The organism is Paracoccus sp. (in: a-proteobacteria) (genome assembly GCF_047973135.1).
GTDB lineage: Bacteria > Pseudomonadota > Alphaproteobacteria > Rhodobacterales > Rhodobacteraceae > Paracoccus.
Window position 1 is genome coordinate 1 of sequence record NZ_JBKEBL010000037.1, and the last position, 40,670, is coordinate 40,670.

General features: G+C 63.5%; 39 protein-coding genes. 19 read left to right on the forward strand and 20 right to left on the reverse strand.

Features of this window, described 5'->3' with window-relative positions:
• From ACK5L9_RS03535 to ACK5L9_RS03555, 5 genes are all read right to left on the reverse strand, one after another.
• Positions 1 to 460, reverse strand: a 460-nt coding sequence (locus tag ACK5L9_RS03535) for an aldehyde dehydrogenase family protein (protein ID WP_416910067.1), incomplete at its 3' end; no start/stop codon positions are given.
• Positions 461 to 483: 23 nt separating this feature from the next.
• The gene (locus ACK5L9_RS03540; protein ID WP_416910068.1) at positions 484 to 1,263 is read right to left on the reverse strand and encodes a coniferyl-alcohol dehydrogenase; all 780 of its coding nucleotides are present in this window, start codon (positions 1,261 to 1,263) and stop codon (positions 484 to 486) included.
• Positions 1,264 to 1,307: 44 nt separating this feature from the next.
• Complete coding sequence (locus tag ACK5L9_RS03545; RefSeq protein WP_416910069.1) at positions 1,308 to 3,029, reverse strand: thiamine pyrophosphate-requiring protein; 1,722 nt, start codon at positions 3,027 to 3,029, stop codon at positions 1,308 to 1,310.
• 145 nt (positions 3,030 to 3,174) lie between these two features.
• Positions 3,175 to 4,611: a multicopper oxidase family protein gene (locus ACK5L9_RS03550; protein WP_416910070.1), complete on the reverse strand. Its 1,437-nt coding sequence runs from the start codon at positions 4,609 to 4,611 to the stop codon at positions 3,175 to 3,177.
• 81 nt (positions 4,612 to 4,692) lie between these two features.
• Positions 4,693 to 5,022: a hypothetical protein gene (locus ACK5L9_RS03555; RefSeq protein ID WP_416910071.1), complete on the reverse strand. Its 330-nt coding sequence runs from the start codon at positions 5,020 to 5,022 to the stop codon at positions 4,693 to 4,695.
• A 292-nt stretch (positions 5,023 to 5,314) separates the two neighbouring features.
• Between ACK5L9_RS03555 and ACK5L9_RS03560 the strand changes: the two genes are divergently transcribed.
• The 3 genes from ACK5L9_RS03560 (at position 5,315) to ACK5L9_RS03570 (ending at position 9,371) form a co-directional block, all read left to right on the forward strand.
• Positions 5,315 to 6,553, forward strand: a complete 1,239-nt coding sequence (locus ACK5L9_RS03560) for a calcium-binding protein (protein WP_416910072.1) — start codon at positions 5,315 to 5,317, stop codon at positions 6,551 to 6,553.
• Positions 6,554 to 6,764: 211 nt separating this feature from the next.
• Positions 6,765 to 7,970: a calcium-binding protein gene (locus ACK5L9_RS03565; protein WP_416910073.1), complete on the forward strand. Its 1,206-nt coding sequence runs from the start codon at positions 6,765 to 6,767 to the stop codon at positions 7,968 to 7,970.
• A 297-nt stretch (positions 7,971 to 8,267) separates the two neighbouring features.
• Entirely contained in the window at positions 8,268 to 9,371 is a 1,104-nt protein-coding gene (locus ACK5L9_RS03570; RefSeq protein ID WP_416910074.1) for a calcium-binding protein, read from the forward strand.
• A 78-nt stretch (positions 9,372 to 9,449) separates the two neighbouring features.
• On the opposite strand, the gene ACK5L9_RS03575 is transcribed toward ACK5L9_RS03570, so the two are convergent.
• Entirely contained in the window at positions 9,450 to 10,856 is a 1,407-nt protein-coding gene (locus ACK5L9_RS03575) for a class II 3-deoxy-7-phosphoheptulonate synthase (RefSeq protein WP_416910075.1), read from the reverse strand.
• 171 nt (positions 10,857 to 11,027) lie between these two features.
• Between ACK5L9_RS03575 and ACK5L9_RS03580 the strand changes: the two genes are divergently transcribed.
• Positions 11,028 to 12,077 carry a GlxA family transcriptional regulator gene (locus tag ACK5L9_RS03580; protein ID WP_416910076.1) on the forward strand — a complete coding sequence of 350 codons (1,050 nt, stop codon included), beginning with the start codon at positions 11,028 to 11,030 and terminating at the stop codon, positions 12,075 to 12,077.
• Positions 12,078 to 12,148: 71 nt separating this feature from the next.
• Here ACK5L9_RS03580 and ACK5L9_RS03585 read toward each other — a convergent pair whose 3' ends face one another.
• Positions 12,149 to 13,750 (reverse strand): bifunctional metallophosphatase/5'-nucleotidase, encoded by a 1,602-nt coding sequence (locus ACK5L9_RS03585; protein WP_416910077.1) that lies wholly within the window; start codon positions 13,748 to 13,750, stop codon positions 12,149 to 12,151.
• Between the two features lie 132 nt (positions 13,751 to 13,882).
• Between ACK5L9_RS03585 and ACK5L9_RS03590 the strand changes: the two genes are divergently transcribed.
• Entirely contained in the window at positions 13,883 to 14,218 is a 336-nt protein-coding gene (locus ACK5L9_RS03590) for a DUF952 domain-containing protein (RefSeq protein WP_416910078.1), read from the forward strand.
• Positions 14,215 to 15,273, forward strand: coding sequence for a quinone-dependent dihydroorotate dehydrogenase (locus ACK5L9_RS03595; protein WP_416910079.1), 1,059 nt, complete (start codon positions 14,215 to 14,217; stop codon positions 15,271 to 15,273). Before ACK5L9_RS03590 ends, ACK5L9_RS03595 begins: the two co-directional genes overlap by 4 nt.
• A gap of 13 nt (positions 15,274 to 15,286) precedes the next feature.
• On the opposite strand, the gene cysK is transcribed toward ACK5L9_RS03595, so the two are convergent.
• Positions 15,287 to 16,264, reverse strand: a complete 978-nt coding sequence (gene cysK / locus ACK5L9_RS03600; protein WP_416910080.1) for a cysteine synthase A — start codon at positions 16,262 to 16,264, stop codon at positions 15,287 to 15,289.
• A 120-nt stretch (positions 16,265 to 16,384) separates the two neighbouring features.
• Entirely contained in the window at positions 16,385 to 17,122 is a 738-nt protein-coding gene (locus tag ACK5L9_RS03605) for a cytochrome c biogenesis CcdA family protein (protein ID WP_416910081.1), read from the reverse strand.
• Positions 17,123 to 17,236: 114 nt separating this feature from the next.
• On the opposite strand from ACK5L9_RS03605, the gene ACK5L9_RS03610 reads away from it, so the two are divergent.
• From ACK5L9_RS03610 to gluQRS, 5 genes are all read left to right on the forward strand, one after another.
• On the forward strand, positions 17,237 to 17,518 hold the full coding sequence (locus ACK5L9_RS03610; RefSeq protein ID WP_416910082.1) for a hypothetical protein: 282 nt from the start codon (positions 17,237 to 17,239) through the stop codon (positions 17,516 to 17,518).
• 37 nt (positions 17,519 to 17,555) lie between these two features.
• On the forward strand, positions 17,556 to 18,722 hold the full coding sequence (locus ACK5L9_RS03615) for an alpha-hydroxy acid oxidase (RefSeq protein ID WP_416910083.1): 1,167 nt from the start codon (positions 17,556 to 17,558) through the stop codon (positions 18,720 to 18,722).
• 108 nt (positions 18,723 to 18,830) lie between these two features.
• Positions 18,831 to 19,475, forward strand: a complete 645-nt coding sequence (locus ACK5L9_RS03620; protein ID WP_416910084.1) for a 50S ribosomal protein L25/general stress protein Ctc — start codon at positions 18,831 to 18,833, stop codon at positions 19,473 to 19,475.
• A 119-nt stretch (positions 19,476 to 19,594) separates the two neighbouring features.
• Entirely contained in the window at positions 19,595 to 20,932 is a 1,338-nt protein-coding gene (gene trmFO, locus ACK5L9_RS03625; RefSeq protein ID WP_416910085.1) for a methylenetetrahydrofolate--tRNA-(uracil(54)-C(5))-methyltransferase (FADH(2)-oxidizing) TrmFO, read from the forward strand.
• Positions 20,914 to 21,765 (forward strand): tRNA glutamyl-Q(34) synthetase GluQRS, encoded by an 852-nt coding sequence (gluQRS, locus tag ACK5L9_RS03630; protein ID WP_416910086.1) that lies wholly within the window; start codon positions 20,914 to 20,916, stop codon positions 21,763 to 21,765. Before trmFO ends, gluQRS begins: the two co-directional genes overlap by 19 nt.
• Positions 21,766 to 21,779: 14 nt before the next feature.
• On the opposite strand, the gene hisI is transcribed toward gluQRS, so the two are convergent.
• Positions 21,780 to 22,139: a phosphoribosyl-AMP cyclohydrolase gene (hisI, locus tag ACK5L9_RS03635; RefSeq protein WP_416910087.1), complete on the reverse strand. Its 360-nt coding sequence runs from the start codon at positions 22,137 to 22,139 to the stop codon at positions 21,780 to 21,782.
• A 62-nt stretch (positions 22,140 to 22,201) separates the two neighbouring features.
• Here hisI and ACK5L9_RS03640 point away from each other — a divergent pair, with 62 nt between their 5' ends.
• Positions 22,202 to 22,642, forward strand: coding sequence for an iron-sulfur cluster assembly scaffold protein (locus tag ACK5L9_RS03640; protein WP_416910088.1), 441 nt, complete (start codon positions 22,202 to 22,204; stop codon positions 22,640 to 22,642).
• Positions 22,643 to 22,967: 325 nt separating this feature from the next.
• On the opposite strand, the gene recG is transcribed toward ACK5L9_RS03640, so the two are convergent.
• The 4 genes from recG to ACK5L9_RS03660 all read right to left on the reverse strand — a co-directional run bounded on the left by recG (position 22,968) and on the right by ACK5L9_RS03660 (position 28,594).
• Positions 22,968 to 25,088, reverse strand: a complete 2,121-nt coding sequence (gene recG, locus ACK5L9_RS03645; protein WP_416910089.1) for an ATP-dependent DNA helicase RecG — start codon at positions 25,086 to 25,088, stop codon at positions 22,968 to 22,970.
• Positions 25,064 to 27,325, reverse strand: a complete 2,262-nt coding sequence (gene ligA / locus ACK5L9_RS03650; RefSeq protein WP_416910090.1) for an NAD-dependent DNA ligase LigA — start codon at positions 27,323 to 27,325, stop codon at positions 25,064 to 25,066. The genes recG and ligA overlap by 25 nt, the downstream gene beginning before the upstream one ends.
• Positions 27,326 to 27,508: 183 nt before the next feature.
• Complete coding sequence (gene ctrA / locus ACK5L9_RS03655) at positions 27,509 to 28,219, reverse strand: response regulator transcription factor CtrA (RefSeq protein WP_416910091.1); 711 nt, start codon at positions 28,217 to 28,219, stop codon at positions 27,509 to 27,511.
• Between the two features lie 99 nt (positions 28,220 to 28,318).
• Positions 28,319 to 28,594, reverse strand: a complete 276-nt coding sequence (locus ACK5L9_RS03660; RefSeq protein WP_416910092.1) for a DUF1153 domain-containing protein — start codon at positions 28,592 to 28,594, stop codon at positions 28,319 to 28,321.
• Positions 28,595 to 28,750: 156 nt separating this feature from the next.
• Between ACK5L9_RS03660 and mnmA the strand changes: the two genes are divergently transcribed.
• A complete protein-coding gene (mnmA, locus tag ACK5L9_RS03665; RefSeq protein ID WP_416910104.1) occupies positions 28,751 to 29,917 on the forward strand; it encodes a tRNA 2-thiouridine(34) synthase MnmA in 1,167 nt (388 codons plus the stop codon).
• Here mnmA and ACK5L9_RS03670 read toward each other — a convergent pair.
• Positions 29,889 to 30,299 carry a SufE family protein gene (locus ACK5L9_RS03670; protein ID WP_416910093.1) on the reverse strand — a complete coding sequence of 137 codons (411 nt, stop codon included), beginning with the start codon at positions 30,297 to 30,299 and terminating at the stop codon, positions 29,889 to 29,891. The genes mnmA and ACK5L9_RS03670 overlap by 29 nt on opposite strands.
• Before the next feature lie 113 nt (positions 30,300 to 30,412).
• Here ACK5L9_RS03670 and ACK5L9_RS03675 point away from each other — a divergent pair, with 113 nt between their 5' ends.
• Positions 30,413 to 30,922 carry a hypothetical protein gene (locus tag ACK5L9_RS03675; RefSeq protein ID WP_416910094.1) on the forward strand — a complete coding sequence of 170 codons (510 nt, stop codon included), beginning with the start codon at positions 30,413 to 30,415 and terminating at the stop codon, positions 30,920 to 30,922.
• 356 nt (positions 30,923 to 31,278) lie between these two features.
• Complete coding sequence (locus tag ACK5L9_RS03680) at positions 31,279 to 32,058, forward strand: invasion associated locus B family protein (protein WP_416910095.1); 780 nt, start codon at positions 31,279 to 31,281, stop codon at positions 32,056 to 32,058.
• A gap of 83 nt (positions 32,059 to 32,141) precedes the next feature.
• Here the strand turns inward: ACK5L9_RS03680 and ACK5L9_RS03685 are convergent, their stop codons facing one another.
• From ACK5L9_RS03685 to ACK5L9_RS03700, 4 genes are all read right to left on the reverse strand, one after another.
• A complete protein-coding gene (locus tag ACK5L9_RS03685; protein WP_416910105.1) occupies positions 32,142 to 33,350 on the reverse strand; it encodes a beta-ketoacyl-[acyl-carrier-protein] synthase family protein in 1,209 nt (402 codons plus the stop codon).
• Between the two features lie 74 nt (positions 33,351 to 33,424).
• Entirely contained in the window at positions 33,425 to 33,691 is a 267-nt protein-coding gene (locus tag ACK5L9_RS03690) for a phosphopantetheine-binding protein (protein ID WP_416910096.1), read from the reverse strand.
• A gap of 12 nt (positions 33,692 to 33,703) precedes the next feature.
• Positions 33,704 to 34,804, reverse strand: coding sequence for a UDP-3-O-(3-hydroxymyristoyl)glucosamine N-acyltransferase (locus tag ACK5L9_RS03695; RefSeq protein ID WP_416910097.1), 1,101 nt, complete (start codon positions 34,802 to 34,804; stop codon positions 33,704 to 33,706).
• 25 nt (positions 34,805 to 34,829) lie between these two features.
• Entirely contained in the window at positions 34,830 to 36,407 is a 1,578-nt protein-coding gene (locus tag ACK5L9_RS03700) for a L,D-transpeptidase family protein (RefSeq protein ID WP_416910098.1), read from the reverse strand.
• Between the two features lie 301 nt (positions 36,408 to 36,708).
• Between ACK5L9_RS03700 and ACK5L9_RS03705 the strand changes: the two genes are divergently transcribed.
• Positions 36,709 to 37,269, forward strand: coding sequence for a YcbK family protein (locus ACK5L9_RS03705; RefSeq protein ID WP_416910099.1), 561 nt, complete (start codon positions 36,709 to 36,711; stop codon positions 37,267 to 37,269).
• A gap of 215 nt (positions 37,270 to 37,484) precedes the next feature.
• The gene (locus ACK5L9_RS03710) at positions 37,485 to 38,069 is read left to right on the forward strand and encodes a TetR/AcrR family transcriptional regulator (protein WP_416910100.1); all 585 of its coding nucleotides are present in this window, start codon (positions 37,485 to 37,487) and stop codon (positions 38,067 to 38,069) included.
• A 3-nt stretch (positions 38,070 to 38,072) separates the two neighbouring features.
• Here the strand turns inward: ACK5L9_RS03710 and ACK5L9_RS03715 are convergent, their stop codons facing one another.
• Positions 38,073 to 38,690, reverse strand: a complete 618-nt coding sequence (locus ACK5L9_RS03715; protein ID WP_416910101.1) for a TetR family transcriptional regulator C-terminal domain-containing protein — start codon at positions 38,688 to 38,690, stop codon at positions 38,073 to 38,075.
• A gap of 202 nt (positions 38,691 to 38,892) precedes the next feature.
• On the opposite strand from ACK5L9_RS03715, the gene ACK5L9_RS03720 reads away from it, so the two are divergent.
• Together ACK5L9_RS03720 and ACK5L9_RS03725 are read left to right on the forward strand one after the other, a co-directional pair.
• A complete protein-coding gene (locus tag ACK5L9_RS03720; protein ID WP_416910102.1) occupies positions 38,893 to 40,158 on the forward strand; it encodes a Zn-dependent hydrolase in 1,266 nt (421 codons plus the stop codon).
• Positions 40,155 to 40,670 (forward strand): hypothetical protein (locus ACK5L9_RS03725; RefSeq protein ID WP_416910103.1); only part of this gene is annotated, 516 nt, incomplete at its 3' end. The genes ACK5L9_RS03720 and ACK5L9_RS03725, both read left to right, overlap by 4 nt.

The window sequence follows — 40,670 nt, forward strand, 5'->3', positions numbered from 1 at the left end:
GGATCACCGGCGCGTTCCAGGGCGCAATACCAAGGCAGACCCCCAGCGGCCTGCGCTGCGACATGGCCAGCGTGCCGGGCTTGTTCGAGGGGATCACCTCGCCCGAGATCTGCGTGGTCATCGCCGCCGCCTCGCGCAGCATCCCGGCAGCCAGCATGCAGTTGAACCCGGCCCATGGCCCGGTCGCTCCGGTTTCCGCGATCATGGTCGCGACGATCCGGTCGGTCATCGCCTCCAGCGCGTCGGCGGCCCGGATCAGCAGGCCGCGGCGTTCGGCGGGGCCGGTGGCGGCCCATGCGGGAAAGGCGGCGGCGGCGGCGCGGGCGGCGGCGCGGGCGTCATCGGCCGAGGCGGCGGGCGCAGTGGTCGCGACCTTGCCCGTCACCGGGTCGTGGCGCTGATAGGTGCGGCTTTCTGCGGCGGGGGTGTCGGCACCGCCGATCAACATGGCAACATTCATCGGTTCAACTCCTTCAGCCAAAATCAGGACAGCCCATTGGCCAGCGCGTCGATATTGGCGCGCATGCCGCCATCGGCGTCGATATTCGTCCCCCGCAGCCAGCCCGCGCCATCGGACAGCAGGAACACCACCACCGGGGCGATATCCTCGGGGCGGCCGGGACGGTCCATGGTTTTCATGTCCTCTTCAGCGCGGGCGCCAAGGGTTTCGATGAAATCGGGCAGGATCGGCGTGTCCACCGGGCCGGGGCTGACAGCGTTCATGCGGATGCCCCGGTCGCGCCATGTCCAGCGGTTTTCATGGGTCCACGCAATCAGCGCCTGTTTGGTGAAGAAATAGCTGTTCTCGCGCGTGATCCCGTGGTCGCGGCAAAAGGCCGGGACGGCGGCGTGGTCCAGCCCGTCGGCCGCCCTGATCTTCGCGACCTCGCCCTCCCATCCGATGCCGGCCAGCGAGGCGAGGTTCACGATCGAGGCATTGTCGGCCAGCGTATCCACCAGCCCCAGCGTCAGCCGCTTCAGCGCCACCAGGTTGACCGTCACCACCTTCTCGGGCGGGGCGGTCGGAGGCACGCCCGCCGAATTGACCAGCCCGTCTGCGCGCAGCGGTTTCAGATGTTCGATCAGCGCCTCGACCACCGCCGCATTCGAAAGATCGGCCTGATGAAAAGCATCGACCTCGACTTCGGGCGGGTTGCGGTCCACTGCGACCACCGCTCCGCCCGCCTCGCGGATCCGGCGAACGGATTCGGCACCGATCCCCGATGCCGCTCCGGTCAGGATAATCGTCTTTCCACTCAGCATCGCAACAACTCCTTACATGCTTGAAATTCCGGCCCGCCCGTGCCTCAGGGCGCGGCACTGCGTTCGATGGCTATATTCAGCAGCACATGCCGCCTTTCGGTCGTGGCGATGCGGATCGCCCGGTCCAGCGCGGCGGGCAGGGCCGCGCCCTCGCTGACGGTTTCGGCATGGGCGCGGCTGGCCTGCGCGGTCAGGGTGAAATCGGGGCTGGGTTGCAGCGCAGTCAGCGGCACCTCGTTGGCCCGCGCGGCAAGGCCATCGGGATACAGCCCCTGAACCGAGGCCCGGACCGCACCCCATTCCTGATTGTTCAGCACCAGCACGATGACCGGCAGGCCCATGGCCTCGGCGATCTGGTGGCACACGGTCGGGTTCGAGAACATATAGCTGCCATCGCCCATCGTCGCAAAAACCAGTCGGTCGGGTTCGGCAAGCTGCGCCCCAAGCGCCGCGCCAAAGCCCCAGCCAAGCCCACCCGAATGCGGGTCCTGAAAATAGCTCAGATGCGCGTCCAGGTTCAGCGGCGGCAGCGGGCAGCCCAGTTCCTGAAACACCGTCGCCTTGCGCCCCGCGATGGCACGTCCAAGGCAGAGGCTGACCCAGTCCTTCGTCATCGGCGCACGGTTGCCCGCCTCGGCCGCGGCAATAACCGCCCTGCGCGTGTCATCGGACAGCGCAGCGATACGGTCGCGGCGCGCCGCGATCATCGCCTCGTCGCGCGGCTGGTCACGCATCGCCTCGATCAGCGCCAGAAGCGTCGGCCCGGTTTCGCCCGCCAGCGTGACATCGGCACGGAAATTCCTGACCGGAGTCCGCGCGAACAGGGGATCCGGTCCCAGATGGATGACCCTGACATCCCGGCGCAGCCGCACCTTGTCGGGCCACCAGGGCGCAAGACTGTTCAGCACCAGAACAACATCCGCCTCGGCCAGCATGGTTTCGGGGTTCACGCCGATCTGCATCGGGTGCGCCATCGGGATCGAAAGCTGATTGGCCCAGTAATGCGACAGGGGCATGGCCCGGTCGGTGACGAAATCCGACAGGGCGTCAAAGGCCACCTGAGAGCCCGCGCCCCGCTGGCTGATGATCAGCGGCGTCTGTGCCCCGGCCAGCAGCGCGGCGGCCCGGTGCAGCGCCGTCGGGTCGGGCGCGGTGATGACCGGTGCCATGCTGGCGGGCCGGTCCAGCCCGTCGGGCGGGACGGTCTGGCACAGCACTTCGCGCGGCAGGCCGAGATAGACCGGACCCTTTGGCGTGGAATTGGCAATAGCCCAGCCCCGGTCGAACAGGTCCGAGATCTGTTCGGGAAAGCGCAGTTCGTAATCCCATTTGCTGGCCTCGCGCACCAGCGCGGTCTGGTCGAACATTTCCTGCCCCCAGCCGATGGGAACAGTGCGCGCGCCGAAGCGATCCTTTTCCATGACCGGCGTGCGCCCCGACATCAGCATCACCGGAATCTGGTCGCAGGACGCATTGATCGCCCCCGTCGCGCCATTCGACAGCCCGACATTGGTATGCAGCATCACCGCCTGCATCCGGCCAGTGATCTGGTAATATCCATGCGCCATGCTGATCGCCGCCATCTCGTGCGGGACGGTCACGGCGGCGGGCAGCGCAACGCCCCGGCGGCGCGCGTCGATCAGCCCTTCGATGATCGGCGGAAAATCGGTGCCGGAATTGGCGAACACGTAATCGACGCCAAGCGACTTGAGCTTGCCGAACATGGCCCCGCCTGCTGTCAGCGGCGTCTTAGCCCCGGATGTCAAGCCGCAGCCCTCCTCTGGCTTGCAAGCGTGTTGGTCGTCTACCGATATTGGCTATTCAAGAAATGGGCGGGCCGATCCGCAATTGTCAACCATGTTTCGCCCCGCCGCCCCGGCCACCGCGCAGGCAGAGGCCAGGGCGGGCTCGTCAAGAGACAGCGAACTCGGTCATCATGCCGGTCGCCATATGCGGGACATGGTGACAGTGCAACATCCAGCGCGCGGCCTCGCCCGCGTCCAGCGCGACCGTGACCATCGCCATGGGCGGCACATAAACAGTATCGCGCCGCGCGCCGGACAGGCGGGTGCCGTTGATCCCGACCACCTGAAAGCTGTGGCCATGCAGGTGGATCGGGTGGCCCATCATCGACATGTTGTGAAACATCAGCTCGACACGCTCGCCGGTCCGGGCCTCGACGGGGGTATGATCGCCCCATGTCTTGCCGTCGATGGTCCACAGATAGGGCTGCATCGAGCCGCCCAGCATCACCATATGCGTGCGATCCGTCCGGCGTGCGGACAGCGGGTCAAGGGCGGCAAACCCGGCCTCTTGCGACAGGTCGGTATCGAAGGCGGGGGAATCCGCCTCGCTCATGAGCGGAATTTTCGGGATCGCCGCACCGGGGGTTGCAAGGATAAGCCCGGTCCGTTCCCGCGCGCCCTCGCGCAGCGCCAGGATCGGCCACGCCCCGCCTGCGGGCAGGTCGATCAGAATGTCCAGCCGCTGCCCCATGGCGACGCCAAAGCGCGACCCGGCGACCGGCTGCGTGCCATGCCCGTCCACGGCGACAAGCTGGCCGGGCAATTCGGCGGTGTCGATCCAGAACACCGTGGCCGAGGCGGCATTGATGATGCGCAGCAAGACCCGCCCGCCGCCATCGACGCTGACGATCTCGGGGTCGTGCAGCGTGCGGTCATTGGTCAGATAGGCATCCCAATCATAGTCGTTCAGGTCCATCGCCATCCCGCCCATGTCCATCTTGCCCATGTTCATGCCGCCAGAGTTTTCGCCGCCATGCATGCCATGACCCATGCCGTGCCCCGCATCCGCCGCAGGGGCGTGGCCGCCGGTGATCCGCTCAATTACCTCTTGCGGCTCGGCGAAGGCGAAATCGTGCAGGAACATGACAACCTCTTGCCGGTCGGCCGCCACGTCCCCGGCGCTGCGCACGATCAGCGGCGCGGCCAGCAGCCGGATTTCCTGCAAGGGCACATGCGCATGCATCCAGTGCGTGCCCGGAACAGGATCGAAATCATAGCTGCGGCTTTCGCCGGGGGCCAGCATCGGCATCGGCATGTCGGGCACGCCGTCCTGCGCATTGGGAGGCGTTTGTCCGTGCCAGTGGATCAGCGTAGGCTGATCCAGATCGTTGCGCAGATCGACCCGGAATCGCTGGCCGGGTTCCAGAACCAGCCCCTTGCCAAGCCCCAGAACCGTCGCAGCGCGGCCCTGAATGTCCAGCACTCGCGTCGTCGCCGTCAGTGACAGAGGCGCGGTCTGCGCCACCGGCATGCGCGGCATGGCCGCCAGTCCCAGCCCGGCAGCGCCTGCGGCCAGAAAGCCGCGTCTTGAGAAATTGATCATGCTTGCCTCCTTGGGGCGCGATGCCCCATCCTGAATCCGTTCTGACCCATCCCCGGCCACAAATGGCGGGACGGGCACCTTTCACGCAGGCACGGATTGCGGAGGCCGGTCGTTCAGCGAAGGATCGACGCCGCGCAGCGTCAGGTCGCCAGGCAGCGACGAAACCGCATGGCACACTGGCAGATCCGGCTGATCCGGCCCGCCATGCCCGACCGGCACGCCGCCCAGACAGGCCCATTCACACAGCCGCTGCATGACCCCGCCGTGACAGGTGTGACCGTCGCAGCCCTCAGCGGGTTGCGTCATCTGGTGCGGATGCGCGATTCGCATGGCAACCCCATGCGCCGAAGCCGCAAAGGACATCGCGTTCAGGGAAACCGCCATCAGGCTGACAAGAAGGATGCGCCACATAGTCTGTTTGCACGCCAAACAGCCCGTCTTGTCAACGGATCATCTGAAAACGCGGGGTTTACCCAAGGCCCGTGGACCATCGCGGGAAACGCCGCGTCATACAGGCTGAATGATTCCATCTGGCGGCCAATCATCCAAACGAAGTATATCTGCAATAAGCTAAAAATATTAATTAATATTCCGCAAATCTTCTGGAAACCCTGCACTTGCAGTCACAGCGCGGCACCGTTAGCTTGCGGAAATCCGGCATGGCTGCCGCTCTGATTGCACCACATGAATTAAGGATCCGCAGATGACCGTTCTTCTGTCCAACGCCCCGTTCAACGCCAGGAAGCTAAATTTCAACACGATCCTCACCGGAACCAACACTCAGGTTGAATTTTTTGACGACAAGAACCTCAAGGTGGGCATCGGAACCTATGCCGATACTTTCGTCGTGGCCGGAACCCATGGCGATGTCACGCAAAGCTTTTTCTTCCAGGGCGACAATCTGCAAACCAACGCACAGGGCATCATCAACGGCGGCACCGTTCAGGGGATGGCGGTCGCTCAATCGGCGGTCGATGGAAGCAACCCCAGGCTTGTCCTTGCCCTTGACGGGCTGTCGGTTCCTGTCGGCACCTTTCTGGCAGCCGTCAATTCTCCGTCTTTGGGGGATGACCGGAAACTGATTGCGGGCCTGCTGAAGGGCGATGATATCATGGTGCTAAGCAATGGTCGCGACATCGCGTCGGGGCTTTCGGGCCACGACCAGATCTCGGGCGGGGCGGGGCGCGACCTGCTGCGCGGCGGGCGCGGCAATGACACCCTGGTCGGCGACAAGGGCAACGACCGGCTGTTCGGGCAGGCGGGCAACGATACGCTGATCCTGGATGCGGGGAATGACCGGCTGGTTGGCGGAAAGGGCAGCGACTGGGTGCAGGCCGCCAGCGACACCGCCGCCACGATCAACCTTGGCCGCGCCGGACCGCAAAAGACCGGGCTTGGCAAGGACACGCTGGTCGGGATCGAAAACGCGCTCGGCTCGACCGGGAATGACCGGCTGATCGGATCGAAACGCGCGAACGAGCTGGACGGCGCGGGCGGCAATGACAGCCTGACGGGTGCGGGCGGCAAGGATGTGCTGAAGGGCGGGGGCGGAAACGACCTGCTGAACGGCGGCATGGGCGGCGACCTGCTGACCGGCGGTGACGGGATGGATCAGTTCATCTACAAATCCCTCAGGGACAGCGGCAATATCTGGGACGCCCAGGACGAGATCCGCGATTTCGAGCAGGGTCAGGACCGGATCAACCTGAAGGCGATGGATGCCAACCCGTCCACCGGCACGGACGACGCGTTCCGCTTTGTTGGCGATGACGGGCTAAGCATCTCGGGCACGGGTGAAATCGCTTACCGGCACGTCGTCTATATAGAAGACCAAAAGGACTATACGCTGCTGCTGATCGACACGGATGCCGACGCGGACCCCGAGGCGACCATCCGTCTGCCGGGGCATATCGATCTGACGGAATCAGATTTTATCCTTTGAATTCAGATATAAAGAAATCCCCTCAGGGGCCGCCGCCTGCTGCGGCGGCCCTTTCGTTGAGGGCACTATCCTTTTGGAGAATGATTAGCATTCTAATGGCCCCCTTCCGCCAGGCGCATGTATTGGCTAGTCCTGTGCGGAAATCAGAGGGGTTAAATCGCAGCCCGGAAAAGACCGGCCCGCGCCTTCGACCCGAACGGAGACCTGCGAGTTGGCAATCATTACCGCGACCGAGCCTTTTCGGCTGAACGAATTTGACATGAACGTCATCGAACGCCAGCTTTCAGGAATGGAACTGCGAGAACAGTCGCTTCCTGACCCGCAGACGGGCGAACTGCATGACGCGTTCGGGTTTGTCTGGAAGGTCAGCAACGTTCCCTATGTCGGCGTGCTGGCGGGCAACGATTTCGTCACCGACAATACCGGCCTGCTGTCGGGCGGCACCATCGTCTACTATTATCAGTTCTATTCGCTGGATGGCGGCCAGAACCTTCTGAATCCGTTCAAGATCGACGGCATCTCTGTGCCGGCGGAACAGTTCGTCGCGGCCGTCTATTCGGAATCGACCACGGACGACCAGCAGGTGTTCGCCGCAATTCTGGCGGGCGACGATGTGTTCTATCTCAGCACCGGCGACGATCAGGCCAACGGGTTCGACGGGAATGATTTCCTGCTGGCCGCACAGGGAAATGACGCGCTGGAGGGCGGGGCGGGCAATGACGGGCTGATGGGCGGCAGCGGCAATGACAGGCTGACGCTGGACGCCGGCGATGACACGCTGTCGGGCGGCGACGGGAACGACTGGGTTCTGGCCTCGGGCACGGCGCGGGTCAAAATCAACCTGAACAAGACCGAAATGCAGGATACCGGTCGCGGCACCGACACCCTGTCCGAGGTCGAGAACGCGCGCGGCGGTTCCGGCAATGACCGCCTGAACGGCACACCCGATGCCAATATCCTGCAAGGCGGGGCCGGGCGGGACGTGATGACCGGCATGGGCGGCAATGACAGGCTGATCGGTGGCGGCGGGGCGGACCGGCTGACCGGCGGCGCGGGTAAGGACATCCTCAGCGGCGGTGCGGGTGCCGATCGCTTTATCTTCAGGACGATCCAGGACAGCGGCGTCACCCCGGCAGCGCGGGACGTCATAACCGATTTCCGGCATGGCGTGGACAAGATCGTCCTGTCGCCGATCGACGCCGACCCCTCGGTCGCGGGCAATAACCGTTTTCACTTTGCAGGAGAGAACGGGATCGGACGGGCGAATGGCGGCGATGTCGCGATCCGTCATGTCCAGCTTGCCTCGGGCACGGAACGTACGCTGGTCCTGATCGACACCGACGCCGATATACGCGCGGAATCGGTTCTGGTCCTGCGCGGTCATGTGGACCTGTCGGTGGATGATTTCATCCTGTAACCGGCTTCAGAACGCCTGACGACCTGCGACAGCCGCTGCGCCCCGCAGCGGTTTTTTTGCTGTGATTCCATTCGCTTCTTAATTTTTATTATGGTTCTCAAATGGATGAAATTTGACTAGACAATACAGGCCAAATCGAAGCGTGAGCGTCATGAGACTTGTCACCCATGGCATCACGCCACAAGGGGAGATTGAGAATTGGCTAAAGTTTATGCGAGTGAAGCGTTCCGTATGCGCGACTATGATTTCAATATATTCCTGCGGGAAAAGGTAGGTTTCCGGCTAAGGGAAAATGTAATGGCCGACCCTGCAAACGGCGAACCTCTGGATGCGTATATCGCCGTCTGGGGCACCCGCGCACTCATCCGTGCGCCAACCGTGGCTGGGCACGGCCTGACCATTGACGGCAATGACATGTTGTCAGGGGGCACGGCCAACTATTACTTCGAATATTATTCCACAGACGGCGGCGTCTCTGTTGAGAACCCGCTTAGCATCAGCAACTTCTCGATCAGCGCAACAGAATTTGCCACGGCGATCAGGTCGAAATCGACGGCCGACGACATCAAGCTGGCTTCGAAGATCTTTTCTGGAAACGACCGCTTCGATCTAAGCCCCGAAAATGATCAGGTCACGGGTTTTACAGGCAATGACAGGATCCGTGGCGCGGAAGGCGACGACACGCTGTCGGGTGGGCCGGGCAATGACTCGCTTTACGGCGACGACGGAGCCGACCGGCTGTATATGGATGCGGGCAATGATGTCCTGTCCGGCGGCTGGGGAAGGGATACCGCCATCGTCATGGGCAAGGCACCTACCCGCATCGACCTGGCGCTGTCCGGCGGCCAGAAAACCGGGCGCGGGATCGACAAGCTCGACCAAATCGAAAATCTGCGGGGTGGCCAAGGCAAGGATCTGCTGTTCGGGTCAAGCACCGCGAATGCGCTGAATGGACAGGGCGGCAATGACCTGCTGGTCGGACGCAACGGCCATGACCGGCTGATTGGCGGCGACGGCAATGACCGGCTGATCGGCGGGCCGGGCAGCGACATCCTGCGCGGCGGCACAGGGGCCGACAGATTCGTATTCAACAGCATCAGCGACAGCAAAGCCTCGCAAACCCGCAGCGACAAGATCATCGATTTCCAGCAAGGTCAGGACAAGATCGTCCTGTCACGGATTGATGCCGATCCGCTGGTCGCGGGAAATGACCGCTTTCAGTTCATCGGCGACAGCCAGATCGGAACCGATGGCGGCGGCCAGGTCGCCTATCAGCAGATCATGCAGAATAACAAGGCGGTCACGCTGGTTCTGATCGACAACAACGCCGATGCACAGGCGGAATCGATCATCGCGCTGCACGGCCGTATCGACCTGACGGCGGATGATTTCATCCTGTAGCCCGCGTGGCACTCCCGGAAACAACCACAGCCGCCGGATTTTCCGGCGGCTGTCTGTTTTCGCCAGGCGCGGACGCGTTTATCCGGCCTTCGCCTGCTGCTGCGCGGCGGCCTCGCGGCGGGCGCGCAGTTCCTCGGCCACAAGGAAGGCCAGTTCCAGCGACTGGCTGGCGTTCAGGCGCGGGTCGCAGGCGGTGTGATAGCGGTCCGACAGAACCTCATCGGTCACTGCGCGCACGCCACCGGTGCATTCGGTCACGTCCTTGCCGGTCATCTCGAAATGCACGCCGCCGGGGATGGTGCCCTCGGCCGCGTGGACGGCAAAGAACTCGCGTACCTCGCGCAGCACCGAATCGAAGGGCCGCGTCTTGTAACCCGAGGCGGACTTGATCGTGTTCCCATGCATCGGATCGCAGGACCAGACGACATTCGCCCCCTCTTCCTTGACCGCCCTGATCAGGCGCGGCAGGTTGTCGCCCACCTTGCCCGCGCCGAAGCGCGCGATCAGGGTCAGACGGCCAGCCTCGTTCTGCGGGTTCAGCCGCGACATCAGCAGCTTGAGATCCTCGGCCGAGGTGGTCGGGCCGCATTTCAGCCCGATGGGATTCTGAACGCCCCGGCAAAATTCGACATGTGCGCCGTCAGGTTGCCGCGTCCGGTCGCCGATCCACAGCATATGCCCCGATCCGGCGACGGGCAGACCGGTGGTGGTGTCGGTCCGGGCCAGCGATTCCTCGTATTCCAGCAGCAGCGCCTCGTGGCTGGTATAGAAATCGACCTTGGCCAGTTGATGCGCGGTATCGGCTGTGACGCCCGCCGCCTGCATGAAGGCCATCGCATCGCCGATACGGTCGGCGATCTGGCGGTATTTCGCAGCCTCGGGCCCGCCGACGAAATCGGCGATCCAGCTTTGGACGCGGTGCATGTCGGCATAACCGCCGGTCGAAAAGGCGCGCAGCAGGTTCAGCGAGGCTGCCGCCTGCGTATAGGCCGCCAGCATCCGCTGAGGGTCGGGTACGCGCGCATCGGAGGTGAAGTCAAATCCGTTGATGATGTCGCCGCGATAGCTGGGCAGTTCCACGCCATCTACGGTTTCCGTGGGGGCGCTGCGCGGCTTGGCGAACTGGCCGGCCATGCGCCCGACCTTGATCACGGGAAGCTGCGCACCCCAGGTCAGCACCACGGCCATCTGCAACAGCACCTTGAATGTGTCGCGGATATTGTCGGCGCTGAACTCGGCAAAGCTTTCGGCGCAATCGCCACCCTGCAACAGGAAGGCGCGCCCCGCCGCGACACCTGCCAGTTCCTCGCGCAGACGGCGCGCCTCTCCGGCAAAGACCAGCGGGGGATAATGGCGCAACTGTGTTTCAGCGGCGGCCAGCGCCTGCGCGTCGGTATAATCGGGCATCTGCACGCGCGGAAAGGCGCGCCAGCCTGCCTTGTCCCAGGGGGAAGTGGCGGCTTGGGGGCGATTCTCCTGCGTCATGGCACGGGCTCCTTGGAAATAACGGTCGCGATGGTATAATCCCTTCGGCGCAGCAGGAAAAGAGCCGCGCCCGCGAAAGCAACCTCTGCGCGTGCGAATAGGTCGCTTTCGGCTCTTGCGGCAGCCGGGGTTCCGGTGTTTCCTGAACCGACCCCACGATCAGGCCCCTTCATGCCGACAGACAAGCCGCGCCGCTTCACCTTTCTGCTGCTCGACCGGTTCACCATGCTGCCCTTCACGGCGGCCATCGAGCCGCTGCGCCTGGCCAACCGCTCGGCCCGGCGCGCGCTGTACGAATGGCGTCTGGTCGGGCCGTCGGGCGATGTCGCCACCTGCTCGAACGGGGCGCGCCTCCAGCTTGATGCCGGGCTGGAGGCCGAGACCCAGCCCGGCCGCGATGAGGTGGTGATTGTCTGTGGCGGCACCGAGATCGCGCGCGAGGCGACAAAGCCGGTGCTGGCCTGGCTGCGCCGTCAGGAACGCAGCGGCGCGATGATTGGCGCGGTCTGCACCGGCGCTTGGATTTTGGCCGCCGCCGGGCTGCTGGACGGGCGCAGGGCGACAATCCACTGGGAAAATCATGACGGTTTCGCCGAGGCCTTTCCCAAGGTCGATCTTTTGCGTTCGGTTTTCGTGCAGGATGGCGGAAGGCTGACGGCGGCGGGCGGCACCTCATCCATCGACATGATGCTGCATCTGATCGCGCTTGCGCATGGCGACGATCTGGCCGCCGAGGTGGCCGACCAGATGCTGCACACCACGATCCGCACCGATCAGGATCGCCAGCGCCTGTCCATCCCCGCCCGGATCGGCGTGCGTCACCCGCGTCTGTCCTCGGTCATAGCGCGGATGGAGGGCAATCTGGAAGAACCGATCAGCCCCGTCCGCCTTGCCGCCGATGCGGGCATGTCCACCCGCCAGCTTGAACGCCTTTTCCGCCGCTATCTGAACCGCAGCCCGAAACGCTATTACATGGAAATCCGGCTGGCCCGCGCGCGCAACCTGCTGATGCAGACCGAGATGTCGATTATCGAGATCGCGCTGGCATCCGGCTTTTCCAGCCCCTCGCATTTCTCGAAATGCTATCGCGCGCAATATGGCAGCACGCCTTATCGCGAACGCGGCACCAGCCCGCCAACGGCCCCCGACCGCCGACGACCAACCTATGCCGTGAACCACCGTGTGACCGCGCGCGCGCATGGCGGCGAAATCGCCACCTGACCGGGCGACCGCGCGCGGCGGGGCGCAAAGCCCGGCCCCGCCGAAACGGCGGGACCGGGCCAGAGCAGGGATCAGTGAACCGTGATCCGTCCATCCGGCGCGGGCGCGAAATCCGGGCCCTGCGCGGCCAGATACTCGGCCAGCACATCGGCCAGATCCGGGCCGAAATCATAGACATTCGTGGCGTTGGCGGCGAAGGCCGTGTACCCGTCGCCGCCGCGCCGGACAAAGTTGTTCGACACCACGCCATAGGTGGCGGCGGGGTCTATGGCGGCCCATTCGCCATTCGCCGCGACCATCACCCCGCTGATCCGGCTTCCGACATCGGCCGCGCGGTCAACGCTGTATTTCAGCCCCGCGACCTGCGCAAAACGCCCCCCGCCTTCCTCTATCTGGCTGGCACCGTTTTCAAGCGCGGCCAGAATATCGGCCCCCGTGACCTGAAAGGTGGACAGCGTGTTCTGGAAGGGCAGCACCGTCAGAACCTCGCCCATCATGACCGGCCCCGCGTTGATCGAGGCGCGCACGCCCCCGCCATTCTGGATCGCGATGCTGATCCCCTGATCGCTGACGCGCGCCAGCATGGCATCGGCGATGACATCGCCCATGGCGCATTCCCCGGCCCGGCAGGTGGCGCGATCCCCGTCCAGCGCCACGCCCAGATGCGCAACCTGCCGGTTCCTGAGTTCCTCGATCGGGGCAGCCATTTCCTTGATGCGGGCGGCGATGGCCTGATCCTCGGGCACGGAATTGTCCAGCAGGACCGGCTGCCCCTCGGCACCAAGCAACTTGCCCTCATCGTCGAAAGTCAGAACCAGATGGCCAAGGAATTTTGAATAAGCATAGGCAGTTGCAACCGGAACCTCGGAACCGTCGATCCCTGCTGTCATGGTCGGATAGGGGCCTTCGGCACCCTCCATATCCCCCAGAAGCGTATGCGAATGCCCTCCGATCACCACGTCGATGCCGGGCACCTGCGCCGCAATTTCCTGATCGCGGTGATAGCCGACATGGGTCAGCGCAACGATCTTGTTCACGCCCTGATCGCCCAGCGCCTGCGCCTGCGCCTTCAGGCTTTCGATGTCGTCCATAAAGATGACCGCATCGCCCGGCACCGATGTCTCCGGCGTATCCGTCGCCAGCGCCGAAACGATGCCGACCTTTTCACCCCCGACATCCAGCGTCAGCGCCCCCTCGACCTGATCTTTCAGCAGGTCCGACTGCGACAGATCCAGATTGCCCGAAGTGACTGGAAAGGCCACCCCGTTCGTCAGCACGGCAAGCCCCTCGGGCCCCTTGTCGAATTCATGATTGCCGACGGCCATGGCATCATAGCCGATGGCGGTCATGAACTCGACCACCTCCTCGCCCTTGTAGGTCGAGAAAAACAGCGATCCCTGATACTGATCGCCAGCATCCAGTACCAGGACGTTTCCGCCCCCGGCAGTGATCTGATCGCGCAATTCCCTGACCTTGGTGGCAATCCGGGCGACACCGCCGAAACACTCGCCCGCAGCCAAAGTTTCCGCGTCGCAGGTACTGTCATATTTGTTCACCGGTTCGATCCGGCTGTGCACGTCATTCGTATGCAGGATATGCAGAACCATCTCGGCCTGGGCCGAACCTGCCATCAGCGCGGCGACCGTTGCGGCCCCGATAAGGCGAAATTTCATCCCCGTTCTCCTTGTGCTGGACATTCCAGTGCCATCAGCTTGGCCTACGGATGCGGGGCGGTCAAATCCTCGTGTCAATTGCGTGACAAGACGCATCTTGACCCGCGCCCCCGCAGCACGGCAAATGCCCCCATGCTGATCTACAAGATTTTCCGTGCCAAAGAATGGGCCGCGATGCAGACGGCGGGGCAAAGCGATGGCGCGCCGGTGGATGTCGCCGACGGGTTCGTGCATTTTTCTACCGCCGCGCAACTACCCGGCACGCTGGCGAAACATTTCGCGGGCGAGGACGGGCTGACGCTGCTGGCCTGCGAAGCCGGTTCGATGGGCGCTGCGTTGCGATGGGAGCCGTCGCGCGGGGGCGATTTGTTCCCGCATCTCTACCGGCGGCTGCGCATGCCCGACATCCGCTGGACGCGGCCTGTCGCGATCAGCGCTGAAGGCCATGACACAGGACCGCTGGAATGACACTGATCGAAAGGCTGGGCCTTGGTGCCCTGCACCGGCTGGACCCGGAACGCGCGCATGACCTGTCGATCCGCGTGCTGGCGGCGGGGATGGTGCCCCTGCCCGGCGCACCTGCCACGTCCGACCGGTTGCGCCTGCGGCTGGCAGGGCTGAAGCTGGCGAACCCCGTGGGTCTGGCGGCGGGCTATGACAAGAACGCCCGCGCCGTGGCACCACTGATGCGCGCGGGCTTCGGTTTCATCGAACTGGGTGCCGCGACCCCGCGCCCGCAACCCGGCAATCCGAAACCGCGCCTGTTCCGCCTGACTGCGGACCGCGCGATCATCAACCGCTTTGGCTTTAACAATGACGGCGCGGCGGCAATCGCCGCGCGGATGCAGGCCCGTCCGGCAGGCATCCCTGTTGGCCTGAATATCGGCGCGAACAAGGACAGCGCCGACCGCGCCGCCGATTTCGCGCAGGTCGTGCGGATGGCGGGCGAGGCGGCCGATTTCCTGACCATCAACGTCTCTTCCCCCAACACCGAGAAACTGCGCGATCTGCAGGGTGCGGCGGCCCTTGCCGCATTGCTTGACGGCGTGATGACTGCCCGCGACGCCCTGCCCCGGCGGGTTCCGGTCTTTATCAAGATTGCCCCCGATCTGGATGCACGTGCCCTGTCCGACATCGCGGCAGTGGCGCGCGACGCCCGTGTCGATGCCATCATCGCCACCAACACCACCCTTTCACGCGACGGCCTCACGGGCGGGCATGGCGGCGAAGCCGGGGGCCTGTCCGGTGCCCCGCTGTTTCAGCGCGCAACCGGCGTTCTGGCGCGACTGCACCGCGAAACACGGGGCGAGATCCCGTTGGTTGGTGTCGGAGGCATTGGCTCGGCCGAACAGGCATGGCAGAAACTGCGGGCCGGAGCCTCGGCGATCCAGCTTTATTCCGCCCTGATCTATCAGGGATTTTCGCTGGCACACGACATCGCCCGCGACATCGACGCAAGACTTGCGCGCGACAGGATGACCCTGCCCGAACTGACCGGCAGCGGCGTTTCCGACTGGGTCTGACGGTTTTCCCCCGTCAGATCGGCCCGCCCGCCGCGTCGAACACCCCCTCGAACAGCGCCGAGGACAGATAGCGTTCGCCCGAATCCGGCAGAATGACGACGATGGTCTTACCCTCGTTTTCCGGCAGATGCGCCAGACGCAGCGCCGCCGCCGTCGCCGCGCCGCAGGAAATGCCCGACAGAATCCCCTCCTCCCGCGCCAGCCGCAGGGCGGTTTTCATCGCCTCGTCATTGCCAACCTGTTCAATGCGATCCACCAGCGACATGTCCAGCACCTGCGGCACAAAGCCCGCGCCGATGCCCTGAATCTTGTGCGGGCCGGGCTGGACAGGCTGGCCGTCGCGTGTCTGGGTCAGGACCGGGCTGTCGGCGGGTTCCACCGCAACCGAGGTGATCTTCAGCCCGCGCGTCCCCTTGAGATAGCGGCTGACGCCGGTAATCGTGCCACCGGTCCCGACGCCCGCGACGAAAATGTCGATCTTGCCGCCGGTATCCTGAAAAATCTCGGGGCCGGTGGTGCTTTCATGGATCGCAGGGTTGGCGGGGTTGTTGAACTGTTGCAGCAGCACATAGCGCGCCGGATCCGAGGCCGCAATTTCCTCGGCCTTCGCGATCGCGCCTTTCATCCCCTTGGCCCCCTCGGTCAGCACCAGCTTCGCGCCAAAGGCCAGCAGCAGCTTGCGCCGCTCAAGGCTCATCGTGTCCGGCATGGTCAGGGTGATCGGAATGCCCCGCGCCGCCGCGACAAAGGCCAGCGCGATCCCGGTATTGCCCGAGGTGGGTTCCACGATCTCTTTGCCGGCACCAAGCAGGCCGCGTTCCTCGGCGTCGCGAACCATCGCCGCGCCGATCCGGCATTTGACCGACCAGGCGGGGTTGCGGCCCTCGATCTTGGCCAGAACGGTTGCGCCAGCGCCGTCGGTGATGCGGTTCAGCCGGATCAGCGGCGTGCGTCCGATGCTTTGCGAATTATCGGAAAAAATCTGCGTCATGGCGATACCCCTTCCCCTGATCCCCTGACAAAGGCCCTCGGGCCGTCGCGATTGCAAGGTTAACCGCGGGCAGGGAAAAAGCCAACGTTGAAAGGCCGCCTGTGGCACGGGCCGTCATTTTCAGGTCAGGGTCGCTGACCAGTCGAAATTGCGGATCATCCAGTCGGCGAGCAGGTTCACCGTATTCGTGGCGATCAGGATCGCGAAACCGATCAGCATTGCGCCCGTCGCCTTTTCGACAAGGCCCAGATATTTGCGGTTGCGGGCGACCCAGACAAGGAATGGTTGCGCAAAGAACGCCGCCAGCACGAAGGGCAGTGTCATGCCGAACCCATAGACCAGCAGCAGCGCACACCCCCGCCACAGATCGCCCATCCCCGAGGCTATCAGCAGGATCGCGGTCAGGACGGGGCCGATGCAGGGCGTCCAGCCAAAGCCGAAGGCCAGCCCCATGACATAGGATCCCGCCAACCCTGAGGGTCGGGACGGCCCGGCCAGCCGCACCTCGCGATAGAGAAAGGGAAGGCGCAGGATGCCCAGAAAATGCAAGCCAAAGACGATCAGGATCACAGCGGCGACATAGGCAAGAGGCTGTTTCCACTGCGCAAAGACCTGCCCCAGCGCGGTCGCTCCCAGTCCAAGAAGCAGAAAGATGGTCGTCACCCCAAGGGCAAAGGCCACAGCCGACAACACCAGCCGCCGCTGCGCGCCGGGATTGATCCGCCCGTCGCCGCGCAGCTCGATCACCGAAATTCCGGCCATGTAGGACAGATAAAAAGGCACCATCGGCAGGATGCAGGGCGACAAAAAGGACAGGATACCCGCAAGGGCAGCGCCCCGGAAACCTATCTCCAGCATGAGTCTTCTCCTTGCCCGGATGGTTGATTATTCGCGCCGACCCGTCAATCGCCGATGCACCCGTTGCACAATTCGCCCGTTGTGGCGACGCCGCGCTGTGCCTAAGCTGCGGCCATGATCACCCGTGCCACATGCGCGCTTTGCGCCACCCTAACGTTGCTGGCGGCCTGTGCCGATCCGGCGACCCCCTATCCCGATCTGGTCCCGACCAGCCGGATGCTGGCGCAACCGGTTCTTGACCCCGATGCCGCCGCGCCCGAAACCACGACCGACGCGACCAAAGCACGCGCCGCCGCGCTGAAGGCCCGCGCCGGGACGCTGCGTCGGCCGGTCATCCCGCCCGACCTGCGCAATCGCATGCAACAAACCGCCGGACAATTGCGCCAAGCCGAATAAACCGCCACGTCAGACCCCATCCCAGCCGGAGACCGTCATGCCCGTCATCACCTGCATCGAGGATCTGAAGCGCCTGCACAGGGCCCGCGCACCGCGGATGTTTTATGACTATGCCGAATCGGGCAGCTACAGCGAACAGACCTTTCGCGAAAACACGACCGATTTCGCCGATATCCGGCTGCGCCAGAAGGTCGCGGTGGACATGTCGAACCGCAGCACCGCATCCGACATGGCCGGGCTGCCGGTCAGCATGCCCGTCGGGCTGGCTCCGGTCGGGATGACGGGCATGCAGCATGCGGATGGCGAGATTCTGGCGGCAAAGGCCGCCGGGAAATTCGGCGTGCCCTTCTGCCTGTCCACCATGTCGATCTGTTCCATCGAGGATGTCGCGCAGAACACGGCGAAACCATTCATGTTCCAGCTTTACGTCATGAAGGATCAGGAATTTCTGGAAGCCATCATCAACCGCGCGAAAACCGCCGGATGCAGCGCGCTGGTCCTGACGCTGGATCTGCAAATCCTTGGCCAGCGCCACAAGGATCTGAAAAACGGCCTGTCCGCCCCGCCCAGAATGACCCTGCCGACCGTGCTGAACCTGGCGACGAAATGGCGCTGGGGTCTGGGCATGTTGCAAACGAAACGCCGGGGCTTTGGCAATATCGTCGGGCATGTAAAGGGCGTCGGCGATGCCTCGTCACTGCTGAGCTGGACGGCCGAGCAATTCGACGAAAGGCTGGACTGGGACAAGATTGCCAGCATCCGCGAGATGTGGGGCGGCAAGCTGATCCTGAAAGGCATTCTGGACCCCGAGGACGCGCGCATCGCCGCAGATTTCGGGGCCGACGCCATCGTGGTCAGCAATCACGGCGGACGGCAACTGGACGGTGCGCTGTCCTCGATCCGGATGCTGCCGCATATTGTCGAGGCAGTCGGCGACCAGATCGAAATCCACATGGACAGCGGCATCCGCAGCGGTCAGGACGTACTGAAGGCGCTGGCCCTTGGCGCGCATGCCACATGGATCGGGCGGGCCTTTGTCCACGGGCTTGGGGCCATGGGCGAGGCTGGCGTGACCACCGCGCTGGAGGTGATCCGCAAGGAACTGGACACGACCATGGCACTGTGCGGCGAACGCGATGTGCGGGCTTTGGGACGGCAGAATGTGCTGCTGCCACAGGGTTTCCTGACGGAATACGGCGGCTGAGGCCGGATTCACCCTTCACAAGCGGCCCGGCCTGCGTTAAGGGCTGCGACCTGTCGTCATGCACCCTTGGAGGATGGCGGCATCAACAAATGTCAAAGGATAATTATCATGGCCAAAGAGATCCCGGATCTGGTGGCCGAGGCACGCGTGGGGACAGGCAAGGGGGCCGCCCGCCAAGCTCGTCGTCAAGGCAAGGTGCCCGGCATCGTTTATGGTGACCACAAGGACCCGGTCGGCGTTCAGTTCGACTTTAACCAACTGCTGACCCGGCTGCGCGCCGGTCGCTTCATGTCCACGCTGTGGAACCTGAAGGTCGAGGGTCAGGAAGACGTGCGCGTCATCTGTCGCGCCGTGCAGAAGGATGTGGTCAAGGATCTGCCGATCCATATCGACTTCATGCGCCTGCGCCGCACCTCGAAGGTGAACCTGTTCATCCATGTCGAGTTCATCAACCAGGACACCTGCCCCGGCCTGAAAAAGGGCGGCACGCTGGTGACGGTGCGCCCCGAGGTCGAGCTGCTGGTGACTGCAAGCGACATTCCCGATCACATTACCGTTGATCTGGAAGGCCGCGAAGTTGGCGACAGCATTCATATCGGCGATGTGAAACTGCCTTCGGGTGCACGCCCCACCACCGACCGCAACTTTGTGATCGCGAATATCGCCGCCCCCTCGGCGCTGCGTTCCAGCGATGACGAACCCGAAGCGGGTGAAGGCGAAGCCGAAGAGGCCGCCGCCGAAGCCGAAGAATGATCGCCCGGCCCGTCGCGGGCCTCGCGTGATCCTGTGGGCGGTGCCGCTGGTGCCGCCCTTTCCTTTTCCGGGGCCTGCTGCTAGCTGTCCGGCCTTGCCCCATGCCGCAAGAGGTCCGCATGCAGCCTGTCCATATCATCGGTGCCGGTCTGGCCGGATCCGAGGCCGCCTGGCAGACTGCCCGCGCAGGGGTGCCGGTGATCCTGCACGAGATGCGCCCCCAGGTCGGAACCTTCGCCCACAAGACCGGCGATTGCGCCGAGATGGTCTGTTCGAACAGCTTTCGCTCGGATGACGATCAGATGAACGCCGTCGGGCAACTGCACTGGGAAATGCGCAGTGCGGGCGGGCTGATCATGGCCATGGCCGACCGCCACCGCCTGCCGGCGGGCGGCGCGCTGGCCGTGGACCGCGAGGCGTTTTCGCAGGCCGTGACGGCGGCGCTGCGGGCCGAGCCGCTGATCGAATTTGCGCCGGGCGAGGTGGCAGACCTGCCCCCGGATGGCAACTGGATCGTGGCGACCGGGCCGCTGACCTCGGACCGGCTAGCGGCGTCGATCCGCGCCGAGACCGGGACCGAAGCGCTGGCCTTTTTCGACGCCATCGCCCCCATCGTCCATGCCGACACGATCGACATGTCGGTGGCCTGGGAACAAAGCCGCTATGACAAGGGCGAGACCGAGGCCGAACGGCGCGCCTATATCAACTGCCCGATGACCCGCGACCAGTACGAGGCCTTCATTGATGCGCTGCTGGCCGCCGACAAGACCGCGTTCCGCGAAGGAGAAACCGCCGGTTATTTTGACGGCTGCCTGCCCATCGAAGTCATGGCCGAACGCGGCCGCGAAACACTGCGCCACGGGCCGATGAAGCCGGTTGGCCTGACCAATGCCCACAAACCCGGCGAAAAAGCTTATGCAGTAGTTCAACTTCGCAGGGACAATGCACTGGGAACGCTGTATAATATAGTCGGCTTTCAGACCAAGATGAAACATGGCGCACAGACGCAGGTGTTCCGCCTGATCCCCGGTCTGGAAAACGCCGGTTTCGCCCGGCTGGGCGGCATTCACCGCAATTCCTTCCTGAACTCGCCCACGCTGCTGGACGACCGGATGCGGATGCGTCACCGCCCGAACCTGCGTTTCGCAGGTCAGGTCACGGGGGTCGAGGGCTATGTCGAAAGCGCGGCCATGGGTCTGCTGGCGGGGCGGATGGCAGCGGCGCAGGCGCGCGGCGCGGACCTTGCCCCGCCGCCCTTCACGACCGCGATGGGCGCGCTGGTCAATCACATCACTGGCGGGGCCGAGGCAAAGACCTTTCAGCCGATGAACGTGAATTTTGGGCTATTTCCGCCGCTGGACGACGCGCGCGGTGGCCGCCGGGGCCGCAAGGACCGCTATCCAGCCTATACCCAACGCGCCAAGGACGATTTCTCGGCATGGCTTGCGGCGCAATAAGGCGCACGCGCTTTGCGCCTTCGCCCACGGGGCTGCTGCATCTGGGCCATGCCTGCGCCGCGTTGATTGCTGCGCGACAGGCCGATCCTGGGCAATTCTTTCTGCGGATCGAGGATATTGACCGCAACCGCTGCAAATCCGCATTCGAGGCCGCGATTTACGACGATCTGGCCTGGCTGGGGCTGGACTGGCAATGCCCGGTCATGCGGCAATCCGACCGCATGGCGACCTATCTCGACGCGTTGGGACGGTTGGCGCGCTGGTCCTATCCCTGCCGCTGCCGCAGGGGCGACATCCGCGCCGCCCTGTCCGCCCCGCAGGAAGGCGCATTCCCCGCCGGGCCGGACGGGCTTATCTATCCGGGCACCTGCCGGGGCCGCGCCCTGGCCGATGCGGGCGCGGATGACGTGATCCGGCTGAACGTGGCCCGCGCCTTTGAAGATCTGGGGATTGACCGGATCGGCTTTCGCGACGAGGCAATCATGCCCGGCCATGACCACAGCATAACGCGCGCGGAATTTCTGGACGGCATCGGAGATGTCATCCTGTCGCGGCGCGGAATGGGCACCTCATATCATCTGGCGGTGGTCGTGGACGATGCCGCCCAAGGCATCACCGTCGTTACCCGTGGAAAAGATCTTTTCGATTCCACATGGATACACGTATTTCTTCAGAAATTGCTAAAGCTTCCGACGCCGCTTTATCATCACCACAGGCTAATCCGCGACGATGCCGGCAAAAGGCTGGCCAAGCGCGACGACGCCCGCGCCATCCGCCACTATCGCGAAGACGGTGCCACACCGCAGGATATCCGCCGCCTGCTGGGGTTGTGACCTGTTCCCGGCGGTCAGTCGGTCATCGGCTGCATGATCTCGACTTCGGTCCTGTCGCGGATGGCAGTGTAAAAGCAGCTTTGACGGTTGGTGTGGCAGGCGGGGCCGGTCTGATCGACCAGCGCCAGCAGGCAGTCACGGTCGCAATCCAGCCGCAATTCAACCAGCTTCTGCACATGGCCCGAGCTTTCTCCCTTGACCCAGAAATCGCTGCGAGAGCGCGACCAATAGGTGACGCGCCCGCTGTCCAGCGTGCGGGCAACGGACTCGGCGTTCATCCATGCCATCATCAACACATCGCCGGTGGCGGCATCCTGCGCAATGCAGGGGATCAGGCCATTTGCGTCGAATTTCAGGCTGCCGGGGCTGAACATCGGGTTCCCTTTCGGTGATACCGCCCCTATCTAATGCGAATGCAGCCGGGGAGAAAGCACCGATGGCCGATACCGATCTGATGCAGCTTTATTCGCGTCGCATCCTGGCACTGACCACGGCGATTCCGCATCAGGGGCGTCTGGATGCGCCCGATGGCTCGGCGATGCGGCGTTCGCCGCAATGCGGGTCGTCGGTGACGGTGGATGTGGTGATGCTGGATGGCCGCATTGCCGGGTTCGCCCAGCAGGTGAGGGCCTGCGCCTTGGGTCAGGCCTCGGCGGCGGTTCTGGGCGACAGGGTGATCGGCCAGTCGCGGGATCAGATTTCCGCAACCCGCGACCAGCTTGACGCAATGCTGAAGCAGGGAGGTACGCCCCCCGTCGGCGATTTCGCCGATCTTGAGGCACTGATGCCTGCGCGCGAGTTTCCAAATCGCCATGCCTCGATCCTGCTGGCCTGGGACGCGACCCTTGCCGCGATCGATCAGGCGCAGACCGCCTGACCCTTCGAAAGCCCTGCATCGTCGAAAACCCGACACCACGAAAAAACCGGCCCGCGAAGGGGCCGGTCAAGTTGCGCGTGCAGGGGGACAGTGACGGCGCACAGGCGTGGCGCCGATATGCAACGCGGGGCAGAAAGATCAGGCTTGCAGGATACCTGGCAGCCACAGGACGATGATGGTCGTCACCGACAATGCGGTGACACCCAGAAGATCGCAGATGAATTCGCGGGACATGGTGCAACTCCTGTTGTGTTGCCTCTTTGTTCTCATATTCAGCCGATTCTGTAAAGAACTTTTTAGGAACATTTAATCAAGATAAACGCGATCAGCCCACATTGATCAGCCGGATCGCCTGATCCTGCTGCATCAGCCACATCAGGAACCGGACCGCCTGCCCTCGCGGCGTGTCCAGCATCGCATCGCGTTCCAGCAGCGCGCGCGCATCCTGCCGCGCCACCGCCATCAACCCGGTCTGATGTTCCAGATCGCCGATGTGAAAACGCGGCAGGCCGGATTGCGCCGTGCCGATCACATCGCCCGCGCCGCGCATCGACAGATCGACCTCGGCGATGCGAAAGCCGTCCTCGGTGTCGCGCAGCGTGGTCAGCCGTTCCGCAGCCGTACCGTTCAGCGGCGGATGATACATCAGCACACAGGTCGAGGCCCCCTGCCCGCGCCCGACCCGGCCGCGCAATTGATGCAGCTGCGCAAGGCCGAAATTCTCGGCCCGCTCGATCACCATGATCGTCGCTTCGGGGACATCCACCCCGACCTCGATCACCGTGGTCGCAACCAGAATGCGGGCCCGCCCGCTGGAGAAATCACCCATGGCGGCGTCGCGCTGATCAGGTGGCATCTGGCCGTGGACCAGCCGCACCTCGTCGCCGAACCGGGCGCGAAGCGACTGAAACCGCGCCTCGGCGGCGGTCAGTTCGCTGACCTCGCTTTCATCGACCAGCGGGCAAACCCAATAGGCGCGCGCGCCCTTGTCCAGCGCGGATCGCAGCCGCGCCACCACCTCGTCCAGCCGCTGATCGCTGATCATCACGGTCGTGACGGGCTGCCGGCCCGGAGGCTTTTCGTCCAGCACCGACAGGTCCAGATCGCCATATTGTGTCAGCGCCAAAGACCGGGGAATGGGCGTCGCGGTCATGATCAGCATGTCGGGCGGCGCCTCGCCCTTGGCCGACAGTTCCAGCCGCTGCGCCACGCCAAACCGGTGCTGTTCGTCGATGATGGCCAGCCTCAGGTCGTGGAAATGCACGTCCTTCTGAAACACCGCATGCGTGCCGACCAGAATGCCGATCCGCCCTTCGGCCAGATCCGTCAGGATGCGGTTGCGCGCCTCGCCCTTGTTGCGTCCGGTCAGCGCCTCCAGCCGGACACCCGCCGCCCGCGCCAAAGGTTCCAGCGCGCGCGCATGCTGACGGGCCAGAAGCTCGGTCGGGGCCATCAGCACCGCCTGCCCGCCCGCCTCGACCGCGATCAGTGCGGCCATCAGCGCCACCAGCGTCTTGCCTGCGCCGACATCGCCCTGCAACAGCCGGTTCATGCGCCGGTCGCCGGCCATGTCGGCGGCAATGTCCCGCACGGCGCGGGTTTGCGCCCCGGTCGGTGGCCAGGGCAAACTGTCCAGCACGGCCTGCCGCAGCCGCCCGTCGCCCGCGCTTGGCCGCCCCCGCACCTGCCGCTTTTCGCGCCGCACCAGCGCCAGGGTCATCTGATGGGCCAGAAATTCGTCATAGGCCAGCCGCGCCCGCGCCGGGCTGTCCGGCGACAGGTCACGCGGCGATTGTGGCGCATGGGCCAGCCGCAGCGCCTCTGCAAAGCCGGGCCAGCCGCGTTCCGCCAGCAGCGCCGGGTCGATCCATTCCTCGACCTCGGGGACATGCTGCATCGCGCCCTCGACCGCGCGCGCCATCATGCGCTGTGTCAGCCCGGCTGACAGCGGATAGACGGGCTCGAATGTGGCAGGCGTGGGCTCATCCTCGCGCAGGATGTGGTCGGGATGAACCATCTGCGCAAGGTTGTCGAACAGTTCGACCTTGCCGCTGACGATGCGGCGTTGGCCGGTTGGAAGCTGCTTTTCGATCCAGTCGCCACGCGGGTGAAAAAATACCAGCGTCAGATCGCCGCCCGAATCGTCGCCGCAAAGCACCCGCAGCGGTCGCCCCCGTCCTGTCGGCGGCATATGCCGCCCGACAGTGACCGCCAGCGTGACGATTTCGGGCGGGCGCGCCTCGGCGATCCGCTGGACCGGGCGGCGGGTGACACCGCTGTTCGGCAGGGTCAGGATCAGGTCGCGGGGCCGCTCGACCCCCATCTGAGCCAGCGCGGCCCGCCCCTTGGGGCCAATGCCGGGCATTGTCTCGATCCCCGCGAATAGCGGGAACAGCGCCGGAGGTCTGCCCTTTGGCGCGCTCATCCGGTCGCGATCCGCAGCCATTCGTCCTCGTCGATGACCGCGACGCCCAGATCGACCGCCTTTTGGGCCTTGGATCCCGCGCCCGGCCCGGCGATCACCAGATCGGTCTTTGCGCTGACCGATCCGACGACCTTGGCCCCCATCGCCTCGGCCCGCGCCTTGGCCTCGGCCCGCGTCATGCGTTCCAGCGTGCCGGTGAACACCAGTGTCTTGCCGCTGATTTCGGTGTCGGTGCTGGACTGCGTCTGGTCGGGCTGAATGTCCAGCCCGGCGGCCAGACGGTCGATGCTGGCGCGTTCGCCGGGTTGGGAAAACGCCGTGACAAGCGATTGGGCAAGAACCTCGCCAATGCCGTCGATGCCGACCATGTCATCCCAGGCTGCACGCGACGCATCCAGAGACGGTTCAGCCTGCCAGATCGAATCGCGGATCTGTTTCAGTCTGGCCCGGCGCCCTTCGGCGACTGCATTGGCACGTTCGCGCATCACCGCATCCTCGACCTGCAAATGCCGACGCGCGGCAGGCGCAGCCAGATCGACCGCCGCCACCAGCGCATCCCAGGTTCCGAAATGCCGCGCCAGCGTGGCAGCCGCAACCTCGCCCACATGCCGGATGCCAAGTGCAAAGATCAACCGGTTCGGCGCAATGCGGCGCCGTTCCTCGATTGCGGCGAACAGTTTCTCGACCGAGCGTTCCCCGAAACCGTCACGGTTCTTCAGTTTGGTCAGATTGCCCGTATCGCGCGCGGCAAGAGTGAATATGTCGGCGGGTTCGCGGATCGGCAGGGTGGTGTCCGCAAAGAACATCTCGACCTGTTTCGCGCCCAGCCCTTCGATGTCAAAGGCCGCGCGCCCGACGAAATGTTTCAGCTTTTCAATTGCCTGCGCGGGGCATATCAGCCCGCCCGTGCAGCGGCGCACCGAATCGCCGGGCTCGCGGATCGCATCCGAACCGCATTCGGGACAGACGGTCGGAAACAGGTACGGCACGCTGTCCGCAGGGCGACGGGCCGGGTCCAGATCGGCGATTTTCGGGATCACGTCACCGGCGCGATAGACTTGCACCCAATCGCCTTCGCGGATGTCGCGCCCCTCGCGGATCGGGGCACCCGTGCTGTCACGACCGGCGATGTAATCCTCGTTATGCAGGGTCGCGTTCGAGACGACGACCCCGCCCACCGTCACCGGATCAAGCCGCGCGACGGGGGACAGCGCGCCGGTGCGGCCCACCTGAATTTCGATCCGGTCCAGCCGCGTCCACGCGGTTTCCGCCGGGAATTTATGCGCCAGTGCCCATCGGGGCGTGGTCGAGCGGAACCCCAGCCGCGCCTGAAGGGACAGATCATTGACCTTGTAGACCACTCCGTCGATGTCATAGCCCAAGGTAGCGCGGCGCTGTTCGATATCGGTCCAGACCGCGATCATCTGCGCAACGTCACTGCAAAGCCGCGTCAGCGGGTTGATGCTGAACCCAAGGCTTTCCAGCCGCTGCACCGCACCCATCTGCGTAGCGGCCAGCCGTTCGGTCAGATCTCCCCAGCTGTAGGCAAAGAATTTCAACGGCCTGCTGGCAGTGATCCGTGCATCAAGCTGGCGCAGCGAACCTGCGGCGGCGTTGCGCGGATTGGCAAAGACCCGGCCACTGTCGCCCGCGTTCAGCCGCGCGAAATCGTCATGGGCCATATAGACCTCGCCCCGGACCTCGACAATGCCGGGGGCGTGGCCGGTCAGGGTCTGCGGAATATCGGCGATGGTGCGGGCATTGGCGGTGACGTTTTCGCCCACCGTCCCGTCACCCCGCGTCGCGGCCTGCACCAGTTTCCCGTCCTCGTAACGCAGAGACAGCGACAGGCCGTCGATCTTGGGTTCTGCCGTGAAATCCAGCGGCGCATCGGCCGGCAGGTTCAGAAAGCTGCGGATGCGGGCGACGAAATCGGTCACGTCCTCTTCGCTGAAGGCATTGCCAAGCGACATCATGCGCTGCGCATGGGTAATCTTGCCGAACCCCTCGGCCGGAGCGGCCCCGACCCTGCCGGTCGGACTGTCAGCGCGGGCAAGATCGGGAAACGCCTGCTCAAGCGCGCGCAGGCGGCGCTTTTGCGCGTCATATTCGGCGTCGCTGAGGGTCGGCGCATCGTTGGCGTGGTAATCCTCATCCGCTGCCGCGATGCTTGCCGACAACCGGGCGATTTCATCCCCGGCTTGCCCGGAGGTCAGGTCGCCGACAGCCTGCCGGTCCTGTTCGTTGCTTTCCGTCATCTTCCGCCCACTCCGTCCGGTCATACCATTGATCACCGGTTCTATACGACAGCGACCCCGTCCGCGCCCAGAGCCGAGGTGATCCACCGCCACCCGAACATGAAAAAACCGCCGGTCCGGGAGGAGAGGACCGGCGGTCGTTGAAGAAGAACCCGTGCCTTTGGCCTGATCCGCCGACGCGGATCAGGCACCTATTGCCAGACGCTCTTCCTCGGCCGGGGAAGGATCGCGCAGCACATAACCACGCCCCCAGACCGTCTCGATATGGTTTTTGCCGCCCAACGCCTCGGACAGCTTTTTCCGCAACTTGCAGATAAAGACGTCAATGATCTTCAGTTCGGGCTCGTCCATGCCGCCGTAAAGATGATTGAGGAACATCTCTTTCGTCAGCGTCGTGCCCTTGCGCAATGTCAAAAGCTCTAGAATCTGGTACTCTTTCCCCGTCAGATTGACGGGTTTGCCATTCACCTCGACCGAGCGCGCGTCAAGATTGACCACAATATCGCCGGTGCGGATGATCGCCTGCGCATGCCCCTTGGAGCGGCGGATAATCGCCTGAATCCGGGCCTGCAACTCGTCACGGTTAAATGGTTTGGTCATGTAATCATCTGCGCCGAACCCAAACCCGCGCAACTTGCTTTCCGTATTGTCCGAGCCCGTCAGGATCAGGATCGGCGTATCGACGCGCGCCAAACGGATATGGCGCAGCACCTCCATCCCGTGCATGTCCGGCAAATCCAGATCCAGAAGGATCAGGTCGTAGTCGTACAGTTTCGCGAGGTCGATGCCCTCTTCTCCCATATCCGTACGAAAGACATTATAGCTTGCCGCAGTCAGCATCAGCTCAATGGCGCGCGCGGTACTGGGGTCGTCCTCAACAAGTAAAATTCGCATGACGTGATCTTGTCCCTGATTCGCCTAAGGTCTTAACAACCTTCGCGTGAATTACTTAATATGAGGTTACTATAAGCCGAATCGGGGGCAATCCGCAACTTAAGGTTGTCTAAATTTTTGCAGAGCCGTCACCTTCAGCGCCGCCGCCCCGTGCCGCCGCATGGCACTGCACCAGCCGTCAAATTCCTCATCCGACAGGCCATAGCGGCGCAGCGCATCATCGCGCGAGATCAGGCCGTAATCGACGGCGTTTATGACGATCTTTTTTCGGCTTGCGACCCAACGCGTTGCCGGCCCCGGCAGATCGGCGACGCTTAGAACAGAGCCATCGGCAAGAATGGCGGTGCGGGGGTGATCAGATTTCTTCACGAACATTCGACTGGTCCTTGTTCATCCGATACGGACCATGCCGGAAAGCCCTTAAACCGCAGTTAGCCCCCGCCGCTTATGCGGGTTGAGAATGCGGGACATTTGCCTATATTTTGACGCAAATTCTGCCGGCCTGCCGGCCATCGGAGCCCGCCCATGACCATGATTCCGCCCGCCCGCACCCTGGCGCGCGACAGCGAATTGAACAGCCTCGGCTTTGCCAAACCACCCGCGCAGACGCGCGTGGTGGTGGCGATGTCGGGCGGCGTCGATAGTTCGGTCGTCGCGGCACGGCTGAAATCCCAGGGTTACGATGTCATCGGCGTGACCCTGCAACTTTACGATCACGGCGCGGCGCTGGCGAAAAAGGGGGCATGCTGTGCGGGGCAGGACATCCATGACGCCCGCCGCGTCGCCGAACGCATGGGCTTTCCCCATTACGTGCTGGATTACGAGAACCGGTTTCGCGAATCGGTGATCGACGAATTCGCCGATGCCTATCTGGCCGGGGCGACCCCGGTGCCCTGTATCCGCTGCAATGAGCGCGTGAAATTCCGCGACCTGCTGGAAACCGCGCGCGATCTGGATGCCGATTGCATGGCAACCGGCCATTATATTCAGCGCAAACAGGGCCCTCAGCGGGCCGAACTGCACATGGCCGCCGACGCCAATCGCGACCAAAGCTATTTTCTGTTCTCGACCACGCAGGAACAGCTTGATTTCCTGCGCTTTCCGCTGGGGCATCTGGCCAGCAAGGCCGAAACCCGCGCGCTGGCCGCCGAATACGGACTGGCCGTCGCTGACAAGCCCGACAGTCAGGACATCTGTTTCGTGCCGAATGGCGACTATGCCTCGGTCATCGAAAAACTGCGCCCCGGCGCGGCGGACCCCGGTGAAATCGTGGATCCGGACGGCAATGTTCTGGGCCACCATCGCGGCGTGATCCATTATACCATCGGCCAGCGGCGAGGTTTGGGCATCGGGGGGCTGGGCGATCCGCTGTATGTCATCCGGCTGGATCCCGATGCGCGGCAGGTCGTCGTCGGCCCGAAATCGGCGCTGGCCACATCCATTGTGCCCGTCTCTGAAGTGAACTGGCTGGGCGATCTGCCCTTTCAGGGCGAAATTCCATGCCTGGTCCGCATCCGCTCGACCCGCCCGCCCCGGCCTGCGATCCTGCGCCCGGTCGGCCCGACCCGCGCCGAAGTCGAATTGCTGGACCCGGAAGAGGGCGTCAGCCCCGGTCAGGCCTGCGTCTTTTACGCGCCGGACAGCACCCGCGTCCTGGGTGGCGGCTGGATCACACTGCGCCGGAGGCCAGCAGCCTGATCCGCTGCACCATCGCGCGCAGACCATTCGACCGCTGTGCCGACAGATGCTCGTCCAGCCCCAGCCGCGCCATTTCGGCCTGCGCGTCCACCTGCCCCACCTCGGCCAGTGTCAGCCCGGAATACAGCGCATGCAGGATCGCGATCAGCCCCCGCACGATCATCGCGTCACTGTCGCCCTGAAAGTCAAAGCGTCCCTCTGCGATGGCCGGCATGATCCAGACCTGACTGGCGCAACCCTCGACCCTGGTGGCGGGAACCTGCAATGCGGACTCCATCGGCGGCATGGCCTTGCCCAGTTCGATCACATGGCGATAGCGATCCTCCCAGTCGTCAAGGAAGTCGAATGTCTCGGCAATGTCTTCGAATGCGGGGCTGGCCATGGGGTCTCCTTTTGGATCTCGGGTTAGCGCGCGCGGCACGGAAGGTCAAAGAGGCTTTCACACCCCGCCGCTTTCCCCTAACAATCGGGCAAAACCGCCCGAGGGATGCCGATATGACCAGACCGACCGCTCCGCTGCTGATCCTGGCCCTGCTGCTTGCTGGCTGTGGGGGCAATTTCAGCGACAGTGGCTGGAACCCCCTGGGGTGGTTCGGAGGCGGCAGCGGCGGCACCAGCGATACCCTGGCTCCCGATGGCGGTTTCGATCAAAGCGACGATCAAAGGCCCGGCATCCCCCAGATCGCCACGGCCCGGTGGGAACCGTTGCAGGAAGGCCGCCTGCTGGTCGTCACCGGAAATGTCCCGACCAAGGGTTATCACGACGCCGCCCTGATCCCGGCCAGCGCCCATCCCGGCGGCCGGATGTCACCCGATCCCGACGGCGTGCTGCGTCTGCGCTTTGTCGCGGTCCCGCCCCTGCCCGACAACCCGACTGCGGGTATGCCCGCCAACCCGGCGGTGGATTCCATCACCGCCGCGCTGTCCCTGCCCAACATCGTGCTGGCGCGCATCAACGCTGTCGAGATTGCCGGTGCCTCGAACGTCGTCAGTCTGCGCCGCTGACAGGGCAACGCCTTGTCAGTCATGATGAACGTCGCGGCAACATTTGCGTCGCGGCCTGCGCGCCCGGTTGCGCGCAAGCCTGTCACCTCAAGCCGAAATGCGATTGCGCCGATCCAGCCGCATTGAACAGTTGACGGATCAAGATCCCGCGACTAGCGTGCCCGTCAATGATGACCGGCCAGTCCGGCAGGGAGAAAGTGTTTCTTACACGAAAGGGGCCAGAGCGCAGCTTCTGGCCCCTTTTCCATTTATGCGGCACGTCAACGCAAGGTGAAGGGGCTGGTATATCTTTGCCCTGACAATCGCCTTGGGACATGCTAGGCGGCAACATGCATCAAGCAAAGGGAATAACGAGCATGACCATGAAACCCTCGCATGCACTACTGGCCATTCTGGCCGTGATCGCGGCTCCGGCTTTCGCGCAGACCCCACCCGCTACTCCGACCGAGGCACCTGCGACCGAAGCACCTGCCGAAGCACCGCCGACAGAGGCACCGGCGACCGAAGCACCGGCGACCGAAGCACCGGCGGCAGAGGCACCCGCGACCGAAGCACCCGCAGCCGAAGCGGCACCCGCAGATGGGCAGCCCGCACCGGCTGATGCGGCCAATGCCGCCCCGGCCGAGCAGCAGCCCGGACAAGCCTATGTCAAATCGACCCATGGCGACTGGCTGATCCGCTGCATCCGCACCGGGCAGGATGCCGAACCCTGCGAGATGTACCAGTTGCTGAAAGACGCCTCGGGCAATCCGCTTGGCGAGGCGACCGTGGTTCCGCTGGTCAATGCCGAAGTCGCCGCCGGCGTCACCTTCCTTGCGCCGCTGGAAACCGATCTGATGCAGGGGCTTGGCTTTGCGGTGGATAACGGCAAGCCGCGCGCCTATCCGTTCAGCTTCTGCGCGCAAATCGGGTGTTTCTCGCGTGTCGGCTTTAACAGCGACGAAGTCGCCCAGATGAAACGCGGCAACAGCGCGACGCTGACAATGCTGCGCATGGGCGACGATCCGAAAAACCTGGTCAGCCTGCCTGTGTCGCTGTCGGGCTTTACCGCCGCCTTTGACGAGATGTCGAAAATCGCCGCCGATGCCCGCGCGCAAATGGATACGCAGGGCGAGGCCCCGAAACCGGCGCAATAGGCGTTCCGCAAGTTTCACGAAACCGCGCCGCTTCCGGCGCGGTTTTTTCATGCGCGCCCCGTCCGGGCGGCGTCCGGGCCGCGTCAGACCCGGTTCAGCGCGATCACCGCGTTGAAACCGCCAAAGGCGAAGGCATTCGACAGCACCGCCTGAACCCGCGCCTCGCGCGCCTCGTTCGGGACCACGTCCAGCGCGCATTCTGGGTCGGGTTCCTGATAGCCAATGGTTGGCGCGATGATCCCGTCGTGCAGGGCCATGATGCAGGCCAGCAGCTCGACCGCACCGGTGCCGCCGATCAGATGGCCATGCATGGATTTGGTGGATGACATCATCAGGCGGTCGGCATGATGGCCAAAGGCATGGGCCACGGCGGCGCATTCGGTCTTGTCATTGGCCGCCGTTCCGGTGCCATGGGCGTTGATGTAACCCACCTGATCCGGGTTCAGCCCGGCATCCTGCAAGGCCCCGGTGATCGCGCGTTCCGCCCCCTGCGCCGAAGGCATGACGATATCCTGCGCGTCCGAAGACATGGCAAATCCGGTCACTTCGGCCAGAATATCGGCGCCGCGCGCACGCGCATGTTCGAAATCCTCAAAGACAAAGACGCCCGCGCCCTCGCCCTGCACCATGCCGTTGCGATTGGCGCTGAAGGGGCGGCAGGCATCCCTGGACATGACGCGCAGCCCCTCCCACGCCTTGACGCCGCCAAAGCACAGCATCGCCTCGGATCCGCCGGTCAGCATCACCTGCGCCGCGCCCGAGCGGACCATCTGGAAGGCCAGCCCCATCGCGTGATTCGAGCTGGCGCAGGCCGTCGCGACGGTGAACGAGGGGCCGCGCAGCCCGAATTCCATCGAGACATGGCTGGCCGCCGCGTTGTTCATCAGCTTGGGCACCACAAAGGGATGGACGCGATTCTTGCCCTCTTCATAGACGGCGCGGTAATTTTCATCCCAGGTGTTCAGCCCGCCGCCCGCCGTCCCCAGGATCACGCCCGAGCGCAGCCCCAGCTTGCCCGCGAAATTCAGCCCGCATTGTGCCACCGCCTGCTTGGCGGCCAGCAGTGTGAACTGGGTGAACTTGTCGTAAAGCAGGATTTGCTGGCGGTTGAAATGATCCTCGGCCCGCCAGTCATGAACCTGAGCGCCGATCTGAATGGACAGCCGGTCCACATCGCGGAAATCAAGCTGCGTGATCCCGCAGCGCCCCTCGCGAAACGCCTCAAGCGTGGCCGAAACGTCATGCCCCAGAGCGTTGACCGTCCCTGCCCCGGTGATGGCCACACGCCGCAGACCGTTGCGGTTCACCGGCGCGTTGGCCGTCTGCACTGCGGGCGCGGACGTCTTGCCGCCGTCACCGGTCGTGCTCATGCAGCCTTTTCCGACACCAGACGTTCGACGGCGGCAATGATCGTGCCCATGTTGGTGATGTCGAAATCGGATTTATCCGGCTCATTCGCGTTGAAGGGGATGGTGATGTCGAACTCTTCTTCCAGCGCAAAGATCGATTCGACCAGACCAAGGCTGTCGATGCCAAGATCCTGCGGCGTCGCCTCGTCAGTGATCTGGTCAGGTTCAAGCATCGCCTGTTCTGAGATAATGTCGCGGATACGGGATGAAATGGTCTGGGTCATGCGGCCTCCTGTTCAGTCCTTTTCCAACAGGCGGGTAACGGCTTCCTGAAGTCTGGACAATTGTTCTGCGAAGCGCGGCAATCGGCGCATCGCCTTCTGGATCTCCATCTGGGTTTCCATCTTTACGGCCGGGTTGCCCAGAACGACGCGCCCGGCTGGAACGCGGGTAAAGATTTTGGCCGCACCCCCCGCGATCACATCGTCGCCGATGACGATGTTGTCGTTCACGCCGACCTTTCCGGCCAGAACGACACGGTTGCCGACCCGTGACGACCCGGCGATGCCCACCTGCGAACACAAAAGGCAATCTTCGCCGATTTCGACATTGTGGCCAAGCATGACAAGATTGTCGATCTTGGTGCCCGATCCCACACGCGTCGCCCGGATCGTGCCGCGGTCGATGGTGGTGTTCGCGCCGATCTCGACATCGTTGCCGATCTCGACCCCGCCAAGCGAATGGATGCGCGTCCAGTGCTGTTCGGCAAACCCCTCGCGCCTGCCCAGAGTGCGGCGGATTTCCTCGATGCCCGATTCCTCGGGCGTGACAAAGGAAAACCCGTCGCCACCGATGGCCGCGCCCGCCTGCACGATCAGCCGGTCGCCTGCCGTCACGCCATGGGCGATGCGCACGCCCGGATGCAGCAACACGTCGTCGCCGATCACCGAATCCCGTCCGACCGACACATGAGAGCCGATCCGAGCCCCCGCCCCGATTCGCACATTCGCCCCGATCACCACGAAGGGGCCGATGGCCGCGCCCGTGCCGATCCGCGCAGTCGGGTCGATGACGGCAGAGGGATGGATACCCGGCGCAATGCCGGGGCCGCGATCAAAGGCGCGGGTCAGCCCGGCCATGACCAGACGTGGACGCGGCGCAAAGATCGCGGCTTTCAGGCCGTAGGTTTCGGGTTCCATCCCCACGGCCAGAATCGCCATGCTGCCCGGTTTCAACGATTCCGCGTATTTGGGGGCCATGGCCAGCGCGATGATACCGCCATCAGGCCCGACCGGTTCCGCACCCGCAGGCTCGGACGCGCCCGTCACCCGCAGTGAGAGGTCGCCCCATGCCTGCGCATTCAGCTTATGCGCGAGTTCGCCGATGGTAACTATCATGACAGGCCCCTTTCCACGGGGCGGCTTAATCGTTCTGCAGGGCCGAATCCAGCCCGGCCTGTTGCAGCTTTGCCCAGATCGCAGCATCCCGCCCATAAATATCGTCAAAATATCGTATCTGACCATATTGATCGGGATATGCGGTGAAATAAACCAGATGCACCGGCAGATTGGGCTTCAGCGCCAGCCAGCGCTCTTTTCCGCTGTCCAGGGCGCGCTGGAACATACCGTGCGGATCGCTGGTCTGCGGTGACAGCAATTGCGTCGCCAGATCGACCGGATCGCCGACGCGAACGCAGCCATGCGAATAGGCGCGGACCCGGTTGCCGAACAGGCTCTTGCCGGGCGTATCGTGCAGATAGATGTTCCACGGGTTCGGAAAGATGAACTTGACGATCCCCAAGGCGTTGTCTTCACTGGGTTTCTGACGCATCCGATAGGGGAAATTCGCCGCCGTGTAGCGACCGAAATCAATCCTGTCGCGCGCGATCACATTACCCCGTCCGTCGATCACATCCAGATGCGACACAGCATACCGGTTCGCCTTGAGGCGTGGCAGATATTCCTTGACTGTAATGGATCGCGGCACGTTCCAGCGCGGGTTCACCACCACATATTCCATCTGATCCGAAAATTCCGGGGTCTGGAAATCCTTCTCGTTCTTGCCGACCACCACGCGGGTCTGAAAGACCTCGTGCCCGCCCTCAATGATTCGGGCGGAAAATTCGGGGATATTGACCCAGACCATGCGCCTATCCAGATCCTCGCCGCCCATCCAGCGCAGACGTTCCAGCGCGACCAGAATCGCGCGGGTCTGCGCGTCACCGCCCGAGTTCAGCCGTCGGATCGTATGCGGCCCGGCGACGCCATCCGGATGCAGCCCCACCGCCTGCTGATAGCGCGCGACGGCCTGCGACAGCGCCTCGTCATAGGTGCCGGTCTCGGCCCCCTCGGCGGGAAAACCGATGCTGGCCAGCCGCTGACGCAGCGGCGCGACGCCACCGCCGCGCATGCCGATACGCCAGACCGCCTCGGGGACCGGGGGCAGATTGTCCGAAACCAGAAATTCGCGCTGCCGCCGCAGGGCCTGCTGCAACGCCAGATAGGCCGGGTTCCGGGGCGCAAGTCCGGTCAGGAATCCAGTTGGATCAATGCTTTGAGCGAACTTCCTCATCGTCCCGGCAGTCGGCGGGCGCAACACATTGCGGCGGATCAGCGGATCGGCGCTGGCGGGGCGGATCATACCGCCCGTCATGTCCTGAACGAACCGCGCAAGCACTCTGGCATAAAGCAGCTCGGCCCCCAGATCCTGCCCCGCCGCCGCAAGCTGTTCGGGGCGATAGCGGGTCAGCGGAATGCCATGATCGGGCGCAATGGTCAGCGCCTGACGCAGCGCGTCCCTGCGCCGATCGCCCGCCGGACCGGTAAAAACGCGAGTCAGCCCGTTTTCGCCGTAGAAAGTCGCCAGAACGGGTTCGCGCATGACGGCACGGGCCAAGTCCATTTCGGCCGACGAAAATTCCAGTTTCGGCGCGACCGTCAGGGCGGCGACGGGACAGGCCGACAGCGCGGTCAGCACAAATATAAGCAAAGGTTTCAGCATCTGCCGGTAGTCAGTTAAGATTGTCGGCAGATTGTGCCATTCCAGCCGAACCGCTTCCAGCAGAGGGTACCACAGGACAGCATGCCGCCGCAGGCAGAGACAATTTTGTCACAGCCCCAACTTCTTGCGTCAGCAACCTTTCTGGGCGATTTTCCGCCGATCCGGGCCAAAACACGCTCTGGATGTAATTAACATGTTCCTTTGCGTATCGCTTTTGACGTAATGTTAAGCCATCGGGGATTAACCTCGGCACGCCGCAGAAAAATGTGGCTGCAGAACGAAGCAGGACAGGCGATCAGAAATGACAATCGAACTTATCTCTCGTCGCGGGATACTGGGTGCCTTTGCGGCAACCGCTGTCGTGGCCGCTCCGGTGATGGCGAATGCCTTCGGCTTTTTGCGCGGTGCCGGCGACATGCGGCGTATCCGCATGTATAACGGTCGGACAGGCGAAAATCTTGACACCGTTTATTGGGTCGATGGCAAGTATGTCCGCGAGGCGCTGAACGAACTCAACGTGTTCATGCGCGACGGGCGGACGGGTACGGCAAGCGGCATCGACCCGCGCCCCATTGACGTCGCGGCGGCCTCTCACCGGCTGCTGAAAACCAACGAACCCTTCATGCTGCTGTCGGGCTATCGCTCGCCCCAGACCAATGCGATGCTGCGCCGCAGTTCTCGCGGGGTGGCGCGCAATTCGCTGCATATGGTCGGCAAGGCTGCCGATCTGCGTCTGAAATCGCGCTCGGTCGGGCAGATGTACAGCGCGGCGGTTGCCTGCAAGGCCGGCGGCGTCGGAAAATATTCGCGCTCGAACTTTGTCCATATGGATTGCGGCCCGCTTCGCACCTGGGGCGCCTGAGGCCTGATCGCCTGACCTTTTTTATGCTGCCCATGCAAATGGGCGGCAATTTGCGTGTTTGCAGATTTCGGCTTTTCCATGTTAGCGCGGTGTCCTGACGACTTGTGTGTGTTGTCGGTGGCATCAAGTACAGGGTAATTTCGATCACGTTTCTTTATGCTGCCAGCAGCCCCGCCGCAACGCAGGCGAAGCGTGACAGAAAATCTGGAGACCGGATGACCGCTCAGACAAGCCGACGCCATCGTACTGCCAAGAAGATCCAGGCTGCGGCGATTCGCCTTGCCGTTCAGGACGGGCTGAACAACATCACCACCGAGGCCATCGCCCATGCCGCCGGTGTCAGCGCCCGGACCTTTTTCAACTATTACCCCTACAAGGAAGCGGCGCTGATGGGTCCGCCGCCGGATTACCCGACCGATGCAGCCGAGGCGTTCGTGCAGGGCAGCGGTCATCTGGGCGACGATCTGGACCAGCTTATCACCGCGCATCTGCGCCGTTTCGAGGATGAGCGCGAGATGCTGGGCCATATGATCCGGCTCAGCGTGCAGGATCCCAAGCTGAAGGCGCTGCGCAATAATATCGGCCTGTCCCGGCGCAGCCAGATGACAGTGCTGCTGCGCCGCCGCATGCCCGATCAACCAAAGGGCGTGCTGGACATTCTGGCAGCCGCGATCCTTGCCGCGACCAATGCCGCAGTCGAGGACTGGGCCTTGGGCGATGATGCCGATTTCCTGCCGGTCGCGCGCCGCTATCTTGCGCTGATCCTGCCTGCGGCGAATCTGCTGAACCGCAATGCGTGACGGTCAGGCCGTCAGCATTCGTCGGTACATGTTTTCAAGGAAAACGGCGGCTTCAGCAAAAGGATCATGCCCCGGCCCCAGAACCGCGCGGACCTGAACCTCGAAATCGGCATAATGCTGGGTCATCGCCCAGATCGAAAAGACCAGATGATGCGGGTCAACCCGCGCCAGCCGTCCCTCATCCATCCATCGCTGCAACAGGGCAACGGTGTCATCAACCAGATACCGCAGCCGCCCCGACAGGATCTGATTCAGATGTGGCGCGCCTTGCAGGATCTCATAGGCGAAAAGGCGGCTTTCGCGGGGATAATCGCGCGACATGTCCAGCTTGGCATGGACATAGCGAATGACCTCTTCCAGCGGATCGCCTTCGGGGTCAATGCTCAGCATCGGGCCAAGCCACATATCAAGCAGCGTGGTCAGCAGCGTCCTGTGAATATCATCCTTCGAGGCGAAGTAATACAGCACATTCGGCTTGGACAGCCCGGCGGCATCGGCGATCTGATCGATCGTGGCGCCACGAAAGCCGCTGGCTGAAAACGCCGTCAGCGCCCCTTCGAGAATGATCTCGCGGTTGCGTCGCTGGATGCGCGTCAGTTGTGGTTCTGTCTCGTCGGTCATCGTGCTTTCCGTTTAAAATTGCTTTATCTCTGTGCAGCTTTGCTGGCAATCTGTTTGCAACGATCAGAATACTTGACTGGCAATGGCCGCGTGCTAGCCTTAAATTGACCTTCCGGTCAACTATCAAGGGTGACGCGACGGTACATCCCGGCCCACCAAACCGTTCCTGTTGCCGGGGGCGGCTCGACAGGAAAGACATGACATGACCAATTCCAGCCTAGCCGTCTCTTTGGCAAACATGAAGATCAACGATGAACGGTTATGGGACAGTTTGATGCAAATGGCGCAAATCGGTCCGGGTGTGGCGGGCGGCAACAACCGCCAGACACTGACTGACGCTGATGCCCGGGGCCGCGCGCTGTTTCGCGACTGGTGCGAACAGGCGGGCATGAGCATGGGCCTTGACCGCATGGGCAACATGTTCATGCGGCACGAGGGCGCGGACCCGGACGCCGACCCCGTCTATATCGGCAGCCATCTGGACACGCAGCCCACCGGAGGCAAGTTCGACGGTGTCCTGGGCGTGCTGTCCGGGCTGGAGGTGGTGCGATCCATCCGCGACATGGGCGTGACGACCCGCCGCCCCATCGTCGTGGTGAACTGGACGAACGAGGAAGGCACCCGCTTTGCCCCTGCCATGCTGGCCAGCGGCGTCTATGCCGGGATGCATGACGAGGATTTCGCCAACAGCCGGCAGGACGCCGAAGGCAAGCGTTTCGGCGACGAACTGGACCGCATCGGCTGGCGCGGGACCGAGGATGTCGGCGGCCGCCCCATGCACGCGATGTTCGAATATCACATCGAACAGGGGCCGATCCTTGAGGCCGAAAACCGGCAGATCGGCGTCGTCACCCATGGTCAGGGCCTGTGGTGGTTGCAGGTCACGCTGACCGGCAAGGATGCACATACCGGCAGCACGCCGATGAACATGCGGGTGAATGCGGGCCTTGGCATGGCGCGGATCATCGAGGCCGTGCATCGCATCGCCATGGATCACCAGCCGAATGCCGTGGGCGCGGTGGGTCAGGCCAATGTCTATCCCAACAGCCGCAACGTGATTCCCGGAAAGACGGTGTTCACGATTGATTTCCGCAGCCCCGATCTGGACAAGCTGACCTCGATGCGGTCGAGGTTAGAGGTGGAGGCCGCTGATATTGCGTCCGATCTTGGCCTTGGTATCGAAATCGAGCCGGTCGGCCATTTCGACCCCGTGACCTTCGATGCCGGGCTGGCGCAGTCCCTGCGCGACGCGGCGGGCCGCCTTGGCTATTCCCACATGGATATCGTGTCAGGCGCGGGCCACGACGCCTGCTGGATCAACCGCGTCGCCCCCACGGTGATGATCATGTGCCCCTGCGTGGACGGGCTATCCCATAACGAGGCCGAGGAGATTTCGCCGGAATGGGCGAGTGCCGGGTCGGATGTGCTGCTGCACGCGGTGCTTGAGGCGGCGGAGGTGGTGCGTTGAGCAATGTTTCCTTTTTTCAGCAATATTCGCAAAAAGAAAATCACGGTACCAACAACACCATTCTGCTGCTGCGCCATGTTTATGCGACAAGCCCAAGGCGATTTTATGAGTTAATCGAGGCGTTAACGGAAAATCAAGATTTGTTGCCCAGATTCCAGTTGCAAATCAAACTAAGCAAGAGTGTACCGGACGCGATCATTTCTCAGCCTGCCTTCGGGCTTATCTTTGAAGCAAAGGCTGGCGGCGCACTAGATTTGGGTCAAATCGAACGCCACGCAATAGGAATGGCAGATGCCCAAATGACCTCATCACACTGGCTGATATGTTTAACCAAAGATTCGCCGGACCCAAAGGTGGTTGACGCTCTGAAAGAAATCGAGGCGACTTGCAACATCCATATAATATCAATGACATACACGCAGATCGCCAAGATCACTCGTGACATCACGCCTGATCATGACGAGGCAATGCTTGAAATCATTGAAGACTACGAACGTTTTCTGGAGCGAGAA

Coding starts and splice junctions, on each gene's coding strand:
- ACK5L9_RS03540 (WP_416910068.1), bottom strand. CDS start 1,263: ATGCTGAGTGGAAAGACGATTATCCTGACCGGAGCGGCATCGGGGATC.
- ACK5L9_RS03550 (WP_416910070.1), bottom strand. CDS start 4,611: ATGATCAATTTCTCAAGACGCGGCTTTCTGGCCGCAGGCGCTGCCGGG.
- ACK5L9_RS03555 (WP_416910071.1), bottom strand. CDS start 5,022: ATGTGGCGCATCCTTCTTGTCAGCCTGATGGCGGTTTCCCTGAACGCG.
- ACK5L9_RS03560 (WP_416910072.1), top strand. CDS start 5,315: ATGACCGTTCTTCTGTCCAACGCCCCGTTCAACGCCAGGAAGCTAAAT.
- ACK5L9_RS03570 (WP_416910074.1), top strand. CDS start 8,268: ATGGCCGACCCTGCAAACGGCGAACCTCTGGATGCGTATATCGCCGTC.
- ACK5L9_RS03575 (WP_416910075.1), bottom strand. CDS start 10,856: ATGACGCAGGAGAATCGCCCCCAAGCCGCCACTTCCCCCTGGGACAAG.
- ACK5L9_RS03580 (WP_416910076.1), top strand. CDS start 11,028: ATGCCGACAGACAAGCCGCGCCGCTTCACCTTTCTGCTGCTCGACCGG.
- ACK5L9_RS03585 (WP_416910077.1), bottom strand. CDS start 13,750: ATGAAATTTCGCCTTATCGGGGCCGCAACGGTCGCCGCGCTGATGGCA.
- ACK5L9_RS03590 (WP_416910078.1), top strand. CDS start 13,883: ATGCTGATCTACAAGATTTTCCGTGCCAAAGAATGGGCCGCGATGCAG.
- ACK5L9_RS03595 (WP_416910079.1), top strand. CDS start 14,215: ATGACACTGATCGAAAGGCTGGGCCTTGGTGCCCTGCACCGGCTGGAC.
- cysK (WP_416910080.1), bottom strand. CDS start 16,264: ATGACGCAGATTTTTTCCGATAATTCGCAAAGCATCGGACGCACGCCG.
- ACK5L9_RS03605 (WP_416910081.1), bottom strand. CDS start 17,122: ATGCTGGAGATAGGTTTCCGGGGCGCTGCCCTTGCGGGTATCCTGTCC.
- ACK5L9_RS03610 (WP_416910082.1), top strand. CDS start 17,237: ATGATCACCCGTGCCACATGCGCGCTTTGCGCCACCCTAACGTTGCTG.
- ACK5L9_RS03615 (WP_416910083.1), top strand. CDS start 17,556: ATGCCCGTCATCACCTGCATCGAGGATCTGAAGCGCCTGCACAGGGCC.
- ACK5L9_RS03620 (WP_416910084.1), top strand. CDS start 18,831: ATGGCCAAAGAGATCCCGGATCTGGTGGCCGAGGCACGCGTGGGGACA.
- trmFO (WP_416910085.1), top strand. CDS start 19,595: ATGCAGCCTGTCCATATCATCGGTGCCGGTCTGGCCGGATCCGAGGCC.
- gluQRS (WP_416910086.1), top strand. CDS start 20,914: ATGGCTTGCGGCGCAATAAGGCGCACGCGCTTTGCGCCTTCGCCCACG.
- hisI (WP_416910087.1), bottom strand. CDS start 22,139: ATGTTCAGCCCCGGCAGCCTGAAATTCGACGCAAATGGCCTGATCCCC.
- ACK5L9_RS03640 (WP_416910088.1), top strand. CDS start 22,202: ATGGCCGATACCGATCTGATGCAGCTTTATTCGCGTCGCATCCTGGCA.
- recG (WP_416910089.1), bottom strand. CDS start 25,088: ATGGCTGCGGATCGCGACCGGATGAGCGCGCCAAAGGGCAGACCTCCG.
- ligA (WP_416910090.1), bottom strand. CDS start 27,325: ATGACGGAAAGCAACGAACAGGACCGGCAGGCTGTCGGCGACCTGACC.
- ctrA (WP_416910091.1), bottom strand. CDS start 28,219: ATGCGAATTTTACTTGTTGAGGACGACCCCAGTACCGCGCGCGCCATT.
- ACK5L9_RS03660 (WP_416910092.1), bottom strand. CDS start 28,594: ATGTTCGTGAAGAAATCTGATCACCCCCGCACCGCCATTCTTGCCGAT.
- mnmA (WP_416910104.1), top strand. CDS start 28,751: ATGATTCCGCCCGCCCGCACCCTGGCGCGCGACAGCGAATTGAACAGC.
- ACK5L9_RS03670 (WP_416910093.1), bottom strand. CDS start 30,299: ATGGCCAGCCCCGCATTCGAAGACATTGCCGAGACATTCGACTTCCTT.
- ACK5L9_RS03675 (WP_416910094.1), top strand. CDS start 30,413: ATGACCAGACCGACCGCTCCGCTGCTGATCCTGGCCCTGCTGCTTGCT.
- ACK5L9_RS03680 (WP_416910095.1), top strand. CDS start 31,279: ATGACCATGAAACCCTCGCATGCACTACTGGCCATTCTGGCCGTGATC.
- ACK5L9_RS03690 (WP_416910096.1), bottom strand. CDS start 33,691: ATGACCCAGACCATTTCATCCCGTATCCGCGACATTATCTCAGAACAG.
- ACK5L9_RS03695 (WP_416910097.1), bottom strand. CDS start 34,804: ATGATAGTTACCATCGGCGAACTCGCGCATAAGCTGAATGCGCAGGCA.
- ACK5L9_RS03700 (WP_416910098.1), bottom strand. CDS start 36,407: ATGCTGAAACCTTTGCTTATATTTGTGCTGACCGCGCTGTCGGCCTGT.
- ACK5L9_RS03705 (WP_416910099.1), top strand. CDS start 36,709: ATGACAATCGAACTTATCTCTCGTCGCGGGATACTGGGTGCCTTTGCG.
- ACK5L9_RS03710 (WP_416910100.1), top strand. CDS start 37,485: ATGACCGCTCAGACAAGCCGACGCCATCGTACTGCCAAGAAGATCCAG.
- ACK5L9_RS03715 (WP_416910101.1), bottom strand. CDS start 38,690: ATGACCGACGAGACAGAACCACAACTGACGCGCATCCAGCGACGCAAC.
- ACK5L9_RS03720 (WP_416910102.1), top strand. CDS start 38,893: ATGACCAATTCCAGCCTAGCCGTCTCTTTGGCAAACATGAAGATCAAC.